The organism is Methylobacter sp. Wu1, assembly GCF_036553575.1.
Taxonomy (GTDB): Bacteria; Pseudomonadota; Gammaproteobacteria; order Methylococcales; family Methylomonadaceae; genus Methylobacter.
In genome coordinates this window covers 1-56,533 of the sequence record NZ_JAZHOC010000034.1, presented here as the reverse complement: position 1 = coordinate 56,533, position 56,533 = coordinate 1, and the positions used below count along the sequence as shown (strand labels likewise).

The following is a 56,533-nucleotide window of genomic DNA, read 5'->3' as shown; positions in this document are numbered from 1 at the left end:
TCCGCCGGCGCGCTTGAAGATGCTGCGCCGCGGCAGGCCCGGCAGATAGCCGTACAGATAGGCCAGAGCCGCCCCGCTAGCCAAGGCGATCAGCCCGGCGACGAGCAGCCCGAGCACCGGACCGTCGGTCCGCAATGCGGGCGGCATGGCGTCGGGGCGCTTGTATTCGCCGGTGTCGTCCAGCCTTACCGCCAGCTCGCGCAGGGGCGACAGGGTAAAAGGCCAGGCCGGCACGGCCTGTTCGGCGGTTTTGCCGCCTTGCCCAAGTACGAGGTTGAAGCCCGGAATAGTCAGCATTTTGACTTCATTGGGGGCATAGAAAACCTGATAAGTCAGGTCGATCGTGTAGCGGAAACCGCCGCCGATCCGGCTTTCTTCGACCTTGATGTCATTGAGATTCAGCCAGCGGTTGAGCGCCCCCTGCCGTGGCAGGCTGCTCGTCTGCAGTCTGACCCCGTTGCGGGTTTCGACCAAGACGCGGTGTTGTATCTCGTCGCCGATGACATAGCCGAACGGGCGCGGCGCGAGCAGTTCGACATCGCTGACGGCCGGCCTGTCCGAGCAACCGAGCAGCGACAACGCCAGCAGGATGCCGGTCAATAGGGTTCTCATGCGGCCCTCTGCTGAAAATAATGATCGATGTGTTCGGCCTTGTAGCGTCCGTCAATAAACAAAGGCTCGGCCCCGAAGGCGCGGAATGCCTGCTGCAGCTGCCGCCGGCGCTGCTCGAAGGCGCGGACGATTTTCTGCTTTAGCGCCGGGCGCATGAACAGCGTGCGCATGGCGCCGTTTTCCATGTCCTGGTATCTGATCAGCCCCCAGGGCGGCAGATCGGCGTATTCGGCGCTGTCCCACAGCACCAGCGGGATCACATCGTGCCGGTTGAGCGTTTGCATGAGTGTTTTGAGCCAGTCCGTGCCGAAATGAAAATCGGACAGCAGAAACACCAGCGACCGGCTCGCGGGCAGCAAGCGCGCCGTTTGCGGCAGACTTTCGCAGCCTTGTGCCAGAACATGATTTTCCAGATTTTTCGCCAGCGCCCGGACGCGCCCCATTTGCCGGCAGCCCGGCAGCAGCCAGCGCTGTTCCAGCTGTCGTCCGCAGCCGATAAAGCCGAAGCTGTCGCCGTAACTGAAAGCCGAGCTGGCGGCTGACAATAGAAAATCGATCAGTATCCGTTGTTTGTTCAGGCTGCCGGAAAACGACATCGATGCGGAAAGATCGGCGATCAGGTAGACATCGAGCGTGCTTTTCTGCTGGTAGACGCGCACCTGATAGCTGCCGAACGGGTCCAGCACGCTGGCGTGCAGATCGATGCGCCGGGGGTCGGGCGCCGCAATCAGCGGTTCATGGCGTTTGAACAGCTGGCCGCTGCTGACCATCTGTCCCGGATGCGCGCCGGGAAAAACGCTGCCGGCAGGCCCAGCCAGCCGGTAACGGAAGGTTTCGGGAGCGGTTGTCATGGCGTTTACTGCTGGCTCGCTATCAGATACATGACGGCGCCGGTGAAGACGGTGTAGGCGGGCAGGCTGTACTTGACGGGCCAATCCAGGATCAGTCCGACCAGCCCCGAATAGCTCCGGTCGTCGCGGTTGTAAATCCCCTCGCCGACCAGCCAGTACAGTGTATTCAATGCACCGAGCCCGAGTATGGAGAAAAAGCCGATATCGTCGATCAGCAGCGATTTCGAGGCGAGCATGTGGTCCTTGTCGCTGAAGTGCAGCCAATGCGCGGCCCATATGCCGACAATCAGGGCGCCGATCTTGAACGCGATCAGGCAGAAGGCCTGGGTGATGCGGCGCAAGTAATAAGAAACCTGAACGAGCGCGGGCAGCCGGCGAGCCAGGAAAACGGCAGGCAGCGCCATGCAGAACAGCAGCAGGCCGGTGACGCCCAGCAATACCCAGAACCGGGTGCTGACGGCCTCGTTGATGGCGCCCGTGTAATAGGCCGCGTAGGACGCTTCCGCCAGATGGTCAAAGCCGTCGGCAATAAAAAAGCAGATAAAACTGACGCCGGCCCAGGTCAGGTACTGTTCGGTCAAATCGCCGGGTTCCGTTTTGGGTTTGATTAAATCAAAGTATTTTTTAGCGCTCATGGGTTGCTCACCTGGATAAATATCGCTGTTGCGGCGTCGGGTCGAATACCCAAAGGGCACAAGTGAATTCGACCCTACAGGTCATGGTGCGGCAATCTGGTTAAGAATGCCGTTGATTAGTTCGGGCATCAGTTCATCCTTTCGGTAGGCGTACATCGGGCTCAAAAAGATGCGATGCGCCATCGTGACCTGATAAACCGCCTGCAGGTCTTCGGGCAGCAAGGCATTGCGGCCTTCCAGCCAGGCACGGACCTTGGCGGCGCGGATGAAATAACTCATGCCGCGCGGACTGGCGCCGGCCTGCAGCAGCGCGCTCATGTCCACATCGGCCAGCTCGATCCCGTAGTCCTGCGGATAATGCGAGGCTTTCCACAACGCCAGGGCATAGGCGCGCAGTTTCGGCGTGCCTTGTATGCTCTCTTGCAGCATGACCGCCAGATCGTTGAGTTCGTAATAAGCAATGCCGCCGGTTTCCATGCCGGCGATCAGCCGGTCGACGTCATGGAAGCGCTGGTTGAACATCAGTTCGTCCAGTACGGCATCATCCGTCGGCGTCGCCATGCCGATTTCAAACATGAAACGGTCTTTTGCGGCGGCCGGCAGTTCGAAGGTTTCTTCTTTCTCCACGCGGTTCCTGTCGGCGAACACCTGCATGTGCGGGAATTCGTAATCGCGGTTGAAAGCATTGATGCTGCGCTCGGCCATGGCACGCAACAGCAGCGAATGTACTTGCGGGCGGGCGCGGTTGATTTCGTTGAAAAAGAAAGTCGCCAGCCGGCTGCCCTGCTTCAGCAGGGGGCCCGGATCGACGCGCGGCTTGCCGGCTTCGTCCAGGTAGGTGTAGTAGACGAGATCGGCGGGCATCAGATCGATCGTGCCCTCGACGCGCTGGTATTCGCCGCCCAGGCCATGGGCAATGGCGCGCAGCAGCGTCGTCTTGCCGACGCCGACCTGGCCTTCCAGCAATACATGGCCGCGCGCGAACACGGCGAGGACGATATTGCGGACCACGGAGGGCTGGCCGATCACAATCCCGTTGATCTGTTGTTCGAACTGCAGCGCCTTGGCGCGCCAGTCGTTGAGCTGGTTGTCTGTCATATTCGGCTATAAAAAAGCTCCGTTAAGGGGAGGTCTTAACGGAGTCAGCATGATTTACGTCCTTGGCTAAAATCAGCGCTTATGTAGGGGCGAATTCATTCGCCCTGGGCGATTAAAATCGCCCCTACAGGTGCACTTGCCAAAATTCGGGGAAGTTACTCTCCACCATATTCTTCAGTCTAAAAACGCATGAGGAGTAAAGCCTGAGACGACGCCTGCCATCTCAAACTTCGGTGCGGGACAAACATGCGGGGGCCATGCCTGTCCCTATGGAAATCCTTAATTGATTTCCTCTACGTCATAAACAAACTTGCCAGTTTTGCTCAAATGCTCCCAGCGCTTTTCATTTCGGGCTTCCATTTCCTTGATGGACTGCGCTTGTTTATTCAGTTCGTTGGGATCGTGTTTCGGGTCGTACTTGCTGCCCGCGACCTTTTCCGGATAGCCCGGTTTGGGTTCCCAGCATACGCCGGGTTCCTTGCAGTTGGTGCCGTCATAGGCTGATGCGGAAAATGACAGCGTGGCCATCAGACTTGCGAAGCCGAGTAAAAGTAATTTTTTCATTGTCGTGTCCTCGTTATTTTGTGCTTAGCGTATGTGTTGCATATCTTTCAGGTTTTTCCGGCGCACCGTAGCGCTGAAGAGCATGCAGGCTGGGTTGGAGCTTTAGCGGAAACCCGGCATAGGAGGCTCCGAATGCTGGGTTTATCAACCCAGCCTACCCTGGTTAAAAGCTACGGTGCCACGGTACGGCAACCGGGATATAAAACTGAAATACCGTAACGTCAGTCTTTCAACCATTTGACCTTTTTCGGGTCACCTTTGTAGATATCCCGTATAAAGGCCATGATATGCAGCATCTCATCGGTGCTGAAGTTGACGTATTGCGGTCCCATCATGCCGTTGGCGCCGCCGAACAGCAGTTCGAACAACCCCTTGTCGGTGGCATTGGCCGGATAGGTCCAGTAGTCGTCGGCCAGGCCCGGTCCCAGCTTGCCTTCCGCTTCATGGCCGTGGCAGCCGGAGCAGCCCGTCATGTAAAGGCTTTTACCCTTCTCGACCGCTTCCTTATCGCCGTTATAAGGGTTTTTGCCGGTCTGCATGAACTGTTTGAACGCATCCGTGTGTCCGCCGGACTTGGCGACGCTCATGTCCAGCACTTCGCCGGTGATGGCATGGTGCAGCGTGATGTCCGCCTGCGCGATGGAACTCGACAAAGCCAGGGTCGCGAACGCGGCGGCTGTTAAATAGTTACATTTCATTTTTTTGTTAATCCTGTTTCTTCATGGCTAAAGCGGGCTCCTGTTCGGGCAGCAGGGGAATCCCCTCTGCTTCCAGAATCTGCTTTATATCCTGTTGTCGTTTTTCGATGACCTGATTCAACTGCGCCAGCAGGGCCTCGTCGCCTTTGCGCACGCCCATGGAAGTGCTGTAGTGAAAGCCCACCTTCTCGCCGTCGGCGCGCGTATTGTTGTCAGGGATCACCGTCACCTTGAGCGGTGCTGCCGATTCCTTGACATACCGTGCGCTGGCAGGCCCCCACACCACGGCGACTTCGGCGCGCCCCGCTGCCACCTCGGAAACCAGTTTGGCGTTGTCGTACTTGACGTACTGGTTGCGCCGGGACTTGTAGCCCACCAGTTCCTGCTCGTAATTGAACATGTCGTTGTAGCGACCGATGGCGCGCATCATGACCTCGGCCGGCGAACCCGGCACATAGGCGATGCGCTCAGCCTTGCGCAGGACTTCGCTGTTCCAGTTCTGCAAATCCAGATTGTCGTTCTGGCGCGTGATGAACACATAGCCGGACCGGTAATAAGGCCGCGTGGTCAGAACTCTCGGATCGCCGGTATCCATGCCGATGGAAACGTCGCAAAGCCCTTTGTCCAGGTAATCGCGCAAGTAGAAGCGCGGATCGGTCCAGGTCACGTATTCGACTTTCCGGCCCAGTTCCTCGCCGACCAGCTGCGCCAGCTTGTTCTCGAAGCCCTCCCCTTTTTTATTGGAGTACGGCATTTCGTCTTCCGCGGCGCAGACTTTCAACGGTTCCTGAGCGAAAGCGCCGGATGCCGCAACACCCAGCGCCAAAGATAGTGCAGTTAAGATAGTTACTTTAAATGACATATTGTCCTCGTGGTAATGGCGGGCGAAAAACATCCGCCCGCCCTACGTTTTCAGATACTTAAAGCGAGAACACCATAACGCCGCCGCCCATCTGGGTATAGTGCGCCAGTTCCTTGAACGCACCGACCGCGCCGAGACCGGCTGTCGGGTCTTGCAGGTCGAATACCAGACCGACGCCGGGCCAGCCGCCTACGCCGTAGTAAATCGCGACATACTGCTTGCCGTCGTGTTTATAGGTAATCGGATGGCCGATCACGCCGGAAGGCAGCTTGAATTTCCACAGCTCTTCGCCGGTTCTGGAGTTGAGCGCCTTGATGTAGCCGTCCAGCGTGCCGTAGAACACGAGGTCGCCCGCCGTTGCCGTGGTGCCGCCCCAGACCGCGAATTTTTCCTGGACTTCCCATTCGAATTCGCCGGTGACCGCATTCATGGCCTTGACCTGGCCCAGCGTGCCTTTAGGTCCCGGATACATGTTCAAGGTAGCGCCGACGAAGAACTGGCCTGCGCGGTAAGGCAGCATGAACGGTTCCCAGTCCATGCAGATGTGGTTCACGCCCATGAAGAACAGTTGCTTGGTCGGGTCGTAGGACTCGATGCCCTGGTTGTGGTAACCCATCGCCGAAGGACAGATGCCTTTGGCTTCATGATCCATGTGCGTCGAATATTCGGGGTCACGTACCGGCAGACCGGTTTTCAGGTCCACGTGCTTGACCCAGTTGACGGTGTTGTCGATTTTGAAGGCGTTGACCAGATCGCCGTTTTCACGGTTCAGGGTATAAACCAGGCCGTTGCGGTCAGGATGGGTCAGCAGCTTGGTCATTTTGCCGTTGACCATCTGCTCGGACAGGCCCATGTAGTTGACGCCGGCGTAATCCCACTCGTCGTGAGGCGTTTTCTGATAGCCGAATTTCGCTTCCCCGGTATCGATGTCGCGGCCCCAGATGGTCATGGTCCACTTGTTGTCGCCGGGACGCATGGTTTCGTTCCATGGCGCCGGGTTGCCTGATCCGTAGTAGAGCATTCTCAGGTCGGGGTCATAAGCATACCAGCCCCAGTTGGTGCCGCCGCCGATTTTCCAGGCGTCGCCTTCCCAGGTTTTCAGACCCAGGCCGAACTGGCCGTAATGCGGGTTGGCCTTGTTGAAGTCTTTCGACAATTTGATGTCTTCATCGGGACCGGTCGCGTAAACGCGCCAGGCCTGCTTGCCATCCTTGATGTTATAAGCCGTCGCATAGCCCCTGACGCCCAGTTCGGCGCCGGACGTGCCGACAATGACCTTGTCCTCGGCGACAAACGGCGCGACGGTCAGTGTCGAGCCCATCGCGATATCGGAGTTCTCCATTTTCCACAGCTGTTCGCCGGTTTTCGCGTTCAGCGCGACGATGTGGCCGTCAAGCTGATTCAGGAAGATCGTGGCCGGGTAATCCTTGCCCTGCGGCGCATAAGCCAGACCGCGGTTGACCACGTCGCAACAGGCTACGGCACGGGCAGCAGGATTCTGCTTGGGCTTGAATTCCCACAAGATTTTGTCGGGATTGTTCAGATCGATGGCGAAAACGTTGTTCGGATAAGGCGTATGAACATACATGATGCCGTCAACGACCAAAGGCCCGCCTTCGTGGCCGTTCAGCACGCCGGTTGAAAAGCTCCAGGCTGGCTTCAGATTCTTGACGTTGGTGATATTGATGTCATACAACTCGCTGTAATGTGTGGAGCCGTAGTCCTTGGTCTGCATCACCCAATTGGTGTTCTGGCGCGACATCTTGTCCAGCTCTTTATTGGCCTGCGCCGGTTGCGACAACGCCAACAGGATGCCCGACATCAACGCCGTTGTCGTCCCCACATGACGAGCAAATTTCGTAATCCGCATACTTCCTCCAGGTTATTTTTATGCACTGATTAATAAGGCCTAGCCCCGGCACGCCGATGGTGTTTGTTTGTGAGAACTTGCAGCGGTCAGCTTTCTTGATCAAAACGTAACGCCTTGTGATTCATCGGCGCGCAAGGCTATGCTGGGCGGAAATGATACGGGAGGCGGCTCTGGCCGGGTTACGGAATAAGCCCTGAAATGACCGGGAAATTTGCCTTGATTACCCGTGAAATTTTCCCCTGTTTGGCCCGCGCCGGTGAAACAGGAAAAGCTCCCATAGTCTTGTCCGTGAAAACGACGCATCATGGGTGAATTTGTAGGGGAGCAACCGAGTGTCACGCAAGATCGATGTCTTACTGGTGGACGACCATGCCGTCGTCCGGGCAGGCTATAAAACTTATCTGGGATTATCCGACACCATCGGGAAAATTTATGAGGCGGACCGGGGCGAGACGGCCTGCCAGCTTTTCAGCCAGCATCAGCCGGATATCGTGGTGCTGGACCTGTCGATGCCGGGCATCGGCGGTTTTGAAACCATCAGGCGGCTGCTCAGCCGGGAGCCGAATTGCAAGATACTGGTGTTCAGCATTCATGACGCGCTGACCTATGCTTCGCGCGCCATCAAGGCCGGCGCCAGAGGCTATATCACCAAAAACAGCATGCCCGAGACGCTGGTGGCGGCGGTCTGCAAAATTGCCGGCGGCGGCACGTATGTGGACCCGGAACTGGCGCAGCAGCTGGCGATCACGATGGGTACGGGCCATGACGAATCGGAAAGGCTCAGGCTGCTGTCGCCTAGGGAATTCGATGTCTTCTGCCTGCTGGCACGGGGCTACAACACGCACAAGGCCGCCGAAAAACTCTGCCTGAGCTACAAGACGGTCTGCAACCACGGCACGGCCATCAAGGAAAAACTGGGCGTGACCACGATCGCCGAACTGACCTTGCTGGCCGGCAGGCAGCGGATTTTGGAGCATGAGGTGGAGTGAGGGTTGATGTACCTGTTGCGGCCGAATTCGATGGATTCGAACCAGCGGATCGATATAAATGCCGAGCTATCTTCCGAGGCGATGGATGCGCCTCACGGCATCGGCAGCATCCTGTAAAGCCAACATACCTTATCGCGTTGATAGACACGCTCTCCGCCTCTAATTATAATCAGGACGAATATCTATCTGGACATTTTTTAGACATAAAATATGAAAAATAAATACAACATTTTGTATTATAAATATTTTTATTAAAAAATAATGGACATTACCGGAGACATAAATTGTGATATTTTCCCTTGGGGAATATGAAGAGCATCCAGTTCGCATAGAAACTGACCGTTTCGGGCCGTTTGATTTGCAAATAGGCTGTAACATGCAAACGTTGGAAACGCTTTTATTGCGGGTGAATGATGCCCATCAGCGCTTTCACACCTCACCATTGTCGCCCATTGCCAATCATTTGGAAAAAGAAGTCATCGTCAGCAGTGTTTACGGCACCAACAGTATTGAAGGCGGCGCACTGAGTAAGACCGAAACACAATCAGCACTGGAACTCGATCCATCGAAAATTCAGGACATCGAACAACGCCGGGTCCTCAATCTTAAACAGGCTTATCAATTAAGCCGTCAGGCGGCATCTGATCCCAACTGGCAGTTGGATGTGGAATTTATTAAAGCCATGCATGCCGCCATAACCGACCAATTACCTCATGAGCGCAATCAACCTGGGGTTTTGCGCGATAATTCAAAATCAATCACCACTTATGTCGGTGATCCGGCACATGGTGGGCGTTATAAACCGCCGCAATACGGCAAGGATATTATCAGGCTGTCGGAAGCCTTGGTGGACTGGCACCAGCAACTGAAGGACCAGCAGATTCCCGCGCTGATCCGGGCGCCTTTAGTGCACTTATATTATGAATTGATCCACCCCTTTTGGGACGGCAATGGTCGTGTCGGCCGCGTGCTGGAAGCCACGCTGCTCCAAGCTGAAGGCTTTAAATACGCGCCCTTTGCTCTGGCGCATTATTATTTTGAAAACATAGACAGATACTTCGCCCTATTCAATCTGTCTCGCAAACAGGCCATGAAAAAGCGCCCTTTTCCCAACACCGCCTTTGTGGAATTTTTTCTGCAAGGCATGCTGATCAGCCTGAATAAATTGCATGACCGAGCCAATAATCTCATTAACATCTTGCTGTTTGAAATAGAGATCAAGCGCCGGTACGACCAGAAAACAATTAACGCTCGGCAGTACGCCATCGTCAGCCAGGTCTTGAATGCGGGACCGATTCCGTTATCGGAGTTACGGCAAGCGCCTTGGTACATGGCGCTGTATGAAAGCCGGACTGATAAAACCAGGCAGCGGGATTTAACCGCTCTGCGAGAACTAGGGCTGGTAAAGCTGGATAATGAAAAACGGCTTTGGCCTGGATGTTTTGATATAGCGTAATCAAGCTATCTTTACTTGCGCTATTGTTGCAATGTTTCCCTGATTCGCGCGGGTCGACAGCTCGATAGGATACATTGAGCGCGGCAATCGCGATGGATCCGCCTCACGGCATCGGCAGCATCCTATAAGCCAGCGTAGTAGGTTGGTTTGGCGAACCTGGCATTCGGAACCGCCCATGCCGGGTTTCCGCTAAAGCTCCAACCCGGCCTACCTGCTCGGTTCTCTGATTGCCTTTGTCGCATTGAATAACATACAATCCAAGTCACCCTCAGCAACCTTCTAAAAAAACCGATGATCGATTGGAACAGCACTTATGCGGCCATCTGGCGCCAGCGTCAGGCCTATTTGCGCCCGGTCCGGCAGACAGACCCGATTCGCCTGGATCAGCTATTGGGGGTTGATTCGCAAAAACAGCAATTGGTAGCCAATACCGAGCGCTTTCTGGCGGGGAAGCCTGCCAATAATGCCCTGCTCTGGGGCGCCCGCGGCACCGGCAAATCGTCCTTGGTCAAAGCCTTGCTGAATAACTATAAAGACAAAGGCTTGCGCGTCATCGAGGTGGACAAGGAGGATCTTTTGTACCTGCCGGAAATCGTCGATGACATCCGTGAACACGGTTACCGTTTCATCATCTACTGCGACGACCTGTCTTTCGAAAGCGGCGACAGTCTCTACAAGCCGCTGAAAAGCGTACTGGAAGGCTCCATCGAACTGCCGCCGGACAATGTGCTGTTTTACGCGACTTCGAATCGCCGGCATCTGCTGCCTGAGCATATGCGCGACAACCTGGAGACGCAATTGGTGAATGGCGAAGTGCATTATTCCGACGCCATCGAAGAAAAAATCTCGCTCGCCGACCGGTTCGGCTTGCGGCTGGCCTTTTACCCGCAGCAAACCCAGACCTATCTTGAGATTGTCGACAGCCATTTCACCGATTTCATGGGCGACCGCGAGGCTCTGCACAAGGCGGCGCTGGATTTTGCCCATCAAAACGCGTCTAAAAGCGGACGTACCGCCAGACAGTTTTTCAATGCCTACAGCGAAACCGCCGCTATAGATAATTGCTGACCCGCGCGCCTTATCGCATTTGGCAGATCTAAAGCCAAAGGCCGCGGCGCGTGAACCCGCCATTATCAACAGATCCTTTCCCGCTTTTTCCTTGCGCCGGCTGCCGAGGCTTGCAGTTCCCGCAATATGGCCATCGTCTCTTCGTCAAAATCCAGACGGAAAGCCTCGTCAATGTCCTGCATAAGCTGTGAGTCGATCTCGTCCAGACTGGCCAACAGTTCATTCTTTTCATCCTCTGAAAAGGCGGCTTTTATCCGGGTAAAAATCTCCTCGACCGCCAGTTTTTCGGGGTCAGGCGATGAAGGCATATCGCCGAGCTTATACATCTTTGGCGCCAGCTTATCGACAAGCCTTTTACGCTCCACGGCCAGCTTATCAAGCAGCGTTCCGGCCTGTTCATCCTGAATGGACTCCCCGACCCGGCAGTAATGATCGATCGATCTGAGGCCTGAGTTGATGACAGTATCAAGGGCAACCTGTTTTTCAGTTCTCAGCATTGCGCCCCTCCCAGGTAAAATATTCATCCGGCACGTACACCTGCAAACGGTTCGGATGCAGCTCAAAACAAGCGGGCGTTTTGGAAACATATTCCCCGTCCGCCCATATATCCATCTTTCTCGAAGTATTTATCCTGATGCTCTCGCCGCTGCGCAGCCAGACACCCTCGCGGCCTTTCAACTGGCCGCCCAGAATGACTACCGAGTGGCTCAGGAAACGCCAGAAGCTTTGCGGTTCCAGGCTGAAAATCCTCAGTTTATGATCATCGACCGAAGCTTCCTTCGATAAAGCCATGCCGCCCCCGTAAAACCGGCCGTTGGCAACGGTGATGTGAATCGAGCGCACGCTGAAGCCCTCCCCGTCGCAGACGATATCGGCGCGATAGGGGCGCATCGAGTTAAAGGTTTCAATCAGGCTTCTTGCATAACTGAACCGTCCCCAGCGGGATTTAAGGTCTTTGGTCAGGGCGCGGTTTACTTTGACGCCCAGCCCGATATGCGCGGCGTTGACAAACCAGCGACCGTTCACCTTGCCCAGATCTATGGCATGCAGACGGCCGCTGGCGATGACCGCGGCGGCTGACTCGGCAGATTCCGGAATCTTCAAGGTACGCGCCAGGTCATTGGCGGTGCCCATCGGTAAAATGCCCAGAGCAAGACCGCATTCCGAGAGCGCCCCCGACGCGGAACCCATGGTGCCGTCACCGCCGGCAAGGATAACGGTATCGACTTTGCCGCAGTATTGCCGAATCAGGTCGTTAATCCGGGCAGGGTCCTCGGATTCCTGTTCGATCAGGCTGATGCCGGAGTCTTTAAGCACCTCGATGGCGCCACTAAGCTCATTGTCTGCTTTGCCGCTTTTTTTATTTGAAATAAAAAGCGCGTTTCGTCTAGTCATGCGAGCCATTCCGACAGGATAAATATGTACTGCAAGGTGATCGCTCCGGGAACCAGCAATAGTGTTAAATCGAACTTAGCCTCAGGATGCAATCATTGATCAGGTTAATTCGGTGCATGCACTAATAGACAGTTCTTTTCCCGAGTTGTTTAAGTGAGTAATGAGCATGGAATAAATCAGCAAAGTGTAAGTGCGAATTGATTCGCACTGTGCGCCGGAAAATCCTCCGCCTGTTCAGGAATCACCTCAAACCCCGGATCGAGCCGAGCATGCCGGTTTCGACCGTCACGCTCAGACGCGTGATTTTGTCGACGCGGATCGCGTTCTGGGGCTGTGACGGATCGATATTGAACTCGTTTTATCCTGATTCCAAATCGCAACTGTCGGGTTACGGCTAAAGCCTAACCCGACCTACATGCCTAAAGCCTGGCCGAGCGCCTCGTTATCACGCTCCTGCTTGGGAATGCATACCGAATTCAAGCGCCGGTACGGGTTCCCACGCAGGAGCATGGGCACCAGACATACCTAATGCCCGCCCGACACCCGCGAAAACAACGCCTGAAAAAGCGCGTAATAAACAAAACCCACCATGCTGCCGATCACCAGAATCATCGCCGGCTCGATCAGTGCCGACAGCCGCTTGATCGCAATCTCCAGCAATTTTTCGTAATAAACGCCCAGCTCCTGCAGCACATAGTCGAGATTGCCGGTGCTCTCGCCCACCGCAATCATCTGCGCCACCAGCGGCGGTATTTTCGGATGACTGAGGCTGCGGGAAACCTCCCTGCCCTCCAGAATTTTTACCGACGCTTCCTGCAGTTTGTCCGAATACACCCGGTTGCCGATCAGGCTGGCCGTGATTTTCATCGCGTCGTACACCGTCACGCCGCTGCGCAGCAGGATATGGTCGATCCACAAACGGCCCATACGGGTCTGATAGAGCGGCAGCACCAGGGTGATGAAAGCGATCAGACTGCTGACAATGAACAGGCCGTTGGCGCGCACGACGGCCGGATAAATCATGGCGTTGATCATCTGCGCGCGCAGTGCCGCCTTTTTATCGAAATGGACGGCCAGCCGCTCCATGATGGCGCCGAGATCGCCGCTGCTTTCCCCGGCGACCACCAGATTCACCGCCATGTCCGGAAACACCGCCTTGTGTTTGCGCATGGCCGACAACAGCGACTCGTATCGCGCTCAGGATTGGATTCGAAATCACCTCCCGATATCCATTTCGCGTTATTGAGCACTCGTAGGAGCGATGCCCTCATCGCGACTAAAAACCGCCGCAAGCCGCGATGAGGGCATCGCTCCCACGAGGCAGTCGTTGACTGCCCAAGCCTTAGGAAGGATCAATTCCGGCTAAAACTTCCCGATAATCGGCAGGACGGTAATGGGAAAACCATTCCAACAACCAGTTCTTCTTGCGCTGGGGATCGATGCCCGCATCCCGTAGCAACTCGTCGTGATAGTTCCACATGTGCAGTTTGATTACCGTGGCGCGGCTGGAAATTGCCGGCATGAAGCTGCGCTTCCAGGCTTTTATGGCGTCGATTTCCGCCAGCATTGCCGCGTGATCGGGCAATTGGAACTTGCCTTTGAGCAGGTTGACCAGCCAGACGGCCGCAAGATGCGAGGTCAACGAATTGGAAAACGTCGCCGCCCGGCCGATGAATGCCATATTGGACAGCTTGGGATGAACGATATGCCGGTAAAGATAAACGCCGTCATCTTCCAGGGCGGTTTTGAACACGTCCGGCAGAAAATCATACCGGGGTTTGTAACCGGTCCCGAAAATCACCACATCGCATTCGAGGTGCTCGCCGTTCTCAAGGATCACGCCGTCTTCCGTAAACGCCTTGATCGTGGCGCGCCGGTTGTTGATGCCTCCTTCCCGCATCAGCGCGTAAACCTCCCTGCGCGGCACAAAGTCCAGATTGAAGATATCGATTTCCATGCGTTCATCGGGAACGGTATCGCAAACCTTGAGAGAAAACTGAAATTTGACAAGCCCTTCGAAAAAACGCCAGAACCCGGACACCAGCCAGGGAAAACCGTTGTGCAGAAGTCTGGACCAGCGATCGGGGCGTTGATACAGGGGCAGAAAGCCGCTGAAAAAGCGGGTCAGGCAAATTCTCCGGGTATCCAGGATGTCCAGGATGTCCATCGGAACGGGCCAATGGGCCTTGCGGTAAATCAGGTCAAGCTTCTTGGCGAATTTGGCCGCCTCGCCCGCCACATCCAGGGCGCTCTTGCCAAAACCGACCACCACGGCCTTGCGTCCGGTAACCAGCGCCGGGCCGGCATAGTCCTGCGAATGCATGATCCTGCCTTTGAATTTTTCCTGTCCCGGAAATTCAGGGATATAGGGATCGAAATAAAGCCCGGAGGCCACCACGACAAAATCGAATGTCTTCCACATTGACTTGCCGGTAGCTTTGTCGGTCACCTGCAAGGTCCACCGGCCGTCTTGCTGCTGTTCCAGGCGGTCAACGGCGGTTTTGAAGCGGATTTTGTCGTACACGCCGGTGTCTCTGGCATAGTTTTCGAAATAGGCTTGCAGCTCCTCGCCGCTGGGAACGCGCGGGTAACTGTCAGGCATCGGGTAATCGGGGATTTCGTACAACGACTTGGGCGTTTGCAGCCCGAAAGTATGATAACCGGCCGTCCATACGCCGCCAACGCGCTCCCCTTGTTCGAAGACCTCACAGTCGAAGCCCTCCTGGCTCAATAATCTGGCCGCGCCGATGCCGGAAATGCCCGCGCCGAGGATGCCGATGGTTTTAATTGTTGTTTTTCTCATAAATAAACCCATGAATGAACGGTATTAATAATTTTTATTATTTGGGTCTGGCTAACGTCATCCTCAACCGAATAATACCATTTTCATCATAAGGCAATAGCTTTAAGTGCTTGTTTTTACAATAATTTACATTTGCTTATCGAAGAGAGACGGGTTGTTGCGCTATCAACTAAAGTCAAGCCGGCTTTCCGGTAATTACCGCGATAACACGGAAGCGGCTGCCTGGGCGGCAAATCGTATCCTGAACTTCCCGCCGGGCATCTGGCCGCGCCCCGATCGATTTCAGGGCAAGGCCCTGCTTCATCCTAGAACCGTAAGAACATCCAATCGAGATCGAGCCCGAGCATGATTTGCCCGACCGACTCCAGCTTGTTCGCGTTCGTGAAGCCGTGCTGCGCGATGACGTGAATATCGCGTAAGTACCGCTCGAACGGATACTCCTCGCGAATGCCCGAAGCGCCGGCGATCTCGTGGATGAGGCTTACGGCCTTGGCGCATTCGAGCGTGGCATGGGTCATGGCCAGTTGCATGCGGCCTTTCAGCGCCAAGGTGATGGGTCTTTCGGTGACGGCTTCCTGCCAGGCTTCCTCGAACGCGCCGAACAAAAAAGCGCGGCTGGCGCCGAGCTTGGCTTCGGCCTGCGCGAGCTGCGATTGCACGACGGCGTGGCTCTTGAGCGTTTTCGCGCCATAAGCCGGTGTCTTGTTGATGATGAGGTCTATGGCTTCATCGATGGCCGCGCGCGCAATGCCGAGCGCCGACGCGACGAGGATCGCGAACGCCGGCCAGACCGTCAGCCGGTACAGCGGCCCCTGATAGGCGCTGCCCGGTTTCACTGACGGCTCCCACGGCGCAACCCAGTGCTCGGGGATGAACACGTCCCGTATATCGACATCATGGCTGCCGCTGCCGCGCATGCCCATCGTGTGCCAATTGTCCACGATGTCAACCTCGGATGCGGGAACGGCGATCAGCCGTGTTTCGGGCATGCCATAGGCATTGACGCGCAATTTGTTCCTGTCATGGATGTGGGCGAAGCCGATAAAAACCGTGGCATAGTGGGCGCCGCTCACGTATGACGTGCGCCCCGAGATGCGGTAGCCGCCCGCGACCGGCACGGCCTTGCGTGCGGGGTTGAAGGCGCCGACCGGAATCGCGTCGAAGTTGAAAATCTCCCGCGCGCCCTGGTCGCTGAACCACAACGCGAACATATCGTGGGCAACGGAGATTTGCAGGTTCCAGCCCGCCGCGCTGTCGATGCGCGAGACTTCCTCGATGACGCGGAAGCCGGATATCGGGTCGAGCTCGAAGCCGCCGAACGCCTTCGGCCGCCACAGCCGGTAAAGCCCCGCCTGATGCATTGCCTTGGCTACGGGGGCGGCCAGTTTCCGCTCGCGCTCGGCCTCGGGGGCGTGCTGCCGGATGATCGGCTCGATTTCCCGCACAGCTCTTAGAAGGGTGTCGGTTGTGGACATAAAGCATTCTCTGTTCGTATCGTTATTAAACAAATCCATAAATGAATGGCATTAATAATTTTCTGCTCAGGACTTACGCATTTTCCCTATCTCTCGCCGGCAGGAATAGTGCATGTGGGGGCGGCTTCAGTCGCCCCACATGCAAAGCTTGCGTAAGCCCTCTGCCTTGGCTGACGCTGGCCGGTTCCATAATACCATTTTGACCGCCGAGCAATTGGCTTAAACATTTGTTTTTACAAAAATTTACATCTATTTATGAACCTGGTTGACGGATTTCCGCAAGGCTTTCAGCTTGAATGCAACCGTTTTCCGGCTTTTGGCTCGCGGCGCCAAGCGGTACTATAATGGCCGCATAAAACTGAATGGCTGCAATAGGTAATGAGGTAAAAGCAGTGACAAGTATTTTGATCGTCGACGGCGACGCGGAACAGGCCGGACTATTTCAAGACTGCCTGGAACGGGAAGGCTTTAAGGTGGCGGGCGTCCATGACGGCTTGGGCGGATTGAAGTTGGCGCTGTCGGGCCAATACGGCCTGGTGATTCTCGACACCATACTGCCCGACATCAGTGGCTGTGAGATTCTGGTGCGCATCCGCCAGGAAAGCCAAATTCCGATCCTGATGCTCACCGCCGGGGATTACGATGCCGACTGTACAATCGGTCTGCTGGAAGATGGAGCCGACGATTATCTCTGCAAACCCTGCACGCCTCGCGAACTGGCGGTGCGCACCCGAGCCCTTCTGCGCCGCGTCGAAGCCGCTGTCGATAAAAGGGCGCCGGATGAGCCGATTGACACCGGACCGCTGAAAATATGGAGCGACAAGCGTAAAGCCGTCTGGTTCGGCAAGGAACTGGAGTTGACCAGTACCGAATTCGATTTGTTGAAAACATTGGCTCTCAATGTCGGCCGTACCGTCAGCAAGCACGAATTATCGGAAAAAGCCCTGGGCCGGCCGCTGGCGCGCTTCGACCGCAGCATTGACATGCACATAAGCAGCATCCGGCAGAAACTGGGCCATCGGAACAATGGCCACTCGTACATACAGACAGTGCACGGCAAGGGCTATCAACTGCTCAGAGACCATACCTGGGCCGTTTATTCCGGAAACGCTTTTTCGAGTTTCGGCTGGCATTGCTGACCGCCGGCGACGGCATAACCTTCCGGCGGCTTCGAAATGCCGGCTGTATCAACCCGGTCCAGCCTGCTTGAAGCCCTGGCCGGATGGCTGCGCAGGCCTTCCGGGCCGAACGCCCAAAGGGCGAATGAATTCGCCCCTACATTCATCGGCAAATCGGAACGTTATTTTTAACCGAATCCCAAGAGCCATGGGCCATGCCGCGGCATAAAGCCTGGCTGTCGCCCGGCGCTTGCCGAAGAATCCGAAAAGCTCACTTTTCCAGCTTTTGCTTAAGGCCGCTCAGGCCGTTTTTGAAGAACGCGTTCATGGCCTTGACGGCCGCTTCGTCACTGAGATTTTCGGGCGGCGTGTTGCTGGTGTCGCCGCGGTAAAAACGGCTTTTCAGCGTGACCACGCTGCTGTCGGCCGTCTCGCCGGCAGTCAACTGCATCGCGATGGAGTAGGAACTGGTCGGGAACGCCTGCACGTTTTCGGTTTTCAGGCGATAGCTGTATTCGTGATCCTTGTCGCTGTAGAAATCCAGCTCTTCCACGAGCTGGCCGCCGTTTTGCAGCGTGATCGTGCGCGTGCCGCCGGATTCATGCTTGCCGTCGCCGATGCTTTCCTTGACGTCGGGATGCCAGCCCGAGATGCCGTCGAATTGCTTGATGGCGGCCCAGACCGCATCGCCCGGGGCATTGATGACCACGCTCTCCTTGGCTTTTTGCGGCGTCGGCCCGTGGGCCAGGGACGCTACGGGAAATAACAGAAAAGCGATTAATGCTGCGGGTGTGAACTTCATATCAATACTATGCCTTGTTTAAAAGGACACAGTATCGATGAATCCGCCTTAAAGGCATCGGGCAAATTTCCCGACGCCGGCAGGGACAATTCCTTTTTTGATTCTACCGCTCAGGCACGCACATCTTCCCGCCTGGCCGGCTTGTCCATGCCCCTGAACACCGAACAGCGCTTGAACACGTCCAGGGTCGCCGCCACCCGTTTTTGCTGGCAGAACTTGGCGGCCAGTTTGGTCAGTCCCTTGATTTCCCGGCCGGTCGCATCAGGGAAAGCATCCGCCAGTTCTTCGATCAGTTCCGGGGCTACGGCCAGATCGAACTGCTCGGTCATGACTTGCCAGATTTTGACCCGGTCCGCCCGTTGCGGCGGGTAATAGCGGATCAGGGCGATGCAGCGGGAAATGATGGCTTCATCGATATCATCGATCCGGTTGGTGGTCAGAAACAGCAGGCCGTTGAAATATTCCAGCACGCGCAGAAATACGCCGACCACGGCATTCGAAGACAAATCGTCGTTGCGGCGGCGGATGTAGACATCGGCTTCGTCGATCAGCATCACGGCGCCCCAGCGTTGCGCGCGGATCAGGGTGTCCTTGAGCGCCTTCTCCATTTCCGCGACGTTCAAGCCCAATTGGCCGGAATGCACACGGTACAGCGGGCGCTGGATGATTTCCGAGTAAACCTCGGCGGTCAGCGTCTTGCCGACTCCGGCAGGGCCCGCGCAAAGTACCGTCGTGCCGCCGGATTTGCCTTCGACGATATCATCCATCAGCACATCCATCTCAGCGGTCAGGATGTCGATCAGATCGGTCTGCTCGGGCGGCAGGATCAACTTTTGCTTCAATTCGGGCCGGTAGCGGTAGGGCTGCAGTTTGTCGACATACACCCAGACATGGTGATGCAGTTCCAGATGGAACATCAGCATGTAGCCGTGCACCGGCAGCTCGGTGAACAGGCCTTTGGGAATGGACGCCCTGAAAGCTTCCGCCAGCTGTTCCACCTTGCTGTCGTAGCGTGCGCTTTTGCCGGCCCGGCGCAGAAAGCCGCCCAGAATATCCCCGGACGCATCCAGTGTTAACACGCGATCGCCGAGAATATTTTCATCATTGACCAGCCGGGTGCTGCCGCCGCCGGAAGACAGCACGACGACATTCTTGCGGGTCCAGTCGTTGCTGCGATGATTGGCGGTCGGGTCTTCGGCATAGATGCCCGTGCCCTTGCCCGAGAACTGTTCGCCGTAGCGCGCCCGCCAGTCGAAATAACGCGCCGCGGATTCGTCGTAGGCCGCGATCAGCTCCGGCGTTTCCTTCAGATAGCCCTTCATGGCCAGGATTTCGCTGATTGATTGCCCGTCGATGTCTTTTTGCCGAATGATCAGGTTTTCGATGGCGATTTTGCCGCGCGAGTTGGCTTTCAGCTCGATCAGTATTCTGCCGGCCTCTTCTTCGCCGGGCGGCGTATAGTCAAGCCGGGTGATCAGATAGGCCGTGGTTCTGCCGGATGCGCTGACGCGGAACAGCCAGCCGCGCAACGCATCCTCAACCAGATAACCGGCAATCGCCGGCACCAACCTTTCCAGGTCGTCGGCCGAATACTTCTGCCCGTCGTCATTGAGCGCTTTTTGCAGTGTGGCGATCATCGCCGCCTGGCTGCGCATGTCAGAGCCGGCCTGCTGATAAAGATTCTTAAGATAGCCGAGCTCGGAACTGGATAGCCGGTTAAAAGGCACTTCCGCCTTGTTGCCGAAGCGCAGTTGGTCCTTAAGCGGCATCAGTTCCGGAAATTCCGCCACCATTGCATCAACATAATTTCTTTCAATCTGCAATTTCATTTTCTGATGCCTCTTTAATAGTTGATAGGCTGGGCTGGAGCTTTAGCGGAAACCCGGCATGGACGGCTCCAATGCTGGGTTTAACAACCCGGCCTGCGGCCGATGCCTTCTGCTGTGGCAGGCTGTAAAAATCCATGCCCGCCTGCTCCTCATACGGGTTTTGCAGCAGCGTCAACAGTCTGTCCAATTCAGTGAAGTCGCCTTTTTCGGCTTTTTGTACGGCCTGATCCAGAAAATGCCTGCGCAGGATATAGCAGGGGTTGACCCGGTTCATGCGTGCCAAGCGCTGGTCCGCAGATGCTTTTTCCAGTCTCAGCCGATCCTGATAGCTGTCCAGCCAGTTTTGCAGCGGGGCGGCAAATGTCGGGAAATCTAATGAGCCTCGACCTGGCTCAAAGCCGGCAAGGCTGCGGAAAAAGCAGGCATAGTCGGCGCCGGAACGGGCCAGTGCCGACAACAGGCCGCTTACCAGATCGGCATCGCCGGGATGCTGCGTCTGCAGTCCCAGTTTCGCCCGCATGGCTTGCAGATAATGCTGCTGGTAGGTTTGCCGGTACAGGCGCAGCAAGCCGGCCGGTATGGTCGGCGAGGGCAGCAGCGAGACAAACGCCTGGGCCAGCGCCAGGCAGTTCCAGCGCCCGATGTCGGACTGCTGATCATACTGATAGCGATTCTGGTCGTCGGCCGGATTCGGCGAAAAGCCGGGATCATACGCTTCCATGAAACCGAACGGGCCCAGATCCAGCGTTTCGCCGCTCAGGGCCATGTTATCGGTATTCATAACCCCGTGGACGAACCCCACACTCTGCCAGCCGGCAATCAAGCGGGCCGTCCGCTCGATGACCGTTTCCAGAAACCGCAGCGGCCGTTTTTCCGCCGCTTCATCGAGCAATTCAGGGAAATAGTGTTCGATAACAAATAGAAACAATTCCCGCAGGTCATCGACATCATCGCGGTGATGGAAGTATTCGAAATGACCGAAACGGATATGCGAGCTGGCCATTCTGACCAGAATGGCGGCCGTCTCGCTGCGTTCCCGGCGTATTTCCGTGCGGCTGCCCAGCAGGCAGAGCGCGCGCGTGCTGGGAATGCCAAGCGCCGCCAGCGCCTCGCCGGCCAGGTATTCCCGGATCGTGGCGCCAAGCGGGCTGCGGCCGTCCAGCGTGCGCGAATAAGGCGTCAAACCCGCGCCTTTCAGCTGAATTTCGTAAGTCTCGCAGTTTGCGCCCCGCGTCTCGCCCAGGGTAATGGCGCGGCCGTCGCCCAGCCGCGAGGTAAAGATGCCGAACTGATGCCCGGCGTAAACCGTGGCAACGGGATGCATGCCGGGCAGCAATTCGTCGCCGCTAAAACAGCGCAGTGCCGCATCGTTGCTTAATTGTTCGGCCTTCAGTCCCAATAGCCGCGCGGCCTGTGCATTGCAATGCACGAAATAGGGCGAGGCCACTGGCGTCGGTTCAACCCGCTGACAGAATGACGGCGGCCGGTGCAGCCAGGGGTTGGCCCATTGCAGCGTGTTCACTGCCATAGCCCGCAGTCATCGGCCGAGCGCAGCATACAGGATCTCGGCAATATGCAGCGGCTTGGCATGGCCGCCGTTCAGGATTTGCTGCCGGCAGGAAAAGCCGTTGGCGACAACCGCCGCATCGGGCTCCGCCCGCAAGGCCGGGTAAAGCCCCTGCTCTGCCATTTCGCGCGAGAAACCGGCATGTTCGGACTCCAGGCCGAATTGCCCCGCCATGCCGCAGCACGATGATTCAATTTGTTCGCTATCCAGTTCCGGGATCAGCTTCAGCACTTTGCGCATCGCCTTGGTCGCGCCGACCGCCTTCTGATGGCAGTGGCCATGTATCAGCAGTTTTTGTCTGCCCAGCGCATTGAACGCCAGGGTCCAGCGTTTGGCCGCCTGTTCCCTGGCGATAAACTCTTCTAGCAATAACACTTTCGCTGCCAATTGCCTGGCCTGCTCGCCAAGGCCCATGCTCAGATATTCATCCCGCAGGCTGAGCATGCAGGATGGCTCCAGGCCGATGATCCAGCGATCCGCTTCAAGATGCGGCGTCAGCGCCTGCAGCAAGCGGTGTGCTTCCTGACGGGCCTCGTCGATCATGCCGTTGGCGAAATAGGTTCGCCCGCAGCATAAAGGCCGCTTTGCCGCACCGGCATGCTCATCTTCATCCAGCAAATGAACCCGGTAGCCCGCAGCCGTGAGCACCGAGACGGCCGCCTCGGCAACGGTCGGATTGAAATGGCGGTTGAAGGTATCGACGAACAGCACGACTTCCGGCATGCCGGTGTCATTTTTCAGTTTGTCCCGCACGGATGCCGCGTTAAACGGCTGTCCGACGGGTTCCGGCAGTTTCACTTCGGCGCTGATGCCCAGCAATCGATCCCCGCACTGCGCCAGCATCCTATGGCGGTTGCGCCATCTGATCATCAGCCGGCCCAGCCGGGGAAACCGGGCCAGCAGTTTTGGCACGGCCGCAAACAGGCGGTTGCGCAGCGGTATGCCGGCGGTGCTGAACCGCTGGGCCAGAAATTCGGCTTTGATCAGCGCCATATCCACTTCGTTCTCGCATTCGCGCTTGCAGCCTTTGCAGCTGACGCACAGGTCCATCGCGTCGGCCAGTTCATCATGCTCGAACGGTGCGCTGCCGAACTCGCCGTTAAGCGCCGCTTTCAGCAATTTGACTCGGCCGCCGGTTGATAGCCCGGGGCTGCCGCTGATGCGAAAACTGGGGCACATAATCCCTTTGCCGGCTTGCTCGCAGGCGCGGCTGCCAATGCATACGGCAATCGCCTTGGCGTAGTCGCCGCCGGCCCTGGGAATGTCGGCATAGGCGTCCCCCATGCCGGCGTCCTGATAAGCTGACCAATCGAGAAAGAGTTTCATGATGACGCTGAAGTTGATGACAACAGACTATGAGCAAAATGGATGCCAGCGCCTTAATTAAGCTAAACGCTTGTTTTATAGGGAATTGGCTCTGGAGGGCAATGTAGGAAAGCCTACAAGCGGCCAAGCCTTCGGGACGATTCAGTTTTTCATGATGCCCAGCACCATGGCGATATGCGCCAGTTCGGCCGTCGTCGATACCTTGAGCTTGCTTTTGATCTGCGTGCCGTAATTGGCCACGGTTTTATAGCCCAGGCACAGCTCATCGGAAATTTTATGCATGGTCAGGCCTTTAGCCAGCAACCGGAAGACGTCGAATTCCCGCGCGGACAATGAATCGATCAGCGCCCGGTAGTCGGAATCCTTATTGCGCTCAGGCAGGCTTTCCCTTAAGCCCTGTTCTATATAAGTTTCACCGGCGGCTATTTTCTCTATCGCTTCCACCAGAATCGCCGGCGCGGTGTTCTTGGTGATATAGCCTTTCGCTCCGGCGGCAAGCGCCCGGTTGACGTAAACCGCCTCGTCATGAACGCTGAACACCAGTATTTTGGCCGCGCTATCGCGCAGCAGAATGCGCCTTATGCTCTCCAGCCCGCCGATGCCGGGCATCGACAGGTCCAGCACGATGACGTCCGGCTTTTTGTCCAGGTAAAGCTGACAGGCCTGCTCGCCCCGCTCGGCCTCGGCTACCACGTCTATGTGGTCCACGGAAGATAACAGCAGGCGGAAGCCTGCCCTGACGACCGCATGGTCGTCCACCAGAATAACTTTTATTTTTTCTTTCATTTCAGGGGAATGGTTGCGATGATGTTCATACCTTGTTGAGGCCGTGTTTGCAGGCGGAGTTCACCGCCCAGGCTTTTTATTCTCTCTCTCATGCCCAGCAGCCCGAAACCCATTTTGACCTGTTCCGGCGCGTAGCCCTTGCCGTTATCGGTCACCTGCAGGCGCAATTCTCTGCCGGAAGCGGCCTGAGGCACGATTTCAAGGCAGATGACGGCCTGTTCGGCCTGCGCGTGACGGACGGTGTTGGTGATGCACTCCTGCACGATTCTGAAGACCTGAATGGTGATTTTCTGCTCCAGCCCGTCAACTTCATCGGAACAGCTCAGGTTCAGCTTTAATTCGGGATTTCGGGTTGCCCACTGATTGATCAGGTCTTCCAGGGTCGCCTTCAAGCCCAGTTCGGTCAGGCTCAGCGGATGCAGATTGCGCATCATGGAGCGCACGACCGTGATCAGATGATCGCAAATGCCGGTAATGGCATCGGTAATCCGCTCGGTTTCGGCTTTGTTGCGCTTGGCCGTGACCGCCATGACTTTAATCGCTGTCAATGATTGTCCCAGTTCGTCATGCAGTTCCTGCGACAAACGCTGCCGCTCCTCTTCCTGGATCTCCAGCGAGTGCAGCGTCAGGGCTCTGTTTTCCTTGTGAGCCGCATCCAGGACGTGGGTCATGTGGTTGATGGCTTTGGCGATGTGGTCGTATTCCTTGATGGAAAACTCAGGCAGTTTTTGCTGATACTCACCCTGTTCAATGACTTTGAGTGCATCGACGATGACGGCTGTCGCCTTGAATGCCTTGTTGAAAGCCAGATTGACGGCCAGAAACGTGACCAGTGTCATCACCAGCATGGAAATGAAAAATGAACAGCTTTCCTCCCATACCTCGACGATTTCGTCCAGCGGGTCGGCCTGAATGATCAGCGTGATCCGTTCGCCGTCAGCGGTAGTCAGTTGTTGCTCAAGTTGCGGGTATTCCGCCGAGACCAGATGGATAAACCATTGGGGCGGCATATAACCATCGATCTCATCTTTCTGCTTGGCCGCATAGCTGACCACCCCGCCAACAGGCTTTTTCAATTGAATGTTCAGATGGCGGGTCTGCTTCAGCGAGACGAACCGGGGCAGCCAGGTATCGACATCAAACGCCGCCTGTTGTGATTGCGGAAAATTGAGCTGAATGAGCTGGGCGGCCAGATTGAGCGACGAATCGATCTCCCTGCTCACAGCGCCGCGCGCCTGCCAGATAGCCACGGAACCACCTAAAATCAGGATAGCGATGCTGACCAGGAAAATTCTAATGTTGATCTGATAACGTAAACTCATTTTCGGCCCGTTTAAATTTTCAATTATGGTGTCCAGATTCCTCTCCCGCTATAGGAAAAATTCTTTTTTTTACAGCCGTTATTTATCTTCTTGACAGCAATGATATGTTGTCTTTTTTTGTGTGCAGATTTATGAAACATTTTATTACGGCTGCCCTGCTGATAGCAGGCGGCATAGCTCACGCCGAAACGGTTTTTGTGACGCTGGAAAAAGACAACGCCCTTGCGGTCGTCGATCCGGTTGAAGGCAAGCTGCTGAAAACGGTCAGTGTCGGCCAGCGTCCGCGCGGCATCGCCATCAGCAAGGATTATCGGCATCTTTACATCGCCACCAGCGATGACAATACCATCCGCATCATTGACAGCGAAACCTTTGCCGAGGAAGGGCAGTTGCCCTCCGGCAAGGACCCGGAAACGTTCGCGCTCGATCCCGACAGCCAGTTCGCCTACGTCTCCAACGAAGACGACAGCCGGGTGACGGCCATCGACATTGGGCAGCGCAAGGCCGTCAAGGAAATTCCGGTCGGCGTCGAACCGGAAGGCATTACCGTCAGCCCGGACGGCAAGTGGGTCGCCAGCGCTTCGGAAGCTACCAACATGGTGCACTGGATCGACCGGAAAAGCCTTCAAGTCGTCGATAATACGCTGGTCGATCCCCGGCCCCGCGCACTGAGCTTTACCGCCGACAGCCAACAGCTCTGGGTCACCTCGGAAATGGCCGGAACGGTAACGGTGATCGATGCGGCGTCGCGCAAAATCATCAAGCAGATCAAGTTCGCCGTCACGGGCGTCACAGACGACAAGATTCAGCCGGTCGGGGTCGTGATCGACAGCAAGCGCCAATGGGCCTATGTAGCCTTGGGGCCGGCCAACCGGGTTGCCGTGGTTAATGCCCAAACCCTTGAGGCGGAGAAATATCTGCTGGTGGGGCAGCGGGTCTGGAATCTGGCGTTCTCGCCGGACCAGAAACGGCTTTATACGACCAACGGCGTCAGCAATGACATCTCCCTGGTCGATCTGGAAACCCACAAGGTGACCAAATCCGTGGGCGTCGGGCTTTACCCGTGGGGCGTTGCGGTCAAGCCTTAGACGCTGTATCCGCTTAACACAGGTTGCCCGGCAAGCTGAATTCAGATCGACTGAGTTAAGCCGCCGCCAGCGCGACAGTTATGTGAACCGGGTTTCCGATGCCGGTGCGAATCGTTCGCACCGGCATCGGAAACCCATCCGCACGGTTAAAGAGGTTGTGCATGCGCGTTGCTAAAGACCGGTCTCTGTACATGGCCGCATCAGTCCCCGTCGAGTAAATTCCCCAGTCCTCCCAGAATGGAGCCTTCGCCTTGTTGTCTGCCGCCCCCTTGCGGCGCCGACGACATCATCCTGCCCGCCAGGCGCGAGAACGGCAGACTTTGCAGCCAGACGGTGCCGGGACCGGTTAACTTGGCAAAAAACAAGCCTTCGCCGCCAAACAGCATGGTTTTAATGCCGCCGGCCTGTTGAATGTCAAAATCAACGCTGCCCGTCATTGCCGCCAGACATCCGGTATCGACATGCAGCATTTCTCCGGCGGCCAGTTCTATTTTATGCAGACAGCCGCCGGCATGTACAAACACCCAGCCATTGCCTTCCAGTTTTTGCATGACAAAACCTTCACCGCCAAACAGGCCAGTTAAAATACGGCGCTGGAAATGAATGCCGATCTGCACGCCTTTGGCGGCCGCCAAAAAACTGTCTTTCTGGCAAATCAGTTTTTGGCCGTAGTCGTTCAAATTCAAGGCAAGAATAGTGCCTGGAAAAGGCGCCGCGAACGCTACCTTACCTTTGTCGTGTGCGTTTTGTGTGAACACGGTAACAAACAGGCTTTCGTTAGTCAGCAGACGCTTACCCGCGCCCAGCAATAGCCCCATGATACCGGATTGCTGATTGGCCGAACCGTCACCGAAAATGGTTTCCATTTTTACTCCCGCGCTTTTGTACATCATCGCGCCGGCCTCGGCGACCGCGCTCTCTTGCGGGTCCAGTTCGATTTCCACAAACTGCATTTCATGGCCGTAGATTTTATAATCGATACCGTCCGTGACCGCCTGTTGGCCAAAACCGCCGGAAGACTGGGCATCCGGCTGCGTATTAGCCGCACTGACCGGCTGAGCGCCGACAGGCAACGCTGCCGGTTTGGGCGACATCATATGCGCAGGCGGCGGCGGAAAAGGCGTGACGCCGTCTTTCTTCATCGGCCTGATTTCAGCCGCTTCGAAAATGGGAATCCAGTCGGGAAAACGCGGACACCAGCAATAAGCGCCTTGGTGTTCACGGGCGAAAACTTTTGCATAATCCAATGAATAGGGGCCGCTGACTGTATTGTTAAAAGAAAAAAACCATTCATTCATCGTGGGAGCCTAGCTTAATCATGAAATGTAGAAACAGTCTATGAGTATAGACTAACCGTTTTTTTTGATACAGCAGGGCATTCCTGTTCAGGCAGGGTGCCAGCGGCGGGTGAAGCGGCGAGCAGCGCCGCTTCCGGCTGAAATAGCCTACAGGGCGCAAAAGAAAGCAACTCGCCTTCGGGTGCAATAAGCCCGATTCAGATAACCGTCGCGTTAACCGCATCTTTTAATCGAGGCAATGCTTTCGTTGCCTGCGGGGCATGAAAATCGGCCCGGCATGATGGCTGCCTGCCAGGCTTTTATGGCTTAAGTCCGTAGCAGGCTGTTATCAAGATGCTTTCCTCAGCTCGCCCATGCCGTTCGGCTTCCTGAGCACTTGCAGCTGCGCCTTGAAGCGTTTCTGCACACTTTCGACATGGGAAATGACGCCGACGACTTTTCCGTGCGTATGCAGGCTTTCCAGCGTGCTGATGACCGTGTACAGGTTTTCCGCATCGAGGTTGCCGAAGCCTTCATCCAGGAACAGCGAATCCACGGCCCTGCCGTTGTTGGCCAGTTCCGAAAGTCCCAGGGCCAGCGCCAGGCTCACGATGAAGCTCTCGCCGCCGGACAGGGTCCGGGGCAGGCGGCGGACGTTGGCCTGATAGGTATCCTCGATTTCCAGCGCCAGCCCCTGTTCGCTGGGCGCCTGCCGGATGTAATAGCGGCCGCTGATTTTTTCGAGTATTTCATTGGTTTGCGCCAACAGCTTTTCAGCGACCTGCCTTTGCACGCGGCGGCGGAACTCCACGCCGCTTTCGGCCGCAATCTGCTGGGCTTCCGCCAGGCATTGGCCGGCGATGGCTTCCTGATCCTGGAGCTGAGCCAGAATCGCATCATGCCGCTGCTTCTGCTGAGCCTGCTCCTTCAGCGTTCTTTCCAGACGCTGGACTTCCATCTGCGCAATGTCCATTTTTTCGGCCAGGCTTCTTAATTGAACCTCTATTTCTTCCCTGCTTAACGCCGCGTCTGCATGGGCCAGCTCGGCCTGCAGCAGGGCTTTTTGCTGCTCCAGCTGCGCCGCCATGGTTTCGATGTCCTTCTCCAGCGCGGCCAATTGCCGCTCCAGCTCCGGCTGATCCTGCATCAGGTCAAGCGTGGACTCAAGCGCCTGCAGGCTCGTGAACTGTGTGCCCTGCAGTTTTTGCAGCAGCGCCTGCCGCAGGCCGGCAAGCTCGGTTTCCTGTTGCGCGATCTGCCGTTCCTTGTCGGCAATCATCTTCTGCTTCTCGATCAAAGCCAGATGCAGGCCGACGGTTTCTTCCTGCTGCAGGCGGCGGCCGTATACTTCGAGCTTGTCATTGTCTTCCTGTATCTTGGCCCGGGCGACAGCCTCTTTTTCCGCCAGCGAATCCATCTCCTCGGTCAAGGATCTGCGACGGAATACATAGCCCTGATAATCCTGGCGGCGGCTGTTGAGCCGGTCGAACAGGGCGTCTTCCTTGCCGCTGGCCGGCAGTTTTTCTCCGAGCCGGGCCAGCTGTTCGGTCATTTTGGCGACCAGCTCTTTTTCTTCCTGCTGATAGTTGACCAGCGCCGCTTCCGTGTCGATCTGGTCCTGCGGACGTCCCTGCCATTCGGCATCCAGTTTCTCGGTGCCGTCCTTGAGCCGTTCGAGCGCGGCTTCGTTCTTGGCCAGCGATGATTTCAGCTTTTCGATACTGTCCTGCTTGCTTCGGTATCGGGAAGCCAACGCGCCTATTTCTTTCAGTTCATCGATTTCGGCCTGCAGCAGCTGCTTCATCAGCTTGGTGTTGCCGATATCCAGTTTGCTGCTGGCGACATTGAGCCGGTTGCACAACATCGTCCATTGCGATTTGATCTGCGCCAGCTGCTTATCGGTCGCATCTCTCTTCTCGGCCTGCCGTTGCGCGGCCTTGATTTGCTGCGTCAGCCTGCCGACCTTCGCCGTCAGCGCCTGCAGTTTTGCGCGCTGATCGGTTAACGCCTGCTGGGAATTGGATACGGCCGGGGGACGCCTGACATACGGGTGAGTCAGAGATCCGCACAACGGGCAGGGCTTGCCTTCCACCAGATGCTGCCGGTCCGCTTCCATTTTTTTCAGCAGGGCTTCGCGGACGACCGACTCTTCCAATGCGCGTTTGATATTCTCCTCGCGGCTTATTTCCTGCTGGGTCTGTTCCAGATCGCGGTTCAAGGCGTCGATATCGTATTCCGGCTCCGCTCTACCCAGCAGGCTGCCGAAAAAACCGAGACCCGCTTCATTCAGTTTCTGATGCGCGCGCGCAAGGCTGTTCAATTCATCGAATGCCTTGACGCGCTCCTGCTGTTCCAGGCGCAGCTCTTCAATTTCATCGGGATTGTGGCCTTCCGCCAGCGATACCAGTTCCTGCTCTTCTTCATTTATCTTGTCTTTTAACTCGGCCTGTTTTTTGATGCCCTGTTCGATCGCAGACTTGTTGTTTTTCAGCGAAGCGGTCGTGTTCTTGGTCCATTTGGCGAAGGACTTCTGTTTTTCCCTTAACTCGACCAGCTCTGTCCTAAGCTTTTTCAGGCGGCCGGTTTCAGGGAAGTCAGACAGCAAGGCTTCATCGGCGGCATGCTCGTCCAGCCATGCATTGACGGTCTCCAGCACGGCTTTCTTTTCCTCGATCTGCGCCCCCAAAGCCTGGCGCAAACCCATTTCCGACTGCCGGTCCATATTGAGCAGTTCGATCTGCGCCTTGGTGCTGTCTATGGCCTCCTTCTGCTCGGCAACGGATTTATTGGCCAGATCGACCGGGGCGTTTCTGTCGATATTCGAGGCGGCGAACATGGCCTCCAGCTGTTTCAGTTCGTTGCGGTAGGCGGCCAGCGCGGCTTTGTCCTGCTGAACCGCCTGATTTTTGTCGGCAATGGCCGTGGCATCGTCCTGAAAGAGCAGCGCGTCCTGGGCGGTGGCCAGTTTGGCCAGGCTTTCCTGCTGGCTTTCGGCCTGTTTTTGGGCGTCCTGCAATTGTTTTTCCTGGCCGGCGATTTCGGTTTTCAGCATCGCTATGCGTCTTTGCGCGGCCTGCTGTTGCTTCAATTGGTTGTGATCGGCGCGCAATTCGGCGTACTGCTCGCTGAAGTCGATCAAATCATGCTCGCACGCTTCCCGTTTTTCAGGCGGCATGATTTGCACTATCGCCAGATCCTGCCTTAACTGGTCCAGTTGTTTTTGCGCGCTCTCGGCCTTGTCAATGACATTTTTCCGGTAATCGGCGTAGATATCGCTGCTGATGATTTTCTCGAGGATATCCATGCGCTCGGTATCGAGGGCGTTCAGGAAAGCGGCGAAATCGCCTTGCGCCAGCATGATCGAGCGCGTGAAATTGCGGAAATTCATGCCGGTGATTTCGGTAATCAAGGCGCAGACCGAATGCGGGGTATCGGCCAGCAGTTCCTCGTTTTCGCCGAGGCGGGTCAGCGTCATGACCGGCGGCGTCAGTTCCGCATCGGGGCGGCCGCCTTCGCGCTCGACATGCCAGCTTGACCGGTATCGGTCAGCGCCCAGCGAAAATTCGATCACGGAAAAACAGTCGGCCGTGTGCTTGGTCATGACATGCCGGGCCGGGCGTTCAAAGCGGAACGTCTCGCCGTATAAAGCCAGCGTGATCGCGTCGAGAATGGCGGATTTGCCGGAACCATTAGGGCCGGTAATGGCGAAAACACCGGTATCAAACGGCGCCTGATCAAAGTCAATCCGGTTCTCGCCTTCTAATGATTTGATATTTTTAAAATAAATGCTGAGTATCTTCATAAATTACTGTTTTATATAGAGGTGTAATATCAAGATCAGGCATTTGGTACACACCTTGGTACACGTTTTTAAAGTGCTTACATGATACAGCGTAGGATTAGCCGAGAAAACATCAGGCAAAAAAAAAGCCGCATTGGTTGCGGCTGTTAAATCATCGAACATAAAAAAGGCCGATAAAAAATCAGCCTTGGTTGACTATGTGTCTATTTATTTAATAGGCGAAAACATATATGCAGTTTTATATAGTTTCAAGTTGTTTCGATATTGCTTGATTCTGACTCTGTATCGTTTGATCAGTGCGCCTAACTTTTTGCTTTAATTTAGATAAAAAACTGGCGTTATCCGACCTGGTCTTTGTGTATTCTTACTTAGACTGGAAAACGGCGTCTAAATTTGCCAATTTTACAACAAAAGAGCGTTTAAATTTTCCAGCAGCTACCCACTATCATGTTGATATTATTACACATGCAAATTTTTGACTGGAAAACTCAACGCTGATGGGTAACAAATATTGAAAGTCGATTTCTACCCATGAGATCAGAGGGTTTCCAATTCGAAACGCTGAACATCCGTTACAGCAACACGAATTATCGGCAGGGAAAAGCCAAGGTGAGTGAGTTGATAATCTTGAACTGGAAGCCCGACGCTTTGGGCAGGCGATTTTAATGCCGTCATCTCATAATCTGCCTGATGTAGAAATGAGGCAGTGTATTGCTGTGGATACGAAAATAAAAGGCGCCCATACGGGGGCCGATAAATAACTGTCAAATATTTAAAAACTTAAACTGGCCTGTCGCCCCTCTAGTTCCGTTTTAGAGTTTTTGCTGCGAATTTTTTCTATAAGCTTTTTTCCAATTTCAATGGACTTGTTTTCTACTGTGATATGTAGCGTGTAAGAAATAGCCACAATAATCGAAATAGCTATTAACAGTGCAGCAAAATACGGGAGACTATTGTCCATCGCGACCCGCATAATGGAGTAGCCGATTAAGGAATGGGTTATGTAGAGTGGATAGCTGATTTTTGCAATAAAATCTAAAGGCGTAAATAGCCGGAAGTGTTTTCTAAGTGCGTATGCCGTGACAAACACGGAAAGACCATAAATGTAGTTTCGCGGCACGCCTGGTATTCCGCTAGCCCAGGCATTATGCGTCCAGCACAACAAAACCAAAAGCAGCAGTATTGAGGAATACAATACAAGTTCTAAAGTTGTGATTTTTTCAAAGAAATGAAAGTAGAAGAAAGTTCCTATGAACATAAAGCACACAACCATTAGCTCTGCTTTTATCGACTCAATCGATAGATTAAAGCTTGTAAAGTGTATGACGGATTTTGCCTCAGGGTACCATTCTGTGAAGCAGAGCGTACCAACCGCTAGCAATATTATCGGCAGCGGATTTGCTTTTCTTATGGAACTGTAAAGGATTGCGGAGATTAGATAGAATTTTATTTCTATGGATAACGTCCAGTTGACAAGATCAATTGTTTTAACAAAAATATTTGTGTGTATAAGAGCTAGATTTAACAATAAGTTGTTTGTATTTATTGAAAATTCCTTGCCCCAGTAGAGACTCGAAAACCAAATGCAAAGCAGCATTACTGCTGAGCCTATTAGGTATGTTGGGTAAATCCTAAAAACTCTAGCTACTAAAAACTCAATGGGCGATAATTTAGATAGCGAAAATGGTATTACAAACCCGCTGATAAGAAAAAAAATAGCGACCCCAAATGGACCATAGTTTACCGTTGGAGGTGATAGCCACCCAAGTAGACCGGAGGCTGGACCTTCGATTTCTGGGGCGAATATATAGGCTGAAACCGTGCCTCGCGCACGCCAATAAATTCCACATAGATGAATTATCATTACTGCGATAATCGCTATTGCGCGGAGTTGGTTGGCGAATATAACTTTGTCTTTCTGCTGTTGCATTTAGATAGCCACTCCTAGTTGGCTTGCGCCTTAATACTTTGGTCAGATGTTTGCTGCGGTGTTTGGTGGTTTAGTTTTTATGTTTTATGTGATTTTATTTGGTGCAATTTTTTCACGCCTCTGCATTGATATATGCTTATAGGTGAATTACTTCCATCCCCGGCCAAACTTCTACCTATAATCTTATGCTGCACACAAAGAACGCCTCAAAGTAAAGCGGTCATCTTTTGTCCTTGTTGACCGAAATGCTAGCCATTAATGTAATTATAGCAATGAGTGGCCTGGCGGTCACCCCACATCTACGTAGAATATACTGTTTACTCCCACGCGGGAGGCGATGGTTTTGACAAGTTCTTCGCCCAATTGACACATTTTGGTGAGCATGGTGTTGGGGTCGGGCACGAAACAGGCTTCGGCGGTTTTGGCGAGGCGCACCAGCAACTCATCATGGTGTTTAAGAAAGTCAAAATTACTAAGTTCCATCTACAATTTTCCAATTAGTCGCACTAAGCCTTCGCGAGAATAGCCGCTATCAGGCTCAGACTTGTAGGTCGGGTTAGCGCAGCGTAACCCGACATAATGCAGGTATCTTGTCGGGTTACGCCCGATGAGCTAACCCGACAGGTTTTAAAACCGCTTTTAGATCACCTAACCCTGCTTTCTACCGGTAGCAGAAAAGAAAAATATGTAAGTCCAGACCTTGATAGCCTTAAAATGCCTGGCAAACCTTCACTACTGTTTTACAGGCCATAAAGCGCTTCAGCCCTATCGAAAATTTCGTATATTTGGCGCATTGCCGGGCTTGCATCAGGTATCCGATGACTGCCGGGCCGACTTGAAGGCTCTTTTCGCCTCGTACATTCTATGGTCAGCGCAGCGGATGACGGTTTCGGGGTCGTCATAATGATCGGGGCCTGTCTGGAAGATGCCAATGCTTAAGGTGACATCCTGCCGGTATTGCCTGAGAGCGTCATTGAAGCGCTGCATATAGATTTCGCTGGCCTGCGATTCGGTGCAGTTAGTCAGAATGATGCAGAATTCATCGCCGCCATAGCGGAAGCAGCAGTCCTCGGCACGCGATACTTTTCTGAAGACATCGCCTATCATGCGCAACACGTCATCGCCGCGCTGATGACCTTCGATATCATTGATTTTCTTGAAATCGTCAATATCAAAGTAGGCGAACGTCACAGGGTCGTAATGGCGCTGGGCCCTATGGAGGATTTTCTCAAGCATTTCAGTAAGAAAGCGCGTATTCAACAGCCCTGTGAGCGGATCTGTGCGCGCCAACCTCTCCAGTTGCTGCGTCCGCTCCATGACCTTGATCTCCAGTGTCCGCGCGTAAGTCAGGGATTTGTCTTTTTCGGCTTTGACTTCCGAAACCAGACTGCCGATGTAAGTCTCAAACACGAGCGTTATATCGAATAGCAATAATTTATCAAGCGCCGCCAGCGTGGCCTGGCGAGCGCCGGCTTCCGGAAGCGCTTCGTTTATCAATCTGGCCAAAAGGCATTTAAGCGTGTGGATGGCCGAAAGATAGAATTTGGGTTCGACGCCGATGCGTTTATGGGCCAACCCTATGCCTAACCGGTCGCTTATATAATCCAGGCCGTACGAACCGCCGAACAGATCAAGGACATAGCGGCGCTGCATACCGCGCAGGCGCGCCAAGGTATCGGCGCCATCGATCATTTGCGCAACTTCAGGTATGCGGATCTGAATTTCGTAAAATTCGTCTACCAGGGCATCTATTTTCGTCTCGATGACCGGTCGGCAACGGGCCAGCCATGCGGCATCGGCCGCGCTGAACGATAACAATGACTTGCGGCGCTCGGCGTCCGATTCAGTGATCGCCATCTGCTCCAGCAGAGTTTTATCGGCCTGCTTCATTCGTCTTTACGGATAAATAATTATTGCGACAACATTTGCTTGTTAAAGTTGATAAACCTGACAGACAGCCTTGGCCGGGCGATTAAAACCGCCCCGGATTTGCGCAGGGTTACATCCTGCCCAAATCCTGTATGGCATCCACGATCATGCCTGTGCCTATCGTTATCAGCAGAATGTCGGACGCCACGCGCACATAGCGGTAGCCTCTCGGCGCAGGCCCCAAGGACTGAACGAGCGAAGGCGGTAAATCATAGAAAATCACGTCCCTAGGAAGCTGCCGGCCGATCTGCCATTTTTTGGCCTGGCCGGGCGGCAGGCAGCCGTTCCGCTTTTTGGCCAGCCCTGGCGGACAACGCCCGGAACGGGACTGTTGAATGTAATAATCATGGATAACGGTTCTGTGCCGGTCGAGAAAATAATCGTTTCTCCCTATGTTGCCCCCTGCCCTCGCGTTATGATCCGGCCGCTGATTCACATAACGGTCATGCTTGTCTTTCTGTCTGTTCTTACCGTCAGGGTGATCGCTGAATCGTGTCGGCTTGTCCGCTTGCGCCGATCCGAAGGCAAACAGGCCGGCGATGATGAGAGCCAGCGCATGACCGACTCGTGAGGTATTTCGTTGCATGGTTTATCTCTACAAAAGTCAATGACGTATTAAACTTAGATGTTAATTGTCATCTTGTCATTATTTTTCCTTGCCGAGCTCTTTTATGCTTTGAGGAGGATTAAAAACAGAATTGCCAGGCGACAGTAAAAAGCGTGTAAATATTTAATTGAACATTGTTCAATTACAATTTAGAATTACGTCATCAAGACATCTCTCAATGTCTGCTAAGATGGTGCAAGGAGGAATATTATGCTGAAAAAAATTTTACGCTGGCTGCTGACTTTGATCTATAAGGTTGAAGTCAAAGGCCTGGAAAACTATAAACAGGCCGGGAACCGCGTCCTGATCATATCCAACCATACGTCCTTTCTGGACCCGCTGCTGCTGGGCGTTTTCCTGCCCGACGACATCACTTTTGCGATCAATACGCACATTTCCCAGCGCTGGTGGCTAAGGCCTTTTCTGAGCCTGTCGCGCGTTTTCCCGATGGACCCGACGCATCCGATGTCGTTGAAGGATGTCATTCACCATCTGCAGCATGATACCCGCACCGTCATATTCCCGGAAGGCCGCATTACGGTAACCGGTTCCCTGATGAAGATTTACGACGGCACCGGCATGGTCGCCGACAAATCGGGCGCGACCATTTTGCCGATCCGTATCGATGGCGCCGAATATACGCACTTCTCGCGCTTGCGCAATATCGTGCGTTTGCGCCTGTTTCCCAAGATCACGATTCAGATTCTGCCGCCGACCAAGATTTCCGCGCCCGAGGACATGCGGGGCAAAACCCGCCGCAAGCACAGCGGACATGCCTTGGCCGACATGATGACCGATATGATGTTCGCCACCAGCCATTACCGGCAAACCGTTTTTGCCGCCTTGCTGGAGGCGCGCAAGATACACGGCGGCAAACATAAGGTTGTCGAAGACCTGGAGCGCATCCCGTTATCCTATGACAGCGTGATCACGCGCACGATTGCGATCGGCGATGCGCTGCAAAAAATCACCGACGCCGGCGAAAATGTCGGCGTTTTCCTGCCCAATTCGACTAAAACGCTGTTTGTGATTCTGGGTTTGCAATTACACGGCCGCGTGCCCGCCATGCTGAATTTTTCCACCGGCTCGGCCGGCATGGTGTCAGCCTGCCGAACGGCGCTCGTCAAGACGGTGTTAACGTCGCGCCGCTTTATAGAGATGGCCCGCTTAACCGATGAAGCCGAGCAGTTGCAGAAAGTGGTCAAGCTGGTCTACCTGGAAGACCTGGCCGCGCAAATTACGCCTTTAGCCAAATTCAAGGCTTTGGTGCAATGCAAAACGGCTAACTTATGGTATCAGCATAACCGTTACAGCCCCGACAGCCCGGCCGTGGTGCTGTTCACGTCCGGCTCGGAAGGCACGCCCAAGGGTGTCGTGCTGTCTCATGCCAATATTCTGGGCAATCACAAACAGCTGGAAGCGCGCATCAACTTCAATGCGCAGGATGTCGTGCTCAATTTCCTGCCCATGTTTCACTCGTTCGGCTTTACCGTCGGCACGCTGTTGCCGATTCTGAGCGGCATGAAGGCGTTCTTCTATCCGACGCCGCTGCATTACGCAGTCATCCCCGAAATCGCTTACGAGATCAACGCGACCATCATGTTCGGCACGAACACGTTTTTTGCGGCTTACGCGAAAAAAGCCCATCCCTACGATTTCTACAACATGCGCTATGTCGTGGCCGGCGCCGAAAAATTGCATGAAAGCACGCGCCAGATCTGGGCCGACAAATTCGGCATCCGCATTCTGGAAGGCTATGGCGCGACCGAAACGGCGCCGGTCACCTCGGTCAATACGCCGATGGATTACAAAGCCGGCACGGTCGGCCGCTTCATGCCCGACATGGAGTACCGGCTGGAACCGATACCGGGCATTGAGGATGCAGGGCAATTGCATGTCAAGGGACCTAACATCATGCTGGGCTATCTGCTGGCCGACAATCCGGGCCAGCTGGTGCCGCCTGAATCCATTTACGGCCAAGGCTGGTACGACACCGGCGATATCGTGCAGGTCGACGAGGACGGCTTTATCAGCATCCGCGGCCGCGTCAAGCGGTTTGCCAAAGTCAGCGGTGAAATGGTTTCCTTGACCGCGGTAGAGCAACTGGCTTCCAAAGCCTGGCCCGAAGAGCTCCATGCCGCCGTCAGCCTGCCCGATGCCAAAAAGGGCGAACAGGTCATCCTGCTGACGACCCATAAAAATGCCCGCCTCCATGATCTGGCCGCTGTCGCGGAAGGCATCGCGCACATTGCCCTGCCGAAGAAAATTCTCGTGGTCAATGCGGTGCCGGTCATGGCGTCCGGCAAAATCAATTATCCGGCGGCGACAGAGCTTGCCGCCGCAAAACTTGCGCCCGCCGCCCAGCCTGATACGGCAACCGACAAAGCCTCATGAACCGGAAAATCTATCCGCTGCTGATTGCGCAGTTCCTGTCGGCTTTTGCCGATAACGCCATCTTGTTTTCAGTCATCGCCATGGTCATGCAATCGTCCCATCTGCCCAACTGGTACGTGCCGGCCCTGCAAAGCGTGTTTCTGGTCGCGTTCGTGCTGCTTGCGCCCTGGGCAGGGGGATTTGCCGACAATCACGCCAAATCCAGGGTGCTGATTATCGCCAACCTGATCAAGGCTACCGGCGCCGGCCTGTTGCTGCTGCACGTAGAGCCTTTGCTGGCTTACTGCGTGGTCGGCATGGGCGCGGCCGTTTACAGCCCGGCCAAATACGGCATTCTGCCCGAACTGGCGGGCCATGAAGTTCTGGTCAAGGCCAATAGCTGGATCGAAGGCTCAACGATTCTGGCGATTTTGCTGGGCATGGTGATCGGCGCCCGCGTGGCCGATTACTCGATTACCTGGGCGCTCGCGGGCACTATTGTGCTGTTTATCGCATCCGCCCTGGTCACGCTGTCTTTGCCGGTCCGCGTCAGCAACAAAAGCAATACCGGCTCAGGAATGGTCGAATTCAGCCGCCAGATAGGCCAGTTCTTCACGACGCCGCGCTCGCGCTTTGCCATCATCGGCGCGTCCATGTTCTGGGCCGCGGCGGCAACGCTGAGAGTCATTCTCGTGGCCTGGGCGCCGCTGGTTTTAATGTCGAAGAATGCGACCGAAATCGCCGAGCTGACCTTGTTCCTCGCCATCGGCATCGTCCTGGGCTCGGCTTTGGTGCCGAGATTGATTCCGCTGGAACACCTGCGCCGCGTCAGAATACCGGCTTACCTGATGGCGCTGTTTATCTTCGATCTGAGCCTGACCGACAGCCTGTGGCCGGCGCGTTTCGCACTGCTTTCTATCGGCATCATGGGCGGCATGTTCATCGTGCCCATCAACGCCGCCCTGCAGGAGCTTGGACAGCAAAGCATCGGCAGCGGCAGCGCCGTGGCCCTGCAAGGGTTCTTTCAAAACTTGTCCATGCTGGCCGCGGTGGGCGGCTATACCTATGCGGCCTCTCTGAACGCCGATCCGGTGGCTTCCATGCTGACGCTGGGCTCGCTGTTTTTCATGGCCACGTTTCTGGTATCGCTGCGCCTGCCCAAGCGTCAGCCGCTACAGCAGCCCGGCTGATCGGTCCGGCGAGTGTTACCGGCTCGCATCAAGGGCGGCGGCTTTGCCGCGCTGCTCATTGACCCTGGCGAGCAGCAGCAGGCCGGCAATAAAGAACAGCAAAGTCGATACCAGCGACAGCCGGTGGTCACCGCCGCTCCAGTAATTGATCAGGCCATAGCTCAAAGGCCCGGCGATAGCCGACAGCCGGTTCATGACGCCCCACAAGCCCAGGAACTCGCCGCTGCGCCCGCTCGGCGAGAATTTGCTGACCAAAGCCCGCCCGACAGCCTGGCTTGCGCCCATGGCCAGGCCGATCATATTGCCGATTATCCACATATGTGCGGGCTGGCGCGCCAATAAAGCCGCGACCACGGCCGCGATCCAGACCAGCAGCGTTATGGCCAGGGTCGGCACCGAGCCTATGCGGTCCTGCAGATGTCCGCAGATAAACGCGCCGACCGCCGCCGTTACGTTGACCACCATGATCAGGATAATCAAAGCCTGCGTGTCGAAGCCCATGACCTCCTGCGCATAAATGGCGGCCAGCACCACAACCGTACTGACGCCGGACTGGTATACGCCCAGCGTGATCAGAAAACGGAACAAATCACGAAAGCGGGCCGCCTCTTTAAACGTATGCGCCAGGCGCCTGAAGCCAACAGCCAGCATGAAGAGGTTCCCGCCATGAGCCGCTGGCGCCGCGCGCTCGCGCAGCCACAGAAAAGTCGGCGTCGCCGTCAGCGCGAAGATGCCGGCCGTGACCAGCATCGTCACGGGCACGGACTGGGTTTCCGATATGCCTCGCTGCTTGGCCCAGGTAATGTAGGCCAGGCAAATCCCCAGCGTCAGCAGGCCGCCGAAATACCCTAGGCTCCAGCCGTAACCGGACATTCTGCCCATGTTCCGCTCCGGCACGATCTCCGGCAGGAACGCCGCGATCAAATTCTCGCCGCTGGAGAACATGATGGCCGAAACGGTGACCAGCAGCATGGCCGGCAAAATATCGCCAGGCCCGACTAGCGCCAGCAAGGCCGTCGATAGGATACAGCCCAGCGTGGAAATCAGCAGAAAGCGTTTCTTGCTGGCCCGGTCATCGGCAATCGCGCCAATGACAGGACCGCTGAACATAACCACAAAATTGGCGATGCCGACAGACAGAGACCATAGCAATGTGGCTGAACCGGGCAGGTCGCCGGCAACTACCCCGACGAAATAAGTGCTGAATATTGTCGTCAACACGACCGTGGTATAGCCGGAATTGGCAAAGTCAAACAACGCCCAGGCCAGCAATTCCCTGCGCCCTGCATAATCTATGGCATGATTGTTCTGATCGGCTGGGGGGTGTTTTTGGTTATTGTTCATATAAGTGAGACCAAGATTTATGCTGCGCAAACCAAGGAATTTTTACCACGAAGGTCACGAAGAACGCGAAGAAATAATTAAGGATAAGGCGAGAAATAACTTCTCTGTATTTTGACGAGCGGCGTTGTGTGGGGCGACTTCCAACAGTAGGCGCTCTAGGCGAAGCGCCTACTGTTGGAATTCGCCCTTACAGGGTTGCCAGTTAATGCGCCTGCGCCACCCAGCCGCGGATAAAGTTCCTGACCAGCAACACGACACTCTCTTCCACATCATGAACGCCGACCAGATCCATTCTGCCGGTCAGCGACAGCTCGCAGATGCCGTGAATCCCGCCCCATAATGCACGGGCCGCACGCTTTCGTTGCGCTTCGTCGCATTGCGGTGTCAGCCGGACGAACTGTGCTTCCATCTCCCTGAAAACCTGATCGATTTTCGCCTGGTACCAGTCCGGAATATCTGTCTGCTCCGGCAAACGCTGCTGAAAAATCATGCGCCAGCGGTTATAGTTTTGGCTCGCATAGCGCAGATAAGCCTTGGCCAGCACTTCTATACACTGTTCCGCCGAGTCATCATCAAACACTTCCAGATGCGCGGCAATGTCGTCAAGCGTTCGCCCTTTAATGTGCAGACCCAGATCGGCCATATTGGCGAATACCATGTAGATGCTGCCTACCGTATAACCTATCTCCAACGCGATCTTGCGCACGGTCAACGCCTCGTAGCCTTCCTCGACCACTATATTCTCGGCGGCCCTCAGAACCATTTCCTTGATTTCTTCCAGACTGTGTTCGCTTCGTCTTGCCATAGTTAACTGTTCCATATATTAAATTGTAGTCTTTTCCCTTGTATTAAGCTTGTCGTCGTTGTAGTTATTATTTTCAGCAAAGTATTTAATCAAAAAATCGACAAACGTCGTAAGCTTGGCCGGCAAAAAGCGCCTTTGCAAATAAGTGGCATAGACAGCCAATGAAGGCATGCGATACGCTTGCAGGATCTCTACCAGCTGGCCGTGCGCCAAATAATTCGCGACCGATATTTCCGGCGCCTGCGTGATGCCCATGCCTAAAGCCGCCGCCTGGCATAAGGCCCTGCCGTTGTTGGAAGCGAAATGCCAGTTGGTTTTGATTTTAACCTCATCCTCATCAATATTAAACACCCAATAATCTTTGTGCGGCGTGTCGATATAATGCAGGCAACGGTGCGAATGCAGCGCATCAATCTGTTCAGGCTCGCCGTGCTCAGCCAGATAGGCAGGCGAGGCATACGTGCACAGGCGCGTTTCGGCTATTTTCCGGGCTACGACGCCCGGCTCCAGGCTATCGGTAACCAAAATGGACAGGTCAAAACTGCCTTCGCTCAAATTGACGCGGCTATTATGCAAAGTCATCTGAATTCTAACGCCCGGATGTTCGCGCTGATAGGCATCAATGGCAGGCACCATATAAATGCCGCCAAAATCAATCGGCGCGCTGATCTTCAATGTGCCTTTTACCTGCCGCCCCAGCTGTGCAGTGTACTCGTCCAGTTCCGAGAAATCCTCGAGCAATTGCTTGCTGCGGTAATAATAGATTTCGCCGGCTTCCGTCAAGCTCAATTGGCGCGTGGTCCTGTTCAGCAGAGCCACGCCTAAAGACTCCTCCAACTGGGCCATATATTTGCTGATCATCATGGCCGAGAGATTCATTTCGCGCGCGACAGCGGCGAATGTGCCCAATTCTACGATGCGGCAGAAGACTTGAATGTTGTTTAATTTATCCATGAATTTCAATTATAAACTATCAGTTTATATTGTATAAATTTTTATCTCTATTTAAAACACGGGTTTATTGGAATAGACTTCAAAGCGGAGATAGTTTAGAGCCGTTGAGTCTTATACATGCAACATGTTAAGGCTCAACGGTTTTTTTATAGCCGATAATAATAATGAGAGGAAATCATGAGCAAAATTCTGAATGAAGTTCTGTCAGCGAACAGAGAGTATGTGAATAATTTTGGCGACAAAGGCGATCTGCCGATGCCGCCAGGCCGTCACTTCGCGATCCTGACCTGCATGGACGCACGCCTGGACCCGGCCAAATACGCCGGTCTTTCCGAAGGCGATGCGCATGTCATCCGCAATGCCGGCGGCCGTGCCAGCGATGATGCGATCCGCTCGCTGGTCATTTCTTACAAACTGCTTGGCACGCGTGAATGGTTTGTCATTCACCACAGCGATTGCGGCATGGAGACCTTTAACGACGAGATCATGCGTGACCTGTTAAGCAGCAGCCTGAAGACCGCCAGTATCGATGAAAACGGCTGGCATGATTGCTGCGAAGGTCCGGGTTCTTGCGAAGGCAAATATATCGACTGGCTGACCATCAAGAATCAGGAACAAAGCGTGCTCGAAGATGTGACGCGCATTAAGAATCATCCGCTGGTGCCGCCCAGCATTCCCGTTTACGGCTACATTTACGACGTAAAATCCGGCCGGCTGGTCGAAGTGCCGGCAGCCTCAGAAGTCGGCAAAGCCCGGTAAACGCTGCCCTGCCCGCCCTGCAAGGCGGGCAATTTTCTCAAAGCGGGCTTGCGCGTCCGCCATAACAGTCTAAAATCCATAGCCTGTTTTCTCACTGTCAGATTCCTTTATGTACAACGAACTGCTCCCGGTCGTCGATGAAAACGACTGCGTGATCAATACGCTGCCGCGTCACTATGTCCATGCCCAATCCTTGCGCCACCGGGCCGTACATATCCTGGTCTTCGACGATCAGGACCGGCTCTTTCTTCAGAAAAGATCGCTGCTGAAAGACCTCAATGCCGGCCTGTGGGATACTTCGGCGGCCGGTCATGTCGACGCCGGCGAAGATTACGATAGTTGCGCGCTCCGCGAAATCGAGGAAGAATTGGGCATCAAAGCAGGCGACGGGCTGGAACCTCTGTTCAAGCTGCCGGCCACAGCCGCTATCGGCATGGAATTCATCCAGGTTTACCGTTGCCGGCACAACGGCCCGTTTACCTTGGCGCCAGAGGAAATCGAGGCCGGCGACTGGTTCTCTGAGCAGGACCTGTCTACGCGCATCGCCGCCGATGATCAGACGCTGACCGAAACTTTTAAAACGATCTGGCGGCACTATAGGTTAAGCTCATGATTACGCAGCAACAACTCAACGATTTTTACGACAGCCTGCTGAATCCGCGAAGCTATGCAGATTACTGCCCGAACGGTCTGCAAATAGAAGGAATCGGCGAAATCGGGCGCATCGCCTTCGCCGTATCCGCGACGCGCGATTCGATCAGGCAGGCCATCGACAGCCGGGCCGATGCTTTGGTCGTGCATCACGGCCTGTTCTGGAGCTTTCACGGCGCCCGGTCTTTGACCGGCGCCTTTGCCCAACGCGTGCTGCCGCTGGTCAGGCATAACATCAACCTGTTCGGTTACCACCTGCCTTTGGATGGCCATGCCGGCATCGGCAATGCCGCTACCTTGGGCCGGCTGATCGGCTGCGGGCAACAACAGCCATTCGGCGATTACAAGGGCTCGGCAACGGGCATCAAAGGCGTGCTGGAATCGCCTCTGACAGCGCCGCAATTGCAGGCAAAGCTGGCCGAAGTTCTCAAACATACCGTTATTTTGGCGACGCCGGACAGCAATGCCCTAATCCGATCCGTCGGCATCATTACGGGCGGCGCGAACAGCGAATGGCGACTGGCGGCGAAAGAAGGGCTGGACGCCTACATAACCGGGGAAATCAGCGAGCATGACTGGCATGAAAGTCAGGAAAACGGCGTACACATGTTCGCGGGCGGACACCATGCCACCGAACAGTTCGGCATACAGGCTCTGATGGAAAAAACACGCGAGCAATTCGATGTGGACTGTTTTTTTATCGGCAGCGACAACCCGGCTTGAACGCCGGGCATAAAAAAAGCCCGGTTGAGGGCTTTAGTGTCACTTGCATGAATGGCGGAGCGGACGGGGCTCGAACCCGCGACCCCCGGCGTGACAGGCCGGTATTCTAACCAACTGAACTACCGCTCCGTTTGCAGAGCGCGTATTCTACAACATTTTACTAACTCGTCAAGCTTATTCTCTATGAAACTGGAAAATCATCGGATTCAAGTCAACGACAGCGCTGAAATCAGTTCCGTTTGGCTGATCCCTGAACAATACCAACACGCGTTGATTATTGCGCATGGCGCCGGCAATGACATGCAGTCCGGATTTGTCTGCGCCCTGCATGAAGGCATCGCCGAACACGGCATTTTGACCGTCAAATTCAATTTTCCCTACATGGAGCAAGGCCGCAAGGCGCCTGACCGGCCTGCCGTCCTGGAAGCTGCCTGGCAGGCTGTCATCGATGCCGTCTTGGAAAAGGCCCGGCTTGCGCCGGAAAAACTGATACTGTCCGGCAAAAGCATGGGCGGACGTTATGCGTCGATGGTAGCGGCGCAACGTCCGGGATTCGGCGGCGTCATTCTGTACGGTTATCCATTGCACGCGGCAGGTAAAGCCGGCAAATTGCGCGCCGAACATCTATCGGCCATCTCGGCACCGATGCTGTTTTTTCAAGGCACGCGCGACGCCTTATGCGATCTCGATAAGTTACAGGCGGTTTTAAAGACGCTGCCCGTTCAACCCGACTTGCATGTCATCGAAGGCGGCGATCACTCCTTTAAGGTGCTGAAGCGGTTTAACCGTAGCGAGCAGGCAGTCATGGATGAGGTCATCGCAACCAGCGCCGCGTGGATTCAAGGCTGTAGGGTGGTTTAGATGCGCAGACCATTGAATCTTCCGCTCGCAACCGGCTTTAGGCCTACCCTGTCATTCTAAACAGGTGTGAAAGCAAAAAAAGCCCGCCCACTTTCTACCTAGCTCAGCAGAATGAGCCGGAAAATAGTAGAATATTCCCAATTCATTATTAACCGGAGTTTGTTTTGTGGAAAATTTCACCCCTGTTTCTGCTTTAACGGGCGGCGCGCTGATCGGCATCAGCGCAACACTCCTGCTGCTGTTCAATGGCCGCATGGCCGGCATCAGCGGCATCATGAACGGCGTATTCAACTCGTCCGGAAGCGAAATGAGCTGGCGGCTTGCCTTCCTGGCCGGCCTGGTCATCGGCGCAGTTTTATTCAGCCTGATTGCGCCTGACTTCATTGCAATGCGGCAAAACTATCCTTTAGGGCTATTGGCAGCGGGTGGATTCCTGGTCGGTTTCGGCACCCGCATGAGCAACGGCTGCACCAGCGGCCATGGCATCTGCGGCATCGCCAATTTATCGCCGCGCTCGATATTGGCTACACTGACTTTTATGGCCGGCGGCATTGTCACTGTATACATCATTCGCCATGTTCTGGAGCTGACTGCATGAAAAGAATCCTGCTCGCCCTCTTAAGCGGCATTCTATTCGGCATAGGGCTGTCGCTGTCGCAGATGGTCAATCCCGATAAAGTGCTGGGCTTTCTCGACATCGCCGGCAACTGGGACCCGAGCCTTATGTTTGTCATGATCGGCGCTCTTGCAGTGGCGTTTGTATCTTTCAGGTGGGTGCTGAAGCGTCCGGCTCCCATACTGGACGACGGCTTTCACGTTTCCAAGCGCCGGGAGATCGATAAACCTTTGCTATTGGGAGCCGGCCTGTTCGGCATAGGCTGGGGAATGACCGGCTATTGCCCGGGGCCTGCTGTATCTGGCTTGGGATTGGGTACACTGGAAGCAGTGGTCATGGTCGCTTCGATTTATGCCGGCTTCTTTGCCCAGAAATGGTTTGCCGAAAGAAAATAAAAAGTTGTAGGGTATGCATTGCATACCTTTTTCGACGTTTATCGGCTCCGCAACTCTAAAAAGGTACGCAGTGCGTACCTACAACTTGACACGTGGAATGTTAAACCAGATGCCCCCACATATCGTACTCATCGGCCTCTTCCAGTTCGACTTCAACAAAGTCCCCGACTTTCAGATGCGTTGCGCCATCAATGAACACCTGCCCATCGATTTCCGGCGCATCGGCCTTGCTTCTGGCGACAGCGCCTTCCTCGACGACTTCATCGATCAGCACAGTCTCAATGCGGCCTATGCGCTGCTGCAGGCGTGCGGCGCTGATTTCGGCCTGATGCGCCATGAAACGCGCTAAACGCTCCTGCTTGACTTCCTCAGGTACCTGATCCGGCAAGTCATTGGCGGCTGCGCCTTTGACCGGAGAATAGGCAAAGCATCCAACCCGGTCCATTTGCGCCTCGGTCAAAAAGTTGAGCAATTCTTCAAACTCCTGCTCGGTTTCGCCCGGGAAGCCGACGATGAAGGTGCTGCGCAGAGTGAGATCGGGGCAGACTTCCCGCCATGCCCGAATTCTGTCCAGATTGTTTTCGCTGGCCGCCGGACGCTTCATCAGTTTCAATATGCGGCTGCTGGCATGCTGAAACGGGATGTCCAGATAAGGCAGGATTTTGCCTTCGGCCATGAGCGGAATCACGTCATCGACATGCGGATACGGATACACATAATGCATGCGCACCCAGATGCCCAGATCGCCCAGCGCTTCAGCCAGATCATAAAACCGCGTTTGCACGAAACGGCCTTTCCAGTCGCGGCTCTGGTACTTCAGGTCCAGGCCATAGGCACTGGTATCCTGCGATACGACCAGCAGTTCCTTGACGCCGGCATTGGCCAAACGTTCGGCTTCATACAGGACATCGTCGACAGGCCGGCTGACCAGGTCGCCGCGCATGGACGGAATGATGCAGAACGTGCAGCGGTGATTGCAGCCTTCGGAAATTTTCAAATAGGCATAATGACGCGGCGTCAGCTTGATGCCTTGCGGCGGCACCAGGCTGGTAAACGGATCGTGAGGCGGCGGCAGATGCTCGTGCACTGAAGCCACGACTTCTTCCAGCGCATGCGCGCCGGTCACTTTCAGCACCTGCGGATGGCGGGCGCGGATTTCAGCTTCTCTGGAGCCCAGGCAGCCGGTCACGATGACTTTGCCGTTATGGGCCAGCGCTTCGCCGATGCTGTCGAGCGATTCCTCGACCGCGGCATCGATAAAACCGCAGGTATTGACGACCACCAGATCGGCGTCCTGATAAGTCGGTGAAATGGTGTAACCTTCGGCACGCAGCTTGGTTAGAATCCTTTCGCTATCGACCAGGGCTTTCGGGCAACCCAAACTAATAAAACCGATATGTGGGGCAGTCTTTGAGGCAGTCATTTCAATCTCTATAATGTTAAACAGCCGGGTTAAGCCGGATTTGCAATAATAATGGCACGCTTGGGGGCGGGCAGGCCTTCGCGGGTAAGGTTCGGATCGTTGGGATCAAGAAAATCCTTGAGCGAATGAAAAGTCATCCATTCCGTCGTGCGCTGTTCTTCCGTGCTGGTGACGGTCACGTCGACAATGCGGATATTGGTGAAACCGCAGCGTCTCATCCAGCCGATCAACGTATCGCAGGTCGGCAAGAACCAGACATTGCGCATGCAGGCATAGCGGCCTTCGGGCACCAGCACCTGCCCTGGCCCGCCGTCTATGACCAGTGTTTCCAGCACCAGTTCACCGCCCGGCCGCAGGCTTTCTTTTAATTCGAGCAGATGATCAATAGGCGAACGGCGGTGGTACAGCACGCCCATGGAAAAGACCGTATCGAACAGTTTCAAGCCATAAGGCACTTCTTCCATGCCAATAGGCAACACATAAACAGGCGCCTCGCCGTGCAGTTTTCGGATCGCCTGAAATTGCATGACGTTAAGCAGCAGCGGGTCAATGCCGACCACCATGCGGGCTCCGGCCCCGAGCATGCGCCAGCAGTGATAGCCGTTGCCGCAGCCGACATCCAGCACCAGGCGATTGGCTAACGGCGCGATGTGGTTTTTCAGGCGATCCCATTTCCAGTCCGAATGCCATTCGGTGTCAATTTTAATGCCAAACAGATCATAAGGACCTTTGCGCCACGGGTGCAAAACCTTGAGCTGGTCTTTTAACTGCTGGCAGGCTTCATCAGTCAGATCTTCAGGGCAGTCTATCCGTACGGCATCGGCATCTAACGATGCGCCAGTATGTTCCGGTTTCGGCAATTGCTCGATCAGCGCCTGCCATTGGGCCAATGTGCCGTGATTCGCCGGTTCGAATGTTCGGGCCAACTGTTGCGGCAATATCTGAACCCAGGCATCGGCCTTGGCCTCGAGCAGCGTTTCAATTAAAGGTTGATAATCAATCATTCAGGTAAAGTTAAATGCGCTGTCCGCATCCGGGCACAGCATTAACTGAAAAAAAACGGGGAATTGTACAGGCGGTCAATCGGAGCTAGTGAGCATTGCCACGAAGCTTGCAAGCTTCGTGGCAATCAAAACTAGAAGACGAAGGTCGGGCAATTAAGACCTGGAGGCTGTTGTGCCTGAAGCAAGCGCTTCAGCGTTGCGTTTGGCCAATCCGTCGATCACTGCGGCCAGTGAACCCTTGGTCTTGACTTCATTGGTGAAAGTCGTACGGTAGTTGGTCACGAGACTGACGCCTTCAATCATAATATCGTAGGCTTTCCAGTTGCCTTGGCTCTGTACCATCCGGTAATTTACCGCAACAGGCTGAATGCCGGGTTGCAGAACTTCGGTTTTGACGACGGCTTTTGTCGCGCCGGGTTCCATTTCCAGCGGCAGAAACCGTACTGTCCAGTCGCGGAACTCAACGAAGGCTCTGGAATAGGTTCTTATCAGCAGCGTCTGGAATTCCTGCTTAAAACGCGCCCGCTCATCGTTGGTCGCGGTTTTCCAGATAGGGCCCAGCACCAGTGCTGAGATTCTATCGAAATCGGTATGCGGCATAATGACTTCATTGACAAATCGCGTAACCTGGACAAAATCCTGGGCGAACGTTTTGTCCTGCAATTTGGCGTGTAATTTTGTCGAGGCATCTTCAATCGCTTGTTGTGGAGGCAACAGATCAGCCGCCATGCCTTTTGTCATCGGCATGAAGCCGAGCAACACTGCAAATAAAACAAATACCGTATATTGTTTAGCCTTCATAAAACCCTCTAAGAATTGAAACTAGCGAATACTTTCTATTTTCGAATATCAGCGACCCATATTCCCTGATAAAATAAATCCCAAGCCAAACAGTCCGTCAAGCTGACTTGACGGACTGCATGACTCAAGCCAGAGGTTCTGATAATTTCCAAACCCATGACTATGGATAAGATGACATATAATAACATCAATTTCCCCCGCACACGCATGAGAAGAATGCGTTATAACGATTTTTCCCGCCGTTTAATGCGCGAACACCGCTTATCCGTTGATGACTTGATTTACCCGATGTTCGTCACCGAGGGCACGAATCAAAGAGAAGCCATCGCCTCGATGCCGGGCTTAGAGCGGCTCTCCCTGGACTTGTTGCTGGAAGAGGCGCATGCGCTTTATGATCTCGGCATTCCTGCCATTGCGCTGTTTCCGGTAACGTCTTTGGATAAAAAGTCCGATGACGCTGCGGAGGCTTACAACCCTGACGGCCTGGCTCAGCGTAGCGTAAGGGCTTTAAAGAAAGCCTTGCCGGAATTGGGCATTATTACCGATGTCGCCCTCGATCCCTTCACGTCCCACGGGCAGGATGGCCTGATCAATCAGGACGGCTATGTCATGAACGACGAAACGATAGCCGTGCTGGTCAAGCAGGCGCTATCCCATGCAGAAGCCGGAGCCGATATCGTCGCGCCTTCGGATATGATGGACGGGCGCATCGGCGCGATAAGAGAAGCGCTGGAAGCCCAAAATCATATCAATACGCGCATCCTCGCCTATTCCGCCAAATATGCCTCGAGCTTTTACGGCCCTTTCCGAGATGCCGTCGGCTCGGCCGGCAATCTGGGCAAAGGCAATAAATACAGCTATCAGATGGACCCGGCCAACTCCGATGAGGCGCTGCGCGAAGTTCAGCTGGATCTGCAGGAAGGCGCCGATATGATCATGATCAAGCCCGGCATGCCTTATCTTGATATTATCCGCCGCGTAAAGGACCAGTACGGCGTGCCGACTTTCGCCTATCAGGTCAGCGGCGAATATGCCATGCTCAAAGCGGCCGCCATGAACGGCTGGCTGGATGAGCAGCAAGTTGTTCTGGAATCCCTGCTGGCCTTCAAGCGCGCCGGCAGCGATGCGATTCTGACTTATTTTGCCAAATCCGTGGCGCAATGGTTGCAGGACTAATCAATTGTTGCCCTAGCTCTCTGGAACAAGCATTTTTCATAACCCTAAATCTGGAATCCGTACCATGTCAGAAGATTATCTAATTCCCCCCAAGAGAAGGTTTCACTTTGAAGAAGCCATCCTGGTCCTGCTGCTGATCCTGTCGCTGGTAGGCATCGGCATCAACGATTTTTCTCCTGCCGATGGTTTGGGTTACTGGATTATCATGGTGTTCGTTTTCGGCCTGTTCGGGATACTGATCGGCTGGCTGCAATCCAAGCATAATATCGACGATTTCAAGAAAATAGTGCGCGAGCAGTCCATTCACTGGCTCACTTCCCTGATAGTGGTCGGCGGCGCGTTCTTAGTGCAAAAATCCGGCCGCATCGATCCTGAAAGCGCAGGTCTGGTCATTTTATTGATTTTGTCGCTGTCGACCATCCTCGATGGCCTGCGGGTAGGCTGGCGCTTCAGTCTGGTCGGGCTGTTCATGGGTACTTCCGCTGTTGTTGCCGCTTACACGGAACACTTTCTGTGGATAGAAATACTGATTGCCATCGGCATTGTGCTGCTGACGATCTTGTGGGAATACTGGGTGGAAAAAAGAGAATAACCATGATGACAACAGATCGCTATGCCGTTTTCGGCCATCCCATCAAGCACAGCAAATCCCCTAGAATCCATCGGCTTTTCGCCGAGCAGACAGGCCAATCGCTTGAATATACCGCGCAGGATGTGCCTGCCGAACAATTCCAGAGCGCGGCCACGGCCTTTTTCACCGCAGGCGGCAAAGGACTGAACTGTACGGTACCCCTGAAAGGGCTGGCCTGGGCTTTTGCCGACAGCAAAACCGAGCGGGCTCAGCTTAGCCGGGCGGTCAATACGCTCGCCGTACAGGCGGACGGCTCTATTCTCGGCGATAACACGGACGGCAAAGGCTTGGTAACGGACCTGACAGCCAACCATACCATCGCCTTAACGGGAAGCCGGATTTTAATCCTGGGCGCGGGCGGCGCCGGCAGAGGCATCATAGGCCCTCTCCTTGAGCAGGCCCCGCATTCCATAGTCATCGCCAACCGCACTGTCGACAAAGCCATTGATCTGGCGCAAGCTTTCCATCACAAGGGAGTTGTCAGCGGCTGCGGACTTGACGACTTGCAGAGCCGGCAATTTGATTTGATTTTAAACGCGACTTCGGCCAGTTTAAGCGACCAACTGCCACCTTTGCCTGAGGGACTGCTGGCTGAAAACGGCGTCTGCTACGATCTCGCCTATGGCAACGAACCGACAGCTTTCGTGCGCTGGGGGCTCAGGCAAAACGCGGCAAAAAGTCTGGACGGACTTGGCATGCTGGTCGAACAGGCGGCCGAGGCATTTTTCATCTGGCGCGGCGTTCATCCTGAAACCCGGCCCGTTATTGAATTGCTCAATTCGGAGCGCCGAGCGTGAAGTAGGCAACAGTACGGCCGAATCTGTATCAGGCACTAAACAAAGTGTAATTCACCACGAAGGGCACGAAGTAAATAATCCTGGAAATCAATTCATCAGGACTTACGCAGTTTTCCTGTTCAACCGCCGAAACAAGCGGTTTTAAAACCTGTAGGGGCGACTTTAGTCGCCTTTTATCTGAATGGGCGCCTGAAGTCGCCCCCACAGGCTTGCTTAAGTCCTGTTCATTAAACTTCGTGCTCTCGATTGCTGTTCCAGACGCAATTCTACCTCCTCCATGAGCCCCATGGATGGGGTGAATGCAGATATGCATAACGCCACGGATGGCGTGTAGTAATAGAGCAGGCCCTTTAGGCGACGCATGAGAGCAGTTGCCGGGGAGCAAAATCTGTCCCTGGAGCCGTTCGTGTTCTTCGTGGTTATCCTTCTATACTGGATACTTTCACAGCCTCGGCCACGCTGCACTTTCATTTTGACCTATTTCAAATACTGGTCCTTCAAATGCATATAATGCTGAGAAGAATACTCCAGAAATTCTTTTTCAGACTCTTTTAAAAGTCTTGCCTGCTTGGCGGGCGCGCCCACGTAGAGATAACCGCTTTCCAGCGTTTTTCCGGGCGGCACCAGCGCTCCGGCTCCCAGCATGACATAGTCCTCGAGTACGGCATCATCCATAATAATGGCGCCGACGCCTATCAGACAGTAATTCCCGACAGTGCAGGCATGAACCACGGCCCGATGCCCGATCGTCACGCCTTTGCCGATAGTTAACGGATGCCCTTGCGGCGAAAACTTGCCGGCATGCGATACGTGCAATACGGCTCCATCCTGAACATTGGTGCCCTCGCCGATCCTGATGCTTTCCACATCGCCTCTGACTACTGTCGTCGGCCATATTGACACGTCATCGCCGATCGTCACATCGCCAATCACCACGGCGCTGTCATCGATATAGACGGACCTGCCGATGCTGGGCTGCTTATCATTGAATTTTCTGATTGCCACACTACCTCCTGATTGTTGACTATAATTTATGTTTTGAATGCATATGCAAAAAGACTAATTGATGCTCGTACGCGCCGTGTTCCGGCTTGGCACATTAAAACATGATACATCAAAGGCGATGCGGGCAGATCATCTTCATAGATAAACCATGAAATTATGGCTAAATGCATCAGTTGTGCAGCACCGCTGCCGGCAAACACCAACAAATGTTCATATTGCGGCTCATACAATGATGTCGATCTGAACAACAGGCATTCATATACCGCTATCCAGAGACGGCCTGACCGACTGTGCCCTCATTGCGAGAAACCCTTGCAAACCATCAATATCAACGGCACCGTTCTGGTCGAGCGCTGTGAATATTGTTTTGGATTGTTTTTTGATCCCGGAGAAATAGACATCTTGCTTGAAAGCACTGCCCCGAACGTTTCCGAAGCAAATCGGCAATATCTGGACAATATCAATAAGGATCGCCATCAAGCCAATAAAAAAGTCAAATACATCAAATGTCCTGTCTGCCGCACCTTTATGAACCGGCGCGTATTCGCCCATCGCAGCGGCGTGGTTGTCGACCGCTGCAAAAACCATGGCATCTGGCTCGACAGCGGCGAAATAACCCATCTTATGGAATGGAAGAAGGCCGGCGGCCAGCTACTGCATGAGCGGACAATTCAAGCCGAAAAAAGAACAGGTCGTCATAAAATGACTCGCGATTATACTGACGCATCCCCATCCGATTACGCGGACAAGAGCCTGGGAGTTGAATTATTAGAAGCCGTAGTTTCGCTTATCGGAAAGTACTTTGCCGATTAAAAATGCAGAGTTCATATCATTGCGGGATATGTCCGGTGAGTTAAGCGAGGGGATTTGCCGGGCATAAGCCATACCCGGCACTCATTCAAAAATGAGCAGCCGAAAATGCAGGGCGCATTTCCGGTTATTTCTATTTATTTGCCTTCAGTGGCAGGTGCTGCTGGTGCTGATTCAGCAGGTGCAGGAGCTGGTTCTGCTGGCGCTGATTCAGCAGGTGCTGTAGTTTCTGGTGCAGGAGTAGTCGCTGCAGGCGCAGTCTCTGATGAGCTGCCTGTTGCAGGCGTAGTAGTTTCCTCTCCTTTATTGCAACCAGTCAATAAAGCCAAACCGAATAAACCTACTGCGATAATTTCTCTAGTTTTCATTGCATGTCCTTCTTATTATATGGTTATTAACGCACTTTCCTTACCTGCAAAAAATTACAAGTAATTATTTATTCTAACATAGAGATTACTAGAGCTAATAATCAAAAAATTATTCCTCCAATAAAGTCTATATTCGGAATATAAACGGTATTCATAAACACTATAATACCGACCAGTAACAACTGGTTTAGACTGAATCTGTAACATAAAACAGCTCCACATGACTGACAGCGGAAGTGGAGTTTATTAATTTATGTAAACGGCATGAGATATTTTTTTCTCCATGCCGCATATTAACAAATATGCCCACAGAAAAATCGCTCGAGCTATAGACAATACTGTCTCGCTGCTTTAATGCCTTGATGCCCGGAAGAAAAACAGCCCGACAAGACGATTCTTTCTGGCCGGGCGGTATCAAGCCGACCACTTCGGATTCAAAGCCAAGCATTTCGATTCCCAAGCCTACGCCCTGCTGATCAAACTTATCAACTCTGCGGATCAAGCCTGTCTCCACTCTATTATCCTTAGCCGAAATCAGCGCAAAAATATCGCCGACCCTAACCTTTAAATCAGCGGATTTCCATAATATATACAGCCCCTGGGCGCTGCTATTAATTATTTCAAAAGCGCCAACGGACACATCTTCAAGCAATTTGCTCTTCTCAATATCCGACGGCTTCCAGACTCGGCTGTCGTATGAGATTTCCCTGCTGAACTTCAAGATTCTGTTTATTGCTGAATCCTGATGCTCTTTCCTGTGATGCGTTTCCATCTGATGCATCCATTCACAACCTTCCGGCACCAGTTCCAAATCGGGAACCTGCCAGTTTCCGACAATTCTGGGATCTTTTTTCTGAGTCGGAATTAAATTTTCCGTTTCGTTTTTATTATTCTTGCACAGGAAACTTATTAAATTAACCTGAGTTCGGGATAAGAAAAAGAAGCAGGTTTTTGTTATAAAAAGAGAAAATAAGTTTTCGACGCTAACTTTCTCAAACAAAAAACCTGCTACTGATAAAATTAACACACTTATTCTGCGATGTGGACGATTTTTGCCGAACCTTTATAGTTGAATGGCAAAAAAATCAGCTCATTCAAGGCGAGAAGAAACGCCATCGTCCGCATCGAATGAGTTATAGCGAAATGATCACGATTTTAATGTCTTACCATCAATCAGGCTTTCGAACTTTCAAATGGTTTTACCTGAAGCATGTACAACGCTATTGGCAATCTGAGTTTCCTAGCCTGTTGAGCTATAACCGCTTTATCGAACTGATGCCAGAACTGTTGGCGCCGATTACCGCCTTTATGAACAGTCGTCGCGGCGTCTCGGCAGGCATCGCTTTTATTGATTCTACGCCTCTGAAAGTCTGCAAGAATATCCGTATTCCCAGGCACAAAACCCTCGTCAAGGAAGCGGGTCGAGGCAAGTCATCGACGGGCTGGTTTTATGGCTTCAAATTGCATCTGATTGTTAACGACCAGGGTGAGATTCTGTCATTTTGCATCACCGCCGGCAATGTCGATGATAGAAAACCAGTACCCAAAATGGTGCAATCATTGACCGGCAAGCTGTTCGGCGACCGAGGCTATATTTCCAAAAAATTAACCCAGCTGTTAGCCGATGAGAAGATTAAACTGATTACCACCTTGAAAAAGAACATGAAAGCTCAAGCCATGGATGCCTTTGATCAATTGCTGCTGCGCAAGCGCAGTATCATCGAAACCATCAATGATCAGCTCAAGAATATTGGCGATCTCGAGCACTCGCGGCATCGCTCGTTGGCCAATTATATGTCCAATATCATCGCGAGTTTGGTCGCTTATTCCTATCAGGATAAAAAGCCGGCTCTTCAATTACGTGAGGCTGATTTACTCCCTCTTTTACAGAATGCTTAAACCGAACTCAGGTTAAATTATTAAAACCAATAATGCCCAGGCCATCCCTCTGTTCGGCAATTCGGGTATATTTCCTTTTGGCTCTTATTGGATTCCGGGGAGATACCCAAGCATTGTTGACTCCTTGAATTTGAGGTTCAGTATCGCCATATAGGACGGATGATTACCTTACCTCAACTATTAGACAAC

At 54.2% G+C, this 56,533-nt stretch carries 56 protein-coding genes and 1 tRNA gene (1 of these 57 cut by a window edge); 21 read left to right on the top strand and 36 right to left on the bottom strand.

What is annotated here, in order from left to right:
• The 8 genes from V2P20_RS04095 to V2P20_RS04060 all read right to left on the bottom strand — a co-directional run.
• A protein-coding gene (locus tag V2P20_RS04095) for a nonribosomal peptide synthetase MxaA (protein ID WP_331816380.1) crosses the window boundary here: on the bottom strand, positions 1-612 show its 5' portion. It extends 279 nt beyond the left edge of the window; 612 of the gene's 891 nt are visible here — the first part of the coding sequence; its start codon is at positions 610-612; the stop codon falls past the left edge of the window.
• The gene (locus V2P20_RS04090) at positions 609-1,463 is read right to left on the bottom strand and encodes an MxaS protein (protein WP_331816378.1); all 855 of its coding nucleotides are present in this window, start codon (positions 1,461-1,463) and stop codon (positions 609-611) included. The genes V2P20_RS04095 and V2P20_RS04090 overlap by 4 nt, the downstream gene beginning before the upstream one ends.
• A gap of 5 nt (positions 1,464-1,468) precedes the next feature.
• The gene (locus V2P20_RS04085; protein ID WP_331816376.1) at positions 1,469-2,098 is read right to left on the bottom strand and encodes an MxaP protein; all 630 of its coding nucleotides are present in this window, start codon (positions 2,096-2,098) and stop codon (positions 1,469-1,471) included.
• Between the two features lie 81 nt (positions 2,099-2,179).
• Positions 2,180-3,196, bottom strand: a complete 1,017-nt coding sequence (locus V2P20_RS04080; protein ID WP_331816374.1) for a MoxR family ATPase — start codon at positions 3,194-3,196, stop codon at positions 2,180-2,182.
• Positions 3,197-3,475: 279 nt separating this feature from the next.
• Complete coding sequence (locus V2P20_RS04075; RefSeq protein WP_027158517.1) at positions 3,476-3,760, bottom strand: methanol dehydrogenase [cytochrome c] subunit; 285 nt, start codon at positions 3,758-3,760, stop codon at positions 3,476-3,478.
• Positions 3,761-3,981: 221 nt separating this feature from the next.
• Positions 3,982-4,458: a cytochrome c(L), periplasmic gene (moxG, locus tag V2P20_RS04070; protein WP_331816370.1), complete on the bottom strand. Its 477-nt coding sequence runs from the start codon at positions 4,456-4,458 to the stop codon at positions 3,982-3,984.
• A 7-nt stretch (positions 4,459-4,465) separates the two neighbouring features.
• Positions 4,466-5,320, bottom strand: coding sequence for a methanol oxidation system protein MoxJ (gene moxJ / locus V2P20_RS04065; protein ID WP_331816368.1), 855 nt, complete (start codon positions 5,318-5,320; stop codon positions 4,466-4,468).
• A 58-nt stretch (positions 5,321-5,378) separates the two neighbouring features.
• A complete protein-coding gene (locus V2P20_RS04060) occupies positions 5,379-7,190 on the bottom strand; it encodes a methanol/ethanol family PQQ-dependent dehydrogenase (RefSeq protein WP_331816366.1) in 1,812 nt (603 codons plus the stop codon).
• 332 nt (positions 7,191-7,522) lie between these two features.
• On the opposite strand from V2P20_RS04060, the gene V2P20_RS04055 reads away from it, so the two are divergent.
• The 3 genes from V2P20_RS04055 (at position 7,523) to V2P20_RS04045 (ending at position 10,703) form a co-directional block, all read left to right on the top strand.
• A complete protein-coding gene (locus V2P20_RS04055) occupies positions 7,523-8,179 on the top strand; it encodes a response regulator transcription factor (protein WP_331816364.1) in 657 nt (218 codons plus the stop codon).
• Between the two features lie 376 nt (positions 8,180-8,555).
• Entirely contained in the window at positions 8,556-9,635 is a 1,080-nt protein-coding gene (locus tag V2P20_RS04050; RefSeq protein WP_331816362.1) for a Fic family protein, read from the top strand.
• Positions 9,636-9,926: 291 nt separating this feature from the next.
• Positions 9,927-10,703 carry an ATP-binding protein gene (locus tag V2P20_RS04045; protein ID WP_331816360.1) on the top strand — a complete coding sequence of 259 codons (777 nt, stop codon included), beginning with the start codon at positions 9,927-9,929 and terminating at the stop codon, positions 10,701-10,703.
• 65 nt (positions 10,704-10,768) lie between these two features.
• On the opposite strand, the gene V2P20_RS04040 is transcribed toward V2P20_RS04045, so the two are convergent.
• Complete coding sequence (locus V2P20_RS04040) at positions 10,769-11,200, bottom strand: DUF2383 domain-containing protein (RefSeq protein ID WP_331816358.1); 432 nt, start codon at positions 11,198-11,200, stop codon at positions 10,769-10,771.
• On the bottom strand, positions 11,187-12,098 hold the full coding sequence (locus V2P20_RS04035; RefSeq protein ID WP_331816356.1) for a lipid kinase: 912 nt from the start codon (positions 12,096-12,098) through the stop codon (positions 11,187-11,189). Before V2P20_RS04035 ends, V2P20_RS04040 begins: the two co-directional genes overlap by 14 nt.
• 190 nt (positions 12,099-12,288) lie before the next feature.
• Between V2P20_RS04035 and V2P20_RS04030 the strand changes: the two genes are divergently transcribed.
• Positions 12,289-12,435, top strand: coding sequence for a hypothetical protein (locus V2P20_RS04030; RefSeq protein WP_331816354.1), 147 nt, complete (start codon positions 12,289-12,291; stop codon positions 12,433-12,435).
• 188 nt (positions 12,436-12,623) lie between these two features.
• Here the strand turns inward: V2P20_RS04030 and V2P20_RS04025 are convergent, their stop codons facing one another.
• The 3 genes from V2P20_RS04025 to V2P20_RS04015 form a co-directional block, all read right to left on the bottom strand.
• Complete coding sequence (locus V2P20_RS04025) at positions 12,624-13,277, bottom strand: type II secretion system F family protein (RefSeq protein WP_331816352.1); 654 nt, start codon at positions 13,275-13,277, stop codon at positions 12,624-12,626.
• A gap of 163 nt (positions 13,278-13,440) precedes the next feature.
• Positions 13,441-14,901 carry an NAD(P)/FAD-dependent oxidoreductase gene (locus V2P20_RS04020; RefSeq protein ID WP_331816350.1) on the bottom strand — a complete coding sequence of 487 codons (1,461 nt, stop codon included), beginning with the start codon at positions 14,899-14,901 and terminating at the stop codon, positions 13,441-13,443.
• 305 nt (positions 14,902-15,206) lie between these two features.
• Positions 15,207-16,376 carry an acyl-CoA dehydrogenase family protein gene (locus V2P20_RS04015; protein ID WP_331816348.1) on the bottom strand — a complete coding sequence of 390 codons (1,170 nt, stop codon included), beginning with the start codon at positions 16,374-16,376 and terminating at the stop codon, positions 15,207-15,209.
• A gap of 392 nt (positions 16,377-16,768) precedes the next feature.
• Here V2P20_RS04015 and V2P20_RS04010 point away from each other — a divergent pair, with 392 nt between their 5' ends.
• Positions 16,769-17,515 (top strand): response regulator transcription factor, encoded by a 747-nt coding sequence (locus tag V2P20_RS04010; protein WP_331816346.1) that lies wholly within the window; start codon positions 16,769-16,771, stop codon positions 17,513-17,515.
• 36 nt (positions 17,516-17,551) lie between these two features.
• Positions 17,552-17,686 carry a hypothetical protein gene (locus V2P20_RS04005; RefSeq protein ID WP_331816345.1) on the top strand — a complete coding sequence of 45 codons (135 nt, stop codon included), beginning with the start codon at positions 17,552-17,554 and terminating at the stop codon, positions 17,684-17,686.
• A gap of 79 nt (positions 17,687-17,765) precedes the next feature.
• On the opposite strand, the gene V2P20_RS04000 is transcribed toward V2P20_RS04005, so the two are convergent.
• The 6 genes from V2P20_RS04000 to V2P20_RS03975 all read right to left on the bottom strand — a co-directional run bounded on the left by V2P20_RS04000 (position 17,766) and on the right by V2P20_RS03975 (position 25,126).
• Entirely contained in the window at positions 17,766-18,296 is a 531-nt protein-coding gene (locus V2P20_RS04000; RefSeq protein WP_331816344.1) for an SRPBCC family protein, read from the bottom strand.
• Positions 18,297-18,406: 110 nt separating this feature from the next.
• A complete protein-coding gene (locus tag V2P20_RS03995; RefSeq protein ID WP_331816342.1) occupies positions 18,407-20,125 on the bottom strand; it encodes an ATP-binding protein in 1,719 nt (572 codons plus the stop codon).
• On the bottom strand, positions 20,109-21,653 hold the full coding sequence (locus tag V2P20_RS03990) for a protein adenylyltransferase SelO family protein (protein WP_331816340.1): 1,545 nt from the start codon (positions 21,651-21,653) through the stop codon (positions 20,109-20,111). The genes V2P20_RS03995 and V2P20_RS03990 overlap by 17 nt, the downstream gene beginning before the upstream one ends.
• 9 nt (positions 21,654-21,662) lie before the next feature.
• Positions 21,663-23,018 carry a heterodisulfide reductase-related iron-sulfur binding cluster gene (locus V2P20_RS03985; RefSeq protein WP_331816338.1) on the bottom strand — a complete coding sequence of 452 codons (1,356 nt, stop codon included), beginning with the start codon at positions 23,016-23,018 and terminating at the stop codon, positions 21,663-21,665.
• 141 nt (positions 23,019-23,159) lie between these two features.
• A complete protein-coding gene (locus V2P20_RS03980; protein WP_194970797.1) occupies positions 23,160-23,804 on the bottom strand; it encodes a response regulator transcription factor in 645 nt (214 codons plus the stop codon).
• A complete protein-coding gene (locus V2P20_RS03975; RefSeq protein WP_331816335.1) occupies positions 23,801-25,126 on the bottom strand; it encodes a histidine kinase in 1,326 nt (441 codons plus the stop codon). The genes V2P20_RS03980 and V2P20_RS03975 overlap by 4 nt, the downstream gene beginning before the upstream one ends.
• A gap of 131 nt (positions 25,127-25,257) precedes the next feature.
• On the opposite strand from V2P20_RS03975, the gene V2P20_RS03970 reads away from it, so the two are divergent.
• Complete coding sequence (locus tag V2P20_RS03970) at positions 25,258-26,214, top strand: PQQ-dependent catabolism-associated beta-propeller protein (protein ID WP_331816333.1); 957 nt, start codon at positions 25,258-25,260, stop codon at positions 26,212-26,214.
• 200 nt (positions 26,215-26,414) lie between these two features.
• On the opposite strand, the gene V2P20_RS03965 is transcribed toward V2P20_RS03970, so the two are convergent.
• The 7 genes from V2P20_RS03965 to V2P20_RS03935 all read right to left on the bottom strand — a co-directional run bounded on the left by V2P20_RS03965 (position 26,415) and on the right by V2P20_RS03935 (position 35,738).
• Positions 26,415-27,512, bottom strand: a complete 1,098-nt coding sequence (locus V2P20_RS03965; protein ID WP_348532240.1) for a TIGR00266 family protein — start codon at positions 27,510-27,512, stop codon at positions 26,415-26,417.
• Between the two features lie 328 nt (positions 27,513-27,840).
• Complete coding sequence (locus V2P20_RS03960; protein ID WP_331816331.1) at positions 27,841-31,293, bottom strand: AAA family ATPase; 3,453 nt, start codon at positions 31,291-31,293, stop codon at positions 27,841-27,843.
• 537 nt (positions 31,294-31,830) lie between these two features.
• Complete coding sequence (locus tag V2P20_RS03955; protein WP_331816329.1) at positions 31,831-31,968, bottom strand: hypothetical protein; 138 nt, start codon at positions 31,966-31,968, stop codon at positions 31,831-31,833.
• 97 nt (positions 31,969-32,065) lie between these two features.
• The gene (locus V2P20_RS03950) at positions 32,066-33,223 is read right to left on the bottom strand and encodes an acyltransferase family protein (protein WP_331816327.1); all 1,158 of its coding nucleotides are present in this window, start codon (positions 33,221-33,223) and stop codon (positions 32,066-32,068) included.
• 288 nt (positions 33,224-33,511) lie between these two features.
• A complete protein-coding gene (locus V2P20_RS03945) occupies positions 33,512-33,706 on the bottom strand; it encodes a hypothetical protein (protein ID WP_331816325.1) in 195 nt (64 codons plus the stop codon).
• A gap of 324 nt (positions 33,707-34,030) precedes the next feature.
• A complete protein-coding gene (locus V2P20_RS03940) occupies positions 34,031-35,113 on the bottom strand; it encodes a GGDEF domain-containing protein (RefSeq protein WP_331816323.1) in 1,083 nt (360 codons plus the stop codon).
• A 109-nt stretch (positions 35,114-35,222) separates the two neighbouring features.
• Positions 35,223-35,738: an RcnB family protein gene (locus V2P20_RS03935; RefSeq protein ID WP_331816321.1), complete on the bottom strand. Its 516-nt coding sequence runs from the start codon at positions 35,736-35,738 to the stop codon at positions 35,223-35,225.
• Positions 35,739-35,969: 231 nt separating this feature from the next.
• On the opposite strand from V2P20_RS03935, the gene V2P20_RS03930 reads away from it, so the two are divergent.
• Together V2P20_RS03930 and lplT are read left to right on the top strand one after the other, a co-directional pair.
• The gene (locus V2P20_RS03930) at positions 35,970-38,153 is read left to right on the top strand and encodes an AMP-binding protein (RefSeq protein WP_331816319.1); all 2,184 of its coding nucleotides are present in this window, start codon (positions 35,970-35,972) and stop codon (positions 38,151-38,153) included.
• On the top strand, positions 38,150-39,322 hold the full coding sequence (lplT, locus tag V2P20_RS03925) for a lysophospholipid transporter LplT (protein ID WP_331816317.1): 1,173 nt from the start codon (positions 38,150-38,152) through the stop codon (positions 39,320-39,322). The genes V2P20_RS03930 and lplT overlap by 4 nt, the downstream gene beginning before the upstream one ends.
• A gap of 15 nt (positions 39,323-39,337) precedes the next feature.
• Here the strand turns inward: lplT and V2P20_RS03920 are convergent, their stop codons facing one another.
• The 3 genes from V2P20_RS03920 to V2P20_RS03910 form a co-directional block, all read right to left on the bottom strand.
• Positions 39,338-40,666, bottom strand: coding sequence for an MFS transporter (locus tag V2P20_RS03920; RefSeq protein WP_331816315.1), 1,329 nt, complete (start codon positions 40,664-40,666; stop codon positions 39,338-39,340).
• 202 nt (positions 40,667-40,868) lie between these two features.
• A complete protein-coding gene (locus V2P20_RS03915; protein WP_331816313.1) occupies positions 40,869-41,471 on the bottom strand; it encodes a TetR/AcrR family transcriptional regulator in 603 nt (200 codons plus the stop codon).
• 18 nt (positions 41,472-41,489) lie between these two features.
• Positions 41,490-42,425 (bottom strand): LysR family transcriptional regulator, encoded by a 936-nt coding sequence (locus V2P20_RS03910; protein WP_331816311.1) that lies wholly within the window; start codon positions 42,423-42,425, stop codon positions 41,490-41,492.
• A 177-nt stretch (positions 42,426-42,602) separates the two neighbouring features.
• Here V2P20_RS03910 and V2P20_RS03905 point away from each other — a divergent pair, with 177 nt between their 5' ends.
• The 3 genes from V2P20_RS03905 (at position 42,603) to V2P20_RS03895 (ending at position 44,558) form a co-directional block, all read left to right on the top strand.
• Positions 42,603-43,184, top strand: a complete 582-nt coding sequence (locus tag V2P20_RS03905; RefSeq protein WP_331816309.1) for a carbonic anhydrase — start codon at positions 42,603-42,605, stop codon at positions 43,182-43,184.
• A gap of 109 nt (positions 43,185-43,293) precedes the next feature.
• A complete protein-coding gene (locus V2P20_RS03900) occupies positions 43,294-43,797 on the top strand; it encodes an NUDIX domain-containing protein (protein ID WP_331816307.1) in 504 nt (167 codons plus the stop codon).
• On the top strand, positions 43,794-44,558 hold the full coding sequence (locus V2P20_RS03895; RefSeq protein WP_331816305.1) for a Nif3-like dinuclear metal center hexameric protein: 765 nt from the start codon (positions 43,794-43,796) through the stop codon (positions 44,556-44,558). Before V2P20_RS03900 ends, V2P20_RS03895 begins: the two co-directional genes overlap by 4 nt.
• Before the next feature lie 52 nt (positions 44,559-44,610).
• Here V2P20_RS03895 and V2P20_RS03890 read toward each other — a convergent pair.
• Positions 44,611-44,687, bottom strand: a tRNA-Asp gene (locus tag V2P20_RS03890).
• Positions 44,688-44,741: 54 nt separating this feature from the next.
• Here V2P20_RS03890 and V2P20_RS03885 point away from each other — a divergent pair.
• The 3 genes from V2P20_RS03885 (at position 44,742) to V2P20_RS03875 (ending at position 46,430) form a co-directional block, all read left to right on the top strand.
• Positions 44,742-45,419 carry an alpha/beta family hydrolase gene (locus V2P20_RS03885; protein ID WP_331816303.1) on the top strand — a complete coding sequence of 226 codons (678 nt, stop codon included), beginning with the start codon at positions 44,742-44,744 and terminating at the stop codon, positions 45,417-45,419.
• Positions 45,420-45,585: 166 nt separating this feature from the next.
• The gene (locus V2P20_RS03880; RefSeq protein WP_194971659.1) at positions 45,586-46,017 is read left to right on the top strand and encodes a YeeE/YedE thiosulfate transporter family protein; all 432 of its coding nucleotides are present in this window, start codon (positions 45,586-45,588) and stop codon (positions 46,015-46,017) included.
• A complete protein-coding gene (locus tag V2P20_RS03875; protein WP_331816300.1) occupies positions 46,014-46,430 on the top strand; it encodes a DUF6691 family protein in 417 nt (138 codons plus the stop codon). The genes V2P20_RS03880 and V2P20_RS03875 overlap by 4 nt, the downstream gene beginning before the upstream one ends.
• Positions 46,431-46,530: 100 nt before the next feature.
• Here V2P20_RS03875 and rimO read toward each other — a convergent pair whose 3' ends face one another.
• The 3 genes from rimO to V2P20_RS03860 all read right to left on the bottom strand — a co-directional run bounded on the left by rimO (position 46,531) and on the right by V2P20_RS03860 (position 49,658).
• A complete protein-coding gene (gene rimO, locus V2P20_RS03870) occupies positions 46,531-47,853 on the bottom strand; it encodes a 30S ribosomal protein S12 methylthiotransferase RimO (RefSeq protein ID WP_331816298.1) in 1,323 nt (440 codons plus the stop codon).
• 29 nt (positions 47,854-47,882) lie between these two features.
• Entirely contained in the window at positions 47,883-48,857 is a 975-nt protein-coding gene (gene cmoB, locus V2P20_RS03865) for a tRNA 5-methoxyuridine(34)/uridine 5-oxyacetic acid(34) synthase CmoB (protein ID WP_331816296.1), read from the bottom strand.
• Positions 48,858-49,010: 153 nt separating this feature from the next.
• Entirely contained in the window at positions 49,011-49,658 is a 648-nt protein-coding gene (locus V2P20_RS03860; protein WP_331816294.1) for an ABC transporter substrate-binding protein, read from the bottom strand.
• A 171-nt stretch (positions 49,659-49,829) separates the two neighbouring features.
• On the opposite strand from V2P20_RS03860, the gene hemB reads away from it, so the two are divergent.
• The 3 genes from hemB to aroE all read left to right on the top strand — a co-directional run bounded on the left by hemB (position 49,830) and on the right by aroE (position 52,262).
• Positions 49,830-50,834 (top strand): porphobilinogen synthase, encoded by a 1,005-nt coding sequence (gene hemB / locus V2P20_RS03855; RefSeq protein ID WP_348532239.1) that lies wholly within the window; start codon positions 49,830-49,832, stop codon positions 50,832-50,834.
• Positions 50,835-50,898: 64 nt separating this feature from the next.
• The gene (locus V2P20_RS03850; protein ID WP_194971665.1) at positions 50,899-51,426 is read left to right on the top strand and encodes a hypothetical protein; all 528 of its coding nucleotides are present in this window, start codon (positions 50,899-50,901) and stop codon (positions 51,424-51,426) included.
• A 2-nt stretch (positions 51,427-51,428) separates the two neighbouring features.
• Entirely contained in the window at positions 51,429-52,262 is an 834-nt protein-coding gene (gene aroE, locus V2P20_RS03845) for a shikimate dehydrogenase (protein ID WP_331816288.1), read from the top strand.
• Positions 52,263-52,739: 477 nt separating this feature from the next.
• On the opposite strand, the gene V2P20_RS03840 is transcribed toward aroE, so the two are convergent.
• Together V2P20_RS03840 and V2P20_RS20270 are read right to left on the bottom strand one after the other, a co-directional pair.
• Complete coding sequence (locus tag V2P20_RS03840) at positions 52,740-53,267, bottom strand: gamma carbonic anhydrase family protein (protein WP_331816286.1); 528 nt, start codon at positions 53,265-53,267, stop codon at positions 52,740-52,742.
• A gap of 255 nt (positions 53,268-53,522) precedes the next feature.
• Positions 53,523-53,888, bottom strand: a complete 366-nt coding sequence (locus V2P20_RS20270; protein ID WP_348532242.1) for a hypothetical protein — start codon at positions 53,886-53,888, stop codon at positions 53,523-53,525.
• On the opposite strand from V2P20_RS20270, the gene V2P20_RS03830 reads away from it, so the two are divergent.
• Both V2P20_RS03830 and V2P20_RS03825 read left to right on the top strand, forming a co-directional pair.
• Positions 53,796-54,080, top strand: coding sequence for a hypothetical protein (locus V2P20_RS03830; protein ID WP_348532241.1), 285 nt, complete (start codon positions 53,796-53,798; stop codon positions 54,078-54,080). The two genes, V2P20_RS20270 and V2P20_RS03830, sit on opposite strands and share 93 nt — an antisense overlap.
• A gap of 105 nt (positions 54,081-54,185) precedes the next feature.
• Positions 54,186-54,509, top strand: coding sequence for a hypothetical protein (locus V2P20_RS03825; protein ID WP_331816284.1), 324 nt, complete (start codon positions 54,186-54,188; stop codon positions 54,507-54,509).
• A gap of 123 nt (positions 54,510-54,632) precedes the next feature.
• Here V2P20_RS03825 and V2P20_RS03820 read toward each other — a convergent pair whose 3' ends face one another.
• Complete coding sequence (locus tag V2P20_RS03820) at positions 54,633-55,472, bottom strand: hypothetical protein (RefSeq protein WP_331816282.1); 840 nt, start codon at positions 55,470-55,472, stop codon at positions 54,633-54,635.
• On the opposite strand from V2P20_RS03820, the gene V2P20_RS03815 reads away from it, so the two are divergent.
• The gene (locus tag V2P20_RS03815) at positions 55,457-56,344 is read left to right on the top strand and encodes an IS982 family transposase (RefSeq protein ID WP_331816395.1); all 888 of its coding nucleotides are present in this window, start codon (positions 55,457-55,459) and stop codon (positions 56,342-56,344) included. The genes V2P20_RS03820 and V2P20_RS03815 overlap by 16 nt on opposite strands.
• Positions 56,345-56,533: the final 189 nt, after the last annotated feature.

Excerpts from the sequence above, each read along its gene's own strand:
- V2P20_RS04090 (WP_331816378.1), bottom strand. The coding sequence starts at position 1,463 with ATGACAACCGCTCCCGAAACCTTCCGTTACCGGCTGGCTGGGCCTGCC.
- V2P20_RS04085 (WP_331816376.1), bottom strand. The coding sequence starts at position 2,098 with ATGAGCGCTAAAAAATACTTTGATTTAATCAAACCCAAAACGGAACCC.
- V2P20_RS04080 (WP_331816374.1), bottom strand. The coding sequence starts at position 3,196 with ATGACAGACAACCAGCTCAACGACTGGCGCGCCAAGGCGCTGCAGTTC.
- V2P20_RS04075 (WP_027158517.1), bottom strand. The coding sequence starts at position 3,760 with ATGAAAAAATTACTTTTACTCGGCTTCGCAAGTCTGATGGCCACGCTG.
- moxG (WP_331816370.1), bottom strand. The coding sequence starts at position 4,458 with ATGAAATGTAACTATTTAACAGCCGCCGCGTTCGCGACCCTGGCTTTG.
- moxJ (WP_331816368.1), bottom strand. The coding sequence starts at position 5,320 with ATGTCATTTAAAGTAACTATCTTAACTGCACTATCTTTGGCGCTGGGT.
- V2P20_RS04060 (WP_331816366.1), bottom strand. The coding sequence starts at position 7,190 with ATGCGGATTACGAAATTTGCTCGTCATGTGGGGACGACAACGGCGTTG.
- V2P20_RS04050 (WP_331816362.1), top strand. The coding sequence starts at position 8,556 with ATGCAAACGTTGGAAACGCTTTTATTGCGGGTGAATGATGCCCATCAG.
- V2P20_RS04045 (WP_331816360.1), top strand. The coding sequence starts at position 9,927 with ATGATCGATTGGAACAGCACTTATGCGGCCATCTGGCGCCAGCGTCAG.
- V2P20_RS04040 (WP_331816358.1), bottom strand. The coding sequence starts at position 11,200 with ATGCTGAGAACTGAAAAACAGGTTGCCCTTGATACTGTCATCAACTCA.
- V2P20_RS04035 (WP_331816356.1), bottom strand. The coding sequence starts at position 12,098 with ATGACTAGACGAAACGCGCTTTTTATTTCAAATAAAAAAAGCGGCAAA.
- V2P20_RS04020 (WP_331816350.1), bottom strand. The coding sequence starts at position 14,901 with ATGAGAAAAACAACAATTAAAACCATCGGCATCCTCGGCGCGGGCATT.
- V2P20_RS04015 (WP_331816348.1), bottom strand. The coding sequence starts at position 16,376 with ATGTCCACAACCGACACCCTTCTAAGAGCTGTGCGGGAAATCGAGCCG.
- V2P20_RS04005 (WP_331816345.1), top strand. The coding sequence starts at position 17,552 with ATGCCGGCTGTATCAACCCGGTCCAGCCTGCTTGAAGCCCTGGCCGGA.
- V2P20_RS04000 (WP_331816344.1), bottom strand. The coding sequence starts at position 18,296 with ATGAAGTTCACACCCGCAGCATTAATCGCTTTTCTGTTATTTCCCGTA.
- V2P20_RS03995 (WP_331816342.1), bottom strand. The coding sequence starts at position 20,125 with ATGAAATTGCAGATTGAAAGAAATTATGTTGATGCAATGGTGGCGGAA.
- V2P20_RS03990 (WP_331816340.1), bottom strand. The coding sequence starts at position 21,653 with ATGGCAGTGAACACGCTGCAATGGGCCAACCCCTGGCTGCACCGGCCG.
- V2P20_RS03985 (WP_331816338.1), bottom strand. The coding sequence starts at position 23,018 with ATGAAACTCTTTCTCGATTGGTCAGCTTATCAGGACGCCGGCATGGGG.
- V2P20_RS03980 (WP_194970797.1), bottom strand. The coding sequence starts at position 23,804 with ATGAAAGAAAAAATAAAAGTTATTCTGGTGGACGACCATGCGGTCGTC.
- V2P20_RS03975 (WP_331816335.1), bottom strand. The coding sequence starts at position 25,126 with ATGAGTTTACGTTATCAGATCAACATTAGAATTTTCCTGGTCAGCATC.
- V2P20_RS03970 (WP_331816333.1), top strand. The coding sequence starts at position 25,258 with ATGAAACATTTTATTACGGCTGCCCTGCTGATAGCAGGCGGCATAGCT.
- V2P20_RS03965 (WP_348532240.1), bottom strand. The coding sequence starts at position 27,512 with ATGAATGAATGGTTTTTTTCTTTTAACAATACAGTCAGCGGCCCCTAT.
- V2P20_RS03960 (WP_331816331.1), bottom strand. The coding sequence starts at position 31,293 with ATGAAGATACTCAGCATTTATTTTAAAAATATCAAATCATTAGAAGGC.
- V2P20_RS03955 (WP_331816329.1), bottom strand. The coding sequence starts at position 31,968 with ATGACGGCATTAAAATCGCCTGCCCAAAGCGTCGGGCTTCCAGTTCAA.
- V2P20_RS03950 (WP_331816327.1), bottom strand. The coding sequence starts at position 33,223 with ATGCAACAGCAGAAAGACAAAGTTATATTCGCCAACCAACTCCGCGCA.
- V2P20_RS03945 (WP_331816325.1), bottom strand. The coding sequence starts at position 33,706 with ATGGAACTTAGTAATTTTGACTTTCTTAAACACCATGATGAGTTGCTG.
- V2P20_RS03940 (WP_331816323.1), bottom strand. The coding sequence starts at position 35,113 with ATGAAGCAGGCCGATAAAACTCTGCTGGAGCAGATGGCGATCACTGAA.
- V2P20_RS03935 (WP_331816321.1), bottom strand. The coding sequence starts at position 35,738 with ATGCAACGAAATACCTCACGAGTCGGTCATGCGCTGGCTCTCATCATC.
- V2P20_RS03930 (WP_331816319.1), top strand. The coding sequence starts at position 35,970 with ATGCTGAAAAAAATTTTACGCTGGCTGCTGACTTTGATCTATAAGGTT.
- lplT (WP_331816317.1), top strand. The coding sequence starts at position 38,150 with ATGAACCGGAAAATCTATCCGCTGCTGATTGCGCAGTTCCTGTCGGCT.
- V2P20_RS03920 (WP_331816315.1), bottom strand. The coding sequence starts at position 40,666 with ATGAACAATAACCAAAAACACCCCCCAGCCGATCAGAACAATCATGCC.
- V2P20_RS03915 (WP_331816313.1), bottom strand. The coding sequence starts at position 41,471 with ATGGCAAGACGAAGCGAACACAGTCTGGAAGAAATCAAGGAAATGGTT.
- V2P20_RS03910 (WP_331816311.1), bottom strand. The coding sequence starts at position 42,425 with ATGGATAAATTAAACAACATTCAAGTCTTCTGCCGCATCGTAGAATTG.
- V2P20_RS03905 (WP_331816309.1), top strand. The coding sequence starts at position 42,603 with ATGAGCAAAATTCTGAATGAAGTTCTGTCAGCGAACAGAGAGTATGTG.
- V2P20_RS03900 (WP_331816307.1), top strand. The coding sequence starts at position 43,294 with ATGTACAACGAACTGCTCCCGGTCGTCGATGAAAACGACTGCGTGATC.
- V2P20_RS03895 (WP_331816305.1), top strand. The coding sequence starts at position 43,794 with ATGATTACGCAGCAACAACTCAACGATTTTTACGACAGCCTGCTGAAT.
- V2P20_RS03885 (WP_331816303.1), top strand. The coding sequence starts at position 44,742 with ATGAAACTGGAAAATCATCGGATTCAAGTCAACGACAGCGCTGAAATC.
- V2P20_RS03875 (WP_331816300.1), top strand. The coding sequence starts at position 46,014 with ATGAAAAGAATCCTGCTCGCCCTCTTAAGCGGCATTCTATTCGGCATA.
- rimO (WP_331816298.1), bottom strand. The coding sequence starts at position 47,853 with ATGACTGCCTCAAAGACTGCCCCACATATCGGTTTTATTAGTTTGGGT.
- cmoB (WP_331816296.1), bottom strand. The coding sequence starts at position 48,857 with ATGATTGATTATCAACCTTTAATTGAAACGCTGCTCGAGGCCAAGGCC.
- V2P20_RS03860 (WP_331816294.1), bottom strand. The coding sequence starts at position 49,658 with ATGAAGGCTAAACAATATACGGTATTTGTTTTATTTGCAGTGTTGCTC.
- hemB (WP_348532239.1), top strand. The coding sequence starts at position 49,830 with ATGACATATAATAACATCAATTTCCCCCGCACACGCATGAGAAGAATG.
- V2P20_RS03850 (WP_194971665.1), top strand. The coding sequence starts at position 50,899 with ATGTCAGAAGATTATCTAATTCCCCCCAAGAGAAGGTTTCACTTTGAA.
- aroE (WP_331816288.1), top strand. The coding sequence starts at position 51,429 with ATGATGACAACAGATCGCTATGCCGTTTTCGGCCATCCCATCAAGCAC.
- V2P20_RS03830 (WP_348532241.1), top strand. The coding sequence starts at position 53,796 with ATGAACCGGCGCGTATTCGCCCATCGCAGCGGCGTGGTTGTCGACCGC.
- V2P20_RS20270 (WP_348532242.1), bottom strand. The coding sequence starts at position 53,888 with ATGGGTTATTTCGCCGCTGTCGAGCCAGATGCCATGGTTTTTGCAGCG.
- V2P20_RS03825 (WP_331816284.1), top strand. The coding sequence starts at position 54,186 with ATGCAGGGCGCATTTCCGGTTATTTCTATTTATTTGCCTTCAGTGGCA.